The organism is Pseudomonas sp. GCM10022186, assembly GCF_042656385.1.
Classification (GTDB): Bacteria; Pseudomonadota; Gammaproteobacteria; order Pseudomonadales; family Pseudomonadaceae; genus Metapseudomonas.
On record NZ_JBHSOU010000070.1, the window covers coordinates 72,399 to 129,638 of the forward strand.

Consider the following 57,240-nt stretch of genomic DNA (forward strand, 5'->3'; position numbering starts at 1 on the left):
AGGTCGCGCTGGTCACCGGCGCGGCCCAGGGTATCGGCCGCCGGGTGGCCGAGCGGCTGGCGGAGGAGGGGGCACGGGTGGTTGCCGTGGACCGCTCCGAGCTGGTCTTCGAGCTGCAGGACGAACTGGGCGCCGGCGTTGAGCTGCTGGCCCTGACCGCCGACCTCGAAAGCTTCGCCGAGTGCCATCGCGTGGCCGCCGCCGCGGTGGAACGCTTCGGCCGGCTGGACATCCTCATCAACAACGTGGGCGGAACCATCTGGGCCAAGCCCTACGAGCATTACCAGGGGCACGAGATCGAGGCCGAGGTGCGCCGTTCGCTGTTCCCGACGCTCTGGTGCTGCCACGCCGCGCTGCCCTACATGCTGGAGCAGGGCGCGGGCGCCATCGTCAACGTGTCCTCCATCGCCACCCGTGGGGTGAACCGTGTGCCCTACGGCGCCGCCAAGGGCGGGGTGAATGCCCTGACCGCCTGCCTGGCCTTCGAGAACGCCGGCCGTGGCATCCGCGTCAACGCCACCGCTCCCGGCGGCACCGAGGCACCGCCGCGGCGCATCCCGCGCAACACGGCGCAGCAGAGCGAACAGGAAAAGGTCTGGTACCAGCAGATCGTCGACCAGACGGTCGACAGCAGCCTGATGAAACGCTACGGCACCATCGACGAGCAGGTGGGGGCGATCCTCTTCCTCGCCTCCGACGAAGCCTCCTACATCACCGGCGTGACCCTGCCGGTGGGTGGCGGTGACCTGGGTTGAAGATCAACGCTGCGACGATGGGTATCGCAGGCTCAACCCATCCTACGGGGCCCCGGTGCGTTTGTAGGATGGGTTGAGCGAAGCGATACCCATCACAGCCAGAGCAAGAGCATCACCGGCCGGGCACCGTCACGCGCCCGTCCATGCGGTTACTGCACAAAAACAACAAAAGAGACCAACGCCATGCGAAAACTCGACGTACACGAGATCATCGACAATGCGCGCTTCACGCCCTTCCACTGGATGGTGATGTGCTGGTGCGCGCTCCTGCTCATCTTCGACGGCTACGACCTGTTCATCTACGGCGTGGTCCTACCGGTACTGATGAAAGAATGGGGCCTGACCCCGCTACAGGCCGGCGCCCTGGGCAGCTATGCGCTGTTCGGCATGATGTTCGGCGCGCTGGTGTTCGGTTCCCTGGCCGACAAGATCGGCCGCAAGAAGGGGATCGCCATCTGCTTCGTGCTCTTCTCCGGTTTCACCGTCCTCAACGGCTTCGCCAGCACCCCGACCGAGTTCGGGATTTGCCGCTTCATGGCGGGCCTGGGCATCGGCGGGCTGATGCCCAACGTGGTGGCGCTGATGAACGAGTACGCGCCGAAGAAACTGCGCAGCACACTGGTCGCCATCATGTTCAGCGGCTATTCCCTGGGCGGCATGCTCTCGGCCGGTGTCGGCATCTACATGCTGCCGCGCTTCGGCTGGGAAGCCATGTTCTTCGCCGCGCTGCTGCCGCTCCTGCTGCTGCCGCTGATCCTCTGGTACCTGCCGGAGTCCGTCGGCTTCCTGCTGCGCCAGGGCCGTGTCGACCAGGCCCGTGCCATCCTCAAGCGCCTCGACCCGCAGGCCGGCATCGGTGACCGGGATGAACTGGTGCTGAGCGAGGTGAAGGTGCAGGGCACCCCGGTGCTGGAGCTGTTCCGCGAAGGTCGTGGCCTGCGCACCCTGATGATCTGGGTGGCCTTCTTCTGCTGCCTGCTGATGGTCTACGCGCTCAGCTCCTGGTTGCCGAAACTGATGGCCAACGCCGGCTACAGCCTGGGTTCCAGCCTGTCCTTCCTGCTCGCCCTGAACTTCGGCGGCATGTTCGGCGCCATCGCCGGTGGCTTCCTGGGGGATCGCTTCAACCTGCCAAAGGTAGTGGTGGCCTTCTTCGTAGTCGCAGCGCTGTCCATCAGCCTGCTGGGCTTCAAGAGCCCGACACCGGTGCTCTACCTGCTGATCGGCATCGCCGGCGCCACCACCATCGGCACGCAGATCCTGCTTTATGCCACCGCCGCGCAGTTCTACGGCCTGGCGTTCCGCTCCACGGGCCTGGGCTGGGCCTCCGGCATCGGCCGCAATGGCGCCATTGTCGGGCCGCTGCTGGGTGGCGCGCTGCTGGGCATCAACCTGCCGCTGCAGCTCAACTTCATGGCCTTCGCCATCCCGGGTGCCATCGCCGCCCTGGCCATGTGCTTCGTCCACCAGCGCCAACCCAAGGCGGCGCCCCTGGTGACCGCCGCACAGGGCTGATCCCGTTCGCGACACTGGCCTGGAGGCAGCATGCGCAGCTTGTTCAAGGACTGTTCATTGTCCGCCGTGGTGGCGGGGTTCATCGCCACCATGATTTCCTACGCCGGTCCCCTGGTGATCGTGTTCCAGGCGGCGGAGAGCGGCGGCATGCCGGCCGAGCTGCTGTCCTCCTGGGTCTGGGCGATCTCCATCGGCAGCGGGGTGCTGGGGATCGTCCTCAGCCTGCGCTACCGGGTGCCGGTGATCATCGCCTGGTCGGCGCCGGGCTCGGCGCTGCTGGTGTCCATGCTGCCGGGCATCGGTGCCGGCGAGGCGGTGGGGGCCTATGTGATGGCCAACGCCATCATCCTGCTGGTGGGCCTGTCCGGCGCCTTCGACCGTATCGTCGGCAAGCTGCCGGCGGCGATCTCGGCGGCCATGCTGGCAGGCATCCTGTTCAGCTTCGGCACCCGGCTGTTCACCTCCCTCAAGGATGAACCGCTGATGGTGATGGCCATGTTCCTCACCTACCTGCTGGTGCGGCGCCTGTCGCCGCGCTACGCGGTAATGGCGGTGCTGCTGGTGGGCTGCGCCATCGCCGCCGGTAGCGGGCAGCTCAATGCCGCGGCCCTGGTGATCGGCTTCGCCACCCCGGAATGGGTGACGCCGGAATTCACCTGGCATGGCCTGTTCAACATCGCCCTGCCGCTGGTGATGGTGGCCCTGACCGGCCAGTTCGTCCCCGGCGTGGCGGTGCTGCGCAATGCCGGCTACCCGACACCGGCCAGTCCGATCATCTCCGCCAGCGGCCTGGGCAGCCTGTTGCTGGCGCCCTTTGGCTGCCATGGCCTGACCCTGGCGGCCATCACCGCGGCCATCTGCACCGGCCGCGAGGCCCATGAAGACCCGGCCAAACGCTACGTCTCCGGCGTGGTGGGCGGGCTGTTCTACCTGCTGCTGGGCATCTTCGGCGCCACCCTGGTATCGATCTTCACCGCGCTGCCCAAGGAGCTGATCGCCGCGCTGGCGGGGCTGGCGCTGTTCGGCGCCATCGCCGGCGCCCTGGCCGGTTCCATGGCGGTCCCCGAGGACCGCGAGGCGGCCCTGATCACCTTCCTGGTCACCGCGTCGGGCATGTCCTTCCTCGGGCTGTCGGCGGCGTTCTGGGGGCTGATCTTCGGCATCGTCGCCCATCTGCTGCTGACTGCGCGCCGCGCACCCGAGGCAACTCCGGAACAGGAGGAGGTACTGGAACCCAACCCCTGAACGAGCCCGGCGCCGGGCCGACCGCGAGAGCTGTTCGCGGCCGGCGCCATCCTTTCCCCCGTTTGCGTGCCGAGCCCCGTCAGAGGGCCCGCGGGGGGAGTTTTTTCCCAATAAAAACAAGAGTGACGTCATGACCAACAACACGAGCAAGCTGTGTGTACTGCTTTCCGCCGGCGTGGGCGCCGGCCTGGTCCAGGCCGCCGAGTCGGGCTTCATCGCCGGCTCCACCGCCACCCTGCAGGCGCGCAACTACTACTTCAGCCGCGACTTCTCCGACATCGTCGGCCCGAACAAGCAGTCCAGGGCCGAGGAATGGGCCCAGGGCTTCATCCTCAACTTCAAGTCCGGCTACACGCCCGGCCCGGTGGGCTTCGGCATCGACGCCATCGGCACCCTCGGCATCAAGCTCGACAGCAGCCCCGACCGGGTGAACACCGGCCTGCTGCCGGTGCAGGAAGACGGCGAAGCCGCCGACGACTACAGCCGCCTGGGCGTGGCCGGCAAGATGCGCGTGTCGAAGACCGAGCTGAAAGTCGGCGAGCTGCAACCCAACCTGCCGGTGCTGGTGTTCAGCGATATCCGCCTGCTGCCGCCCAGCTACCAGGGCGCCAGCCTCACCTCCGGCGAAATCGCCGGCCTCACCCTGCAGGCCGGCCACCTGAACAGCACCAGCCTGCGCAACGAGGCCGGCGACGACAGGATCCAGGCCATGCTCGGCCACCTGCCGCAGCGCCAGGCCTCGGCGGACGCCTTCAACTACGCCGGCGGCGACTATGCCTTCAACGCCAACCGCACCACCCTGAGTGCCTGGTACGCGCAGCTGGAGGACATCTACGACCAGCGCTTCTTCGGCCTCAAGCACAGCGAGCCGATGGGCAACTGGGTGCTGGGCGCCAATATCGGCTACTTCGACTCCAGCGAGGACGGCAAGCAGCTGATCGGCGAGATCGACAACCAGGCTTTCTATTCCCTGCTCTCGGCCAAGCGCGGCGGCCATACCTTCTTCATCGGCTACCAGGCCATCTACGGCGACAGCTCCTTCCCGCGCGTCTTCGCCAACGTCAGCCCGCTGGGCAACGAGGTACCCACCTACGAGTTCGCCTTCGCCGACGAGCGTTCCTGGCAGGTCCGCTACGACTACGACTTCGCTGCCCTCGGCATCCCCGGCCTGGTAGCCAGCACCCGCTACATCACCGGCGACAACGTGGACACCGGCCAGGGCTTCGAGGGCAAGGACTGGGAGCGCGACCTGGATATCGGCTACGCCTTCCAGAGCGGCGCCCTCAAGGGCCTGGGCGTGCGCGTGCGCAATGTCACCGCGCGCTCCAACTACCGCACCGACATCGACGAGAACCGCCTGATCCTGTCCTACACCTGGACGCTGTTCTAGTTCCGAGCGCCGTTGCCCGCCATGGGCACGGCCTGCTTTACCTGTAGGGGCGATTTCAATCGCCAGGCGGGCCGGAGGCCTGCCCTGTTCAGGCCCAGAGGGGGCAACTGCGTTGCCCTTGGCGAATGAATTCGCCCCTACAGAATTTTTTTCCGATCGACGTCAAATGGAGTCTCCTTCCATGTCCCGCGAATGCGCGGCCGCGTTGCTGCTCGGCAGTGGCGGCCTGTTCTGCTTGATCGCCTTCTATCTGGACAACGCCTGGCTGCTGGTCCTGTCGTTGCTCGGCATCGCCGCCGGCGGCCTGCTGTACCACCTGCAGCCGCCCAGGCTGGTCGAGGTGCGCGTGGAGGTGCCGGTGCCGACGCCGGTGGTCCAGGCGGTCAGCGCAACCGTAGCGGAACCCGCGCGCACTGCCCCTGCCGTCCAGCTGCAAGGCCCCCTGGCCGAACTGCTCGATGCCATCCTGCAGTGCGAGGCGGACATGCAATACGCCAACCAGTTGGCCCGCTCTTCCAGCGAGAAGGTCCAGCTCGGCGCCGAGAGCATGCGGGCCACCGCGGGCGCCATCGCCGAACTGGACGCCTACATGGCGCACATCGGCCAGGTGTTCAACGAGCTGGGCAGCCAGTCCGTGCGTATCGGCGCCATAGTCGGCAGCATCCAGGACATCGCCAAGCAGACCAACCTGCTGGCGCTCAACGCCGCCATCGAGGCGGCACGTGCCGGCGCCCACGGGCGCGGCTTCGCCGTGGTGGCGGACGAGGTGCGCAACCTGTCGCTGCGGGCCAACGAGTCCAGCGGGCAGATCCGCCTGATCGCCGAAGGGCTGCAGAAGGCCGCCCTCGATGCGCGGGCGGGCATGGAGCATGTCGGCGGCTCCACCCGCGCAGGGCTGGAGAAGTCCAACGCGGCGCTGGACGCCATGGACGAGATGCGTGCCGGGGCGGCGGCACGGGTGGAGATCGTCGAGCGCATCAATCAGCGCCTGGCGGACCAGCGGGCCCTGGCGCAGCGGATGGCCGGCGTGATGGAGAAGGTGTGAATAGGGGGCGCTCTGCTCTTGCTTGTGGGGGCGAATTCATTCGCTAAGGGCAGCGCAGCTGCCCCAGGGAGGCTCCGTAGGGCAGGCCTTCGGCCTGCTCAGCGAATGAACTCGCCCCCACAGGAACAGCAGGACCTGAGCAGAGAGAGGGACAATCGGTAGCAAGGTATACATCTGTTCGATAACCGCACGAATAGTCGATTATCGGATTGTTTCGGGGGTGGGGCAGGGTTACTTTTTCCTCACCCGGCGCTCCCAACGCCCTGGATAACAACACGAGATCGACCATGGCTGAAATCATTTCCCTCCGCGAAGCCGTCGAGCGTTTCATCAACGACGGCGACAAAGTAGCCCTCGAAGGCTTCACCCACCTGATTCCCACTGCCGCGTCCCACGAGATCATTCGCCAGGGCAAGAAAGACCTGCACCTGGTACGCATGACCCCCGATCTGGTCTACGACCTGCTGATCGGTGCCGGCTGCGCGCGCAAGCTGACCTTCTCCTGGGGTGGCAACCCCGGCGTGGGCTCGCTGCACCGCCTGCGTGACGCGGTGGAGAAGCAGTGGCCGAACGCCCTGGAAATCGACGAGCACAGCCATGCCGACCTGGCCAACTCCTACGTCGCCGGCGCCTCGGGCCTGCCGTTCGCCGTGCTGCGTGCCTACGCCGGTTCCGACCTGCCGAAGGTCAACCCGAACATCAAGTTCATCCAGTGCCCCTTCACCGGCGAGCAACTGGCGGCGGTGCCCTCGGTGCGCCCGGACGTCACCGTGATCCATGCGCAGAAGGCCGACCGCAAGGGCAACGTGCTGCTCTGGGGCATCCTCGGCGTACAGAAGGAAGCGGCCCTGGCGGCCAAGCGCTGCATCGTCACCGTGGAAGAGATAGTCGACGACCTGAACGCGCCGATGAACGCCTGCGTCCTGCCCACCTGGGCCCTGACCGCCGTCTGCCATGTCCCCGGCGGCGCCCATCCGTCCTACGCCCACGGCTACTACGAGCGCGACAACCGCTTCTACCAGGCCTGGGACCCGATCGCCCGCGACCGCGAAACCTTCACTGCCTGGATCGACGAATACATCCTCGGCACTGCCGATTTCGCCCAGTTCCAGCAGAAAATTGCGGAGGCCAAGTGATGAGCGCTCAATCCACCCGTGACTACAGCACCAATGAAATGATGACCGTGGCGGCTGCCCGTCGCCTGAAGAACGGCGCCGTCTGCTTCGTCGGCATCGGCCTGCCGTCCAAGGCCGCCAACCTGGCGCGCCTGACCTCGTCCCCGGACGTGGTGCTGATCTACGAATCCGGCCCCATCGGCGCCAAGCCCAGCGTGCTGCCGCTGTCCATCGGCGATGGCGAACTGGCCGAAACCGCCGACACCGTGGTGCCCACCGGTGAGATCTTCCGCTACTGGCTGCAGGGCGGGCGCATCGACGTCGGCTTCCTCGGCGCCGCCCAGGTGGACCGCTTCGGCAACATCAACACCACTGTGATCGGCGACTACAACAGCCCGAAAGTGCGCCTGCCGGGCGCCGGCGGTGCACCGGAAATCGCCGGTTCCGCCAAGGAAGTGCTGATCATCCTCAAGCAGTCCCACCGCACCTTCGTCGACAAGCTGGCCTTCATCACCTCGGTCGGCCATGGCGAAGGCGGCGACCACCGCCAGCAGCTGGGCCTGCCCGGCAAGGGCCCGGTGGCGATCATCACCGACCTCTGCATCATGGAACCGGAAGCCGGCACCAACGAATTCATCGTCACCTCGCTGCACCCGGGCGTGACCCGCGAGCAGGTGGTCGAGAACACCGGCTGGGCCATCCGCTTCGCTGCGGACGTGACCGAGACCGCGGCCCCGAACGAAGTCGAGCTGACCGCGCTGCGCGCCCTGGAAGCCCGCACCGCCGCTGCCCACGGCCAACAAGGGGGTGAGGAATGAGCCGCGAGGTCTACATCTGCGACGCCATCCGCACGCCCATCGGTCGCTTCGGCGGCGGCCTGGCGCCGGTACGTGCCGACGACCTGGCCGCCATCCCGATCAAGGCCCTGGTGGAGCGCAACCCCCAGGTCAAATGGGACCAGCTGGACGAGGTCTTCCTTGGCTGCGCCAACCAGGCCGGCGAGGACAACCGCAACGTGGCGCGCATGGCGCTGCTGCTGGCCGGCCTGCCGGAAACCATCCCCGGCGTGACCCTGAACCGCCTCTGCGCCTCGGGCATGGACGCGGTGGGCAGCGCTTTCCGCGCCATCGCTTCGGGTGAAATGGAACTGGCCATCGCCGGCGGCGTGGAATCCATGTCCCGCGCGCCCTATGTGATGGGCAAGGCGGACAGCGCCTTCGGTCGCAGCCAGAAGATCGAGGACACCACCATCGGCTGGCGCTTCATCAACCCGCTGATGAAGGCCCGGTACGGCGTCGACGCCATGCCGCAGACCGCCGACAACGTCGCCGACGACTACCAGGTCTCCCGCGCGGACCAGGACCTGTTCGCCCTGCGCAGCCAGCAGCGCGCCGGTCGCGCCCAGGCCGAAGGTTTCTTCGCCGAGGAAATCGTCCCGGTGGTGATCAAGGGCAAGAAGGGCGAGACCGTGGTCGACCAGGACGAGCACCTGCGCCCCGACACCACCCTCGAAGCCCTGGCCAAGCTCAAGCCGGTCAACGGTGAAGGCAAGACCGTCACCGCCGGCAATGCCTCGGGTGTCAACGACGGCGCCGTGGCACTGATCCTGGCCTCCGCCGACGCGGTGAAGAAGCACGGCCTGACCCCGCGTGCGAAAGTGCTCGGCATGGCCAGCGCCGGCGTCGCTCCGCGCGTCATGGGCATCGGCCCGGTACCGGCGGTGCGCAAGCTGATGGAGCGCCTGAACCTGGCCATCGGCGACTTCGACGTGATCGAACTGAATGAAGCCTTCGCCGCCCAGGGCCTGGCCGTGATGCGCGAGCTCGGCATCGCCGACGACAGCGACAAGGTCAACCCCAACGGCGGCGCCATCGCCCTCGGCCACCCCCTGGGTGCCAGCGGCGCGCGCCTGGTCCAGACCGCCCTGCACCAGCTGGAGAAATCCGGCGGCAAGCTGGGCCTGGCGACCATGTGCGTCGGCGTGGGTCAAGGCCTGGCCCTGGCCATCGAACGCGTCTGATGCCTCCTGGTGCGCACGGCACCCCCTACCGTAGGGTGCGCCGCGCGCACCGGCCGTTCCATGCGGCAAACGCTGGCCCCGCGCGGCTGACTGCTATACAACGAAACACCATCCCGAATTCCGGAGCACTGGCTTGAACAGCCCGAGCAACCAACTCTTCGATGCCTACTTCACGGCGCCCGCCATGCGCGCGGTCTTTTCCGACCGCGGCCGGGTGCAAGGCATGCTGGATTTCGAGGCCGCCCTGGCGCGCGCCGAGGCGAGCGTGGGGCTGATTCCCGCTGAAGCCGTGGCGCCCATCGAGGCTGCCTGCAAGGCCGACCTCTACGACCATTCCGCGCTGGCCCTGGCCATCACCACGGCCGGCAATTCCGCCATCCCATTGGTGAAGGCCCTGGGCAAGCGCATCGCCGCCCAGAGCCCGGAAGCCGAACGCCATGTGCATCTGGGCGCCACCAGCCAGGACGCCATGGACAGCGGCCTGGTGCTGCAACTGCGCGCCGCCACCGAACTGCTGGAGCAGGACCTCGCCGGCCTGGCCCACGCCCTGGCGGTGCAGGCCGAACGCTTCGCCGATACGCCGCTGGCTGGCCGCACCTGGCTGCAGCAGGCCACCCCTGTAACCCTCGGCATGAAGCTGGCCGGGGTGCTGGGTGCCGTCACCCGCCATCGCCAGCGCCTGGCCGAGCTGAAGCCGCGCCTGTTCTGCCTGCAGTTCGGCGGCGCTTCCGGCAGCCTGGCCGCCCTCGGCGAGCAGGCCTGGTCGGTGGCCGAAGCTCTGGCCCGCGAGCTGGACCTGGACCTGCCCGACCAACCCTGGCACACCCAGCGCGACCGCCTGGTGGAATTCGCCAGCCTGCTGGGCCTGATCGCCGGCAGCCTGGGCAAGCTCGGCCGTGACCTGAGCCTGCTGATGCAGACCGAGGCCGGCGAAGTCTTCGAACCTTCGGCTCCCGGCAAGGGCGGTTCCTCCACCATGCCGCACAAGCGCAACCCGGTGAGCGCCGCCGTGCTGATCGGCGCCGCCACCCGCGCGCCGGGCCTGGTCTCCACGATGTTCGCCGCCATGCCCCAGGAGCACGAGCGCAGCCTCGGCCTCTGGCACGCGGAGTGGGAGACCCTGCCGGAACTCTGCTGCCTGGTTTCCGGCGCACTGCAGCAGGCGCTGCTGGTGGTGCCGGGCCTGGAAGTGGACGCCGCGCGCATGCGCCGCAACCTCGACCTGACCCGGGGCCTGGTGCTGGCCGAGGCGGTGAGCATCGCGCTCGCCCAGCGCATCGGCCGCGACGCCGCCCATCACCTGGTGGAGCAGTGTTGCCGCCAGGCGGTGAAGGAGAGCGCCCACCTGCGAGCGGTGCTGGGTGCCAACGCCGAAGTCAGCGCACAGCTTTCCGCCGCCGAGCTGGACCGCCTGCTCGACCCGGCCCATTACCTTGGCCAGGCGCGCCGTTGGGTAGAGCGCGCCATTGCCGACCACAAGAATTTCTCGCGCTAGGAGTTTTCCATGCCTGCCGTACGTCTCGCCGATGGCGACCTGAACTACCTCCTCGAAGGCCCGGCCGGTGCGCCGGTGCTGGTGCTGTCCAACTCCCTGGGCACCGACCTGCACATGTGGGACGTCCAGATCCCGGCCTTCACCCGGCACTTCCAGGTGCTGCGCTACGACACCCGTGGCCATGGCCAGTCCCTGGTCAGCGAAGGGCCCTACAGCATCGAGCAACTGGGCCGCGACGTACTGGCCCTGCTGGACGCCCTGGATATCCAGAAGGCCAGCTTCTGCGGCCTGTCCATGGGCGGCCTGATCGGCCAGTGGCTGGCGATCAACGCTCCCGAGCGCATCGAGCGCCTGGTGCTGTGCAACACCGCCGCCAAGATCGGCAGCCCGGAAGTCTGGAATCCGCGCATCGACACCGTGCTGTCCGGTGGCGCCCAGGCCATGCGCGACTTGCGCGATGCCTCCATCTCCCGCTGGTTCACCCCGGAATTCGCCGAGGCCGAGCCGGCCAAGGTGGAGTCCATTGTCGGCATGCTGGCGCAGACCTCGCCCGAGGGTTATGCGGCCAACTGCGCCGCGGTTCGTGACGCCGACTACCGCGAGCAACTGGGCGCCATCCGCGCGCCCACACTGATCGTCTGTGGCAGCGGTGACCCGGTGACCACCCCCTCGCATGGCCGCTTCATGCAGGAGCGCATTGCCGGCGCCGAGCTGGTGGAGTTCCACGCCGCACACCTGTCCAACGTGCAGGCCGGCGACGCCTTCAGCGAGCGCGTGCTGGATTTCCTCAGCGCCTGATCTCCATCTCTTCTGTAGGAGCGAGCTCTGCTCGCGAAGCTCTTGCTTGCGAGACGTTCGCGAGCAGAGCTCGCTCCTACGGCCCCCACCTAGAGGATTTCCGTATGGACGAAAAAGAACGCTACCAAGCCGGCATGCAGGTGCGCCGCGCGGTGCTGGGCGATGCCCATGTGGACCGCAGCCTGCAGAACCTGACGCCGTTCAACGAAGAGTTCCAGGAGATGATCACCCGCCATGCCTGGGGTGATATCTGGACCCGCCCGGGCCTGCCGCGCCATACCCGCAGCCTGATCACCATCGCCATGCTCATCGGCATGAACCGCGAGGGCGAGCTGAAGCTGCACCTGCGCGCCGCGAAGAACAATGGCGTGACCCGTGACGAGATCAAGGAAGTGATCATGCAGAGCGCCATCTACTGTGGCATCCCGGCGGCCAACGCCACTTTCCACCTGGCCGAGGCCGTGTGGGACGAGCTTGGGGTGGAATCGCTGCAAGGCTGATCCAGCGCAAGACAGAACGCCGCCCGGACCACGCATCCGGGCGGCGTTTTTCATTAGGGGCGCGTGGTCCTTGTAGGGGCGAATTCATTCGCCAAGGGCAACGTAGTTGCCCCCGGATGCAGCGGCGCCTGCTCGGCAACTGAAATCGCCCTCACACAGGAAGGGCTTCAAACCCCCGCCGCATGCTTGCCGGCGATATAGCCGAAGGTCATCGCCGGCCCGAGGTTGATGCCGCCGGAGGGGTAGTGCCCACCGAGCACGCTGGCCATATCGGTGCCCGCGGCGTAGAGCCCGGGAATCGGGCGGCCCTGGCCGTCCAGTACCCGGGCGTTGCCGTCGGTGCGCAGGCCGGCGAAGGTGCCGAAGCAGCCGGGCTGCACCTTCACCGCGTAGAAGGGGCCTTGTTCGATGGGCGCGACGCATGGGTTCGGGCCGCGGTGCAGCGCATCGCCGCTGCGGCGGTTGAAGGGCGTGCCGCCGCGGCCGAAGGCCGGGTCCTCGCCCCGCCGGGCATGCTGGTTGAATTCTTCCACCGTGGTGGTGAGGCCCGCCGGGTCGATGCCACAGGCTTCGGCCAGCTCCGCCAGGCTGTTGCCCCGCTTCAGGTAGCCGTTGCGCAGGTGCGGCCAGAGCGGGATCGGGGCCGGTCGGGCGAAGCCCAGGCCATAGCGGCGCTGGAAACGGTGATCGCAGACCAGCCAGGAGCAGGCTTCCTCGCCCTCGGGTACGGCCTTGAGCATGGCGTCGACATAGTCATAGTAGCCGCCGGCCTCGTTGACGAAGCGCCGGCCGTTCTTCAGCACGCCGATGATGCCGGGCTTGCCGCGCTCGATGATGTGCGGGAAGTGCCCGAAGCTACCGTCGGGGTAGGGCACCCTTGACACCGGCGCCCAGGCCACCGGCGAGCGCAGGTCGTCGGCCACCACGCCACCGGCGGACTCGCCCAGGCGCAGGCCGTCGCCGGAGCAGGAAGGCGGGGGCAGGGCGAGGTTGTCGTAGCCGCTGGCATCGCGGGGGAACATCGTCTTGCGCCGCACCGGGTCGTTGGGAAAGCCCCCGGCAGCCAGCACCACCGCCCTGGCGCGGATCTCCAGCTCTTCGCCATGGCGTATCACCACCGCACCGCGCACGGTGCCGTCTTCCTGGAGCAGGCGGCGGGCCGGCGTGGACTCCATCAATGTCACCCCGAGGTCGGCGGCGGACCTGGCGAGCCGCGCCACCAGCGCTACGCCGTTGACCAGGTGCATGGCGCGGCCATAGCGAGCCAGGTGGTAGAGGTGAGTGGTGAAGCGCCGGGCGACATGGACAAAGGCACACGGGGAACGGGTCATGGCGAGGAAGGCGCCGAGGTCCGCCCCGGCCATGATCGGCATGCCCATGAAGGAGGTCTCGCGCATGGTCTTGCGCAGGCGTGGCAGCAGGTCCAGCACCTCACGGCCGTCGTAGGGCGCGGCGATCACCTGGTGGCCGCCGGTAGCGGCGCCGGGGGTGTCGCCATGCATGTCGGGAATGCCGTTGCCATCGACGAACTTCAGCGCCGTGTGCCGTTCGAAGAAGCCCACCATGTCCGGGCAGGCTGCGAGGAAGGCGTCCACCAGTTCGGGGCGGAAATGCTCGCCGAGTTCGTTGCGCAGGTAGGTGCGCGGCTGCTCGATGTCTTCATGGATGCCGGCGCGGCGGGCCAGGGGATTGCGCGGCACCCACATCCAGCCACCGGACCAGGCGGTGGCGCCACCGAGCACCGGCTCCTTTTCCACCAGCACCACCCGCTGCCCGTGATGGGCGGCGGTTACCGCTGCGGCGAGTCCCGCCGCGCCGGAGCCGATGACCAGCAGGTCGCAGTCGAGGCGGTGTTGGGTGGTGCTTTCGGCAGGCATTGGGCAATTCCTTAATTAGTGGAACGTGGTTCCGTATTCTATGGCTGGCCTCGGCTGCGACCAAGGCCGTCAACGGGCAAGTGGCCGATCAGCGAACACAAAGGCTGGATACGCGTCGATATCGGAAGGGTGCGCCGGCCGGCAGGGCCCATGAAAAAGCCCGCCAGAAGGCGGGCTGAGGCAGTTGAAGCACGCTTGCCAAAGGATTCAGAGCAACGAAAGCGGGTAGTTGATGATCAGGCGGTTCTCGTCGAAGCTGGTGTTGCTGCCCCAGTCGCGGCGCATGGTGGAGTTGCGCCACTTGACGCTCAGGGCCTTGAAGGCGCCGGACTGCACCACATAGGCCAGTTCGGTCTCGCGGCCCCATTCCTCGCCGTCACGCACAGCGCCGACATGCACGTTGTCGCCACTGAGGTAGCGGTTCATCAGGGTCAGGCCGGGAATGCCGAGGGCGGCGAAGTTGAAGTCGTGGCGGACCTGCCAGGAACGCTCGCCGGCGTTGTCGTAGCTGGAGTTGTAGCTGTCGTTGGCCAGGGTGCCGCCGCTGGTGCCATTGACGCGCATCCAGGCATCGTCGCCGCTGACCTTCTGCAGGCCGACATAGAAGGTGTTGGCAGCGTACTTGGCGGAGAACAGGCCGGACCAGGTGCGGTTGTCCAGGTCGCCGGCCAGGGCGCTGCCGTCTTCCTTGCCGGTGAAGTAGCCGAGGGTGGCGCCCAGTGTCCAGTCGCCGATGGGCTGGCTGTGCACCAGCTGGGCGAACTGCTGCTGGTAGATGTCCTTCAGCTCGGCATTCCACAGGCCCACCAGGGTGCGGTTGTCGTTGAAGGCGTACTCGCCGCCGACGAAGTTGAAACGGTCGGAGGTGAAGGCGGGCCTGCCGTTCATGGACATGTCTTCCATGCTCGCGTCGTTGCGCGGGCTGTTGCCGCGGAACTGGCCGCCGTAGAGGGTCAGGCCGTCGATTTCCTTCGAGGTCACCTGACCGCCCTGGAAGGTCTGCGGCAGGGAACGGCCATCGTCGGAGCGCAGGATTGGCAGCACCGGCATCCACTCGCCCGCCTTCAGCTCGGTCTTCGACACACGCATCTTCCCGGCTACCGCGAGGCGGCCGAAATCGTCGGCCGGGCGGCCATCGTCATGCACCGGCAGCAACTGGGTGCCCTTGGTGCCGCGGCCGCCATCGAGCTTGACCGACAGCAGGCCGAGCATGTCGACCCCAAGGCCCACGGTGCCCTCGGTGAAGCCGGACCTGGCGTCGAGGATGAAGCTCTGGGTCCACTCCTCGGCCTTGCCCTGGGTGGCGGAGTCGCCGACGAAGTTGCGGTTCATGTAGAAGTTGCGCAGGTTCAGGGTCGCCGTGGCGTCCTCCACCAAGCCATGCTCCTCGGCGGCCTGGACGGGCAGGGCGGCCGCGGCGATGGCGGCGGCGAGGATGCAGGGAAGGTAGGGCTGGCGGCTGGAGAAATTCATGCTTGGTCTTGCCTCTGTAATTGTCGTTTTCGGGGGCGCAGACGCCCCTTCGCGTCTGGTGCGCGAACGCGGCTCGGAACTGGGGCTACGGGTGCGTCAGCGGGCTTTGTGGCGCTCGATCAGGCGTGAGATGCAGCGCTGCAGGAGTTCGCCCAGGGGCGCACCGACGGAGGCGAAGGAAGACGTGCAATCGAAGACGGACCCGGAAACGGGGGAGGCGTGGGAAGTGCTTGGCTGGAACATCGTCGTGGACCTTTCTTGTATTTATGGAAAGTCGAGGCGCTGCTGGGATCGCAGGCTGGTTGCGGCAGCGCCTCGACCATGGAGCCGATGGTGGGATGCACCAGCCCCTGATTCAATTCACGGGAAACGCTTCTGTTCGATTATCGAACTGAAACTAACCATTTCGTACATTTTCAGAGAGAGCGATTCAACCCAAGGTCCAAGTTCCAGGTTTCTCGCCAGCGGCGTTGTCTTCTAGAATCGGCGCACATTCACCAGGATCAGGTCCCATGGCTGGTAGTCAGATCGAACGCGCCTTCAATCTCTTGGAACGCCTCACCACCGACCCGCGTGGCTTGCCGATGCAGACCCTGGCGGATGAGCTGGAAATCCCCAAGAGCGCTACCCACCGCATGCTGGCGGAGCTGATCCGCCTCGGCTATGTGCGGCAGAACCCGGATAACAGCCGCTACCAGCTGTCCACCCGGCTGGTGGCCATGGCGTTCCGCTACCTCGCCAACAGCGGCGCCGATATCGTCCAGCCGATTCTCGACCGTCTGGCCCAGGAGACCGGGGAGCTGGTGCGCCTGGGGGTGATCGACGGCGGCCACCTGACCTGGATCGTCAAATCCCAGGGTGCCCGTTCCGGATTGCGCTACGACCCGGACATGGGCCGTGACGCGCCGCTGTTCTATACCGCCTCCGGCCATGCCTGGCTGGCCAGTCTGAGCGACGCCGAGGCGCTGCTGCTGGTGGAGCGCCAGGGCGTCGCCGACCGCAAGGACTTCGGTCCCAACGCCCCGCGCTCCAATATCGAGCTGCTGGAACGCCTGCGCCTGGCCCGCGAGCGTGGTTATGCCTGGGTTGTGGAAAGCTCGTCGGTGGGCATGTCGGCCCTGGCGGCGGTGGTGCGCGACCCGGGTACCGGCAAGGCCATCGGCGTACTCAGCGTCGCCGGCCCCACCGCGCGCCTGCCGGAGGATCGCATGCACGAACTGGCGCCGCTGCTGCTGGCGGCCACGGCCGAGCTGTCGGCGGCGAGCAAGGCTTCCGAGTTCTTCGTCTGAGCACTGCCCAGGCGGTGAGACCCGCTAGATTGTGGGGACGAATTCATTCGCCATGGGCAGCGTAGCTGCCCTCTTGGGGGCTGGATGGGCAGGCCTGCGGCCTGCTTGGCGATTGAAATCGCCCCCACAGAGAACCTCCTTCTCCTGCACCTCCTCAGCTCAGGACGCCTGATCGATCCGCAGGTCATTTTCCTCTTGCGATAATATGGAACAGAGTTCTAAATATCGCGAATCCAATTGTGGAACTGGATTCCGAGAAGAATATGACCGAACGCATTTTTTCCCTCGCAGCACTCACTGTCCTCGAACTCTCGCCACCGGACATGGTGGAAGTTGCCGCACGGACCGGATACAGCCACGTCGGCCTGCGCCTGGTTCCGGCTACGCCCGAGGAACATCACTTCCCGCTGGTGACCGATGCCGGGCTGCGCCGCCAGACCCGGGAGCGCCTGCGCGACACCGGGGTGAAGGTGCTGGATATCGAGATCCTGCGCCTGAAGGCGGAAACCCGCGTCGCCGACTTCCTGCCGGTGCTGGAAGTCGGCGCCGAGTTCGGCGCGACCGAGGTGCTGGTGGCCGGCAACGATGCTGACGAGGCGCGCCTGACCGAGAATTTCGCCGCTTTCTGCGACTTGGCCACGCCTTATGGCATTCATCCAAGCCTGGAGTTCATGCCCTGGACCGACGCCCGCGACCTGCCTCAGGCCGTGCGCATCGTCGAGAACGCCGCCCGCGCCAACGGCGGGGTGCTGGTGGACGCCTTCCACTTCAATCGCTCGGCTTCGCGCCTCGACGACCTGGCCGGGGTGGCTCCGGCGCGCCTGCGCTATGCGCAGCTCTGCGACGTGGCCGGCCCGCGCCCGGACGACATGGACGAGATACTCCGCCAGGCGCGCAACGAGCGGCGCTTTCCCGGCGACGGCGACAGCGATCTGGTCGGCCTGCTGCGCACCTTGCCGGCGAGCATCCCACTGAGCCTGGAAATTCCCACCCGCCAGCTGATGGTGCAGGGTGTCAGTGCCCTGGAGCGCGCCCGGATCGCGATGGAAAAGGCGCGCACGCTGATCGACCGGATCTGAGCGTTCACCCTTCACGCGGCCGGCTGGGCCGCGTTCTTTTTTCAAGGGGTCCATTAGCGCCGGTACCCCGCTTGCCGGAGCCAACCAACCGCTGCCACCAAGGGGCGCGCAGCGGCCCCATTGGGAGGCGCGGGGCAGACCTGCGGTCTGCTTGGCGAATGAATTGGCTATGTCGGCGTTAGCTGTTGTAGCACCGAATGGAAGCGTCTAATACGGGATTTTCGGGCCTCCGTGCCCGCCTGACATCTCCCTCTCCCCCGGCCCCCGCCCTGCGCCCCTGCCTGATCGCTTCGCGCTCAGGCGTTCATCGGCACCGGAAGCGGTGCTTCCGAAAGCGTGCCTCTTCACCCCGGAGGGAGAGGGGTGACTCGCGCCTGAGCGGGCGCGGCAATCCTGATGCCTGCTCATTGTCTGAACCTGTGCCGCAGCGGTGGGGCAGCGACTGCGCCCCGTCAGGAGGCCGAGCGGAATCGTTGCAGAGGGGGACGAGCGGCATGGATGCCGCGAGTGGCGTGCGGGGCCATGGATGGCCCCTCACGCCGGGCCCCCGGCGCAACGATGGAGCGAGGGAAACGCAGTAACAGCCGAAGGCTGGTCACCCGGCGAAGCCGGGCCGGATGTAGGGGCAAGCGCTTTGGTTCCTTTCTGTGGTGCGGCATCCCGACGTTTGAGAAAGGGACTCGCCCGGGAGGGCGAAACAGGGACTCGCCGTCCGCTCGATAATCAGCTTGGCTCAGGACGTTCTAGCAACATTTAACGCAGACATAGCCAATGAATTCGCCCCTACAAGCAACCGCGCACCTGACGATTCCGTGCACGGGGCGGAATGGAGATTCGGAGAGAGATGGCGCGGGGAGGGGGAATGCGGAGGCCCGGCCGGGCCTCCGCGAGGGGTGGATCAGCCTTCGACCTGTTCGATCTTGCGTGGGGCCATGAAGTACAGCCAGGTCAGGGCGATGAAGTACATGGCCGGGATCATGGTGAAGAGCACGGCGTAGTTGTTGTTGGTGGCGGTCAGCACACCGCCGACGATCTGGGTCATGAACATGCCGCCGATGGCTGCGCACATGCCGCCGAAGCCGAACACGGTGCTCATCAGGTGCTTGGGCGTGTAGTCCATCACCAGGCTCCAGATGTTGGCGGTCCAGGCCTGGTGTGCGCCCACGGCCAGGGCGATGGCCAGTACCGCGACCCACAGGCCGCTGGCGTTGGCGGCGAAGACCACGCCGACTATGGTGCAGGCGAAGATCAGCATGGAGGACAGGCGCGCGGTGATGGGTTTGACGCCGCGGCCGATCAGCCAGGAGCTGAGAATGCCGCCGCCCACGCTGCCGAAGTCGGCGGTCAGCCAGATCAGGATCAGCGGGATGCCCATCTGGGTGACGCTGATGCCCAGGCCGTACTGCTGGTTGAGGAAGGGCGGCAGCCAGTAGAGGTAGAACCAGAACACCGGGGCGGTGATCGAGTAGGCCAGGGCGAAGGCCCAGGTGCCGCGCATGCGCAGGATGCGGGAGAAGGGCACCTTGACCGGCTCGGGTTCGACCGCCTGGTTGATGTAGTCCAGTTCGCTCTGCTTCACCCGCGGATGTTCTTCCGGGTTGAAGTAGTTGATCGACCAGAACACCAGCCAGACCAGGCCCAGGCAGCCCATGCCGACGAAGGCGGCCTGCCAGCCCCAGACACTCAGGATCAGCGGCAGCAGGGCGGGAGTGACCATGGCGCCGACGTTGGTGCCGGCGTTGAAGATGCCGGTGGCCAACGCGCGTTCGCCGGCCGGGAACCAGAGGCGGGTGGTCTTCACGCAAGCGGGATAGTTGGCCGCCTCGGTCAGGCCGAGGATGAAGCGGCAGACCATGAAGCCGGCGGCGGACGTGGCCAGGCCGTGGGCGCCGGTGGCCAGGCTCCAGAACAGTACGGCGAGGAAGAAGGCGCGCTTCACGCCGACCTTGTCGATGAAGCGGCCCTGGAGGAGGAAGCCGATGGCATAGCCAACCTGGAACCAGAAGTTGATGTTGGCGTAGTCCATCGCCGTCCAGCTCATCTTCTCGGCGAGGATGGGCTGCATCACACCGAGGGCGGCGCGGTCGATGTAGTTCAGGGTGGTGGCGAAGAACACCAGGGCGAGCATGCCCCAGCGCATCTTGCCGACGGCCATGGCGTCGCGGATCTTGGCGAACATGCCGCCTTGCTGGAGGGCGGGATCAGGGGCGATGCGGGTGGTTTGAGACTGGATCATTGTTGTTTTGCCATCCGTTCTGTGACTGGTACGCCAGTCGGTCTTCGACTCGTTGCGGCCACCGCTTCCTGCTTCGGCGACGCCTTCTCGGCGGTGCACGAAGGGGCGATCCATGCCAGGGTCCGGCGAATCTTCCTTGAAGGAATACTGTGGCGGTTTGACCGGGTTGTGGCTTCAGGCCAGGCCTGGAGGGGCTGGGGCAACCGGGGTTATTCGGAGTGCGGCTGACTGCACCGCAAGGCCGGCGTGGCCGCAGAGGTAGCAGAAGGAGAGCGGGAAGGGGGCGTGCAGGCTGGTAGAACCTTGAGTGCGAGCATGAGCAGGTACCCGTTTCTTGAAATTGTTATGTGACGCTTGGTTTGCCATCGCAGGGCCTGTCGGATGACTGGGCTGGCAGTGATGCCACCCGGCGGGTTGCCTGCAACATGGGGTTCATGTTGCGCAGTGATCGAAAAAGCGTCAATTCGATAACCGGCCTTTTGTTCGTTAATCGAACACAAAACTAACTGGTTCGTACATTTGAATTGCTGCGCTGACTTTACGCGCGAATAATCGATCCAGCTACGAAAACAAACGGCTTCGCCTGCTTTTGTAGGGGCGAATTCATTCGCCAAGCAGGCCGAAGGTCTGCCCCTGGGACTTGTAGGGGCCGCTTCGCGGCCCTTGGCGAATGAACTCGCCCCTACACGTATCTCCCGCGCCCACCCACAAGGAGCTGAAGCATGCAGCGTTCCATTGCCACCGTCTCCCTGAGCGGTACCCTGCCGGAAAAGCTCGAGGCTATCGCCGCCGCCGGTTTCGATGGTGTCGAGATCTTCGAGAACGACCTTCTCTACTACGCCGGTAGTCCCCGCGAGATCCGCCAGATGTGCGCGGACTTGGGGCTAGCCATCACCCTGTTCCAGCCCTTCCGCGATTTCGAAGGCTGCCGCCGCGACCGCCTGCAGAAGAACCTCGACCGTGCCGAGCGCAAGTTCGACCTGATGCAGGAACTGGGCACCGACCTGGTGCTGGTGTGCAGCAACGTCCAGGCCGACGCCTTGCCGGATGAGGAAGTCCTTGTCGACGACCTGCGCCTGCTCGCCGAACGCGCCGGCGCGCGCAACCTGCGCATCGGCTACGAGGCCCTGGCCTGGGGCCGCCATGTGAACAGCTGGCAGCAGGTCTGGAACCTGGTGCGCCAGGCCGACCACCCGGCCCTGGGCGTGCTGCTGGACAGCTTCCATACCCTGTCCATCAAGGGCGATCCCAGCGGCATCGCCGAGATTCCCGGTGACAAGATCTTCTTCGTGCAGATGGCCGACGCGCCGCTGCTGGCCATGGACGTGCTGGAGTGGAGCCGGCATTTCCGCTGCTTCCCCGGCCAGGGCGAGTTCGACCTGGCGGGTTTCCTCGCGCCCATCATCCGCAGCGGCTACAAAGGCCCGCTGTCCCTGGAGATCTTCAACGACGGTTTCCGTGCCGCGCCGCCGCGGGCCAACGCCGCCGACGGCCTGCGTTCGCTGCTTTACCTGGAAGAGAAGACGCGCAAATTGCTGGAGAAGGACCCTGTGCCCCCGGCCAACCTGGACATCCTCTTCGCGCCGCCGCCGGCCAGCCGCTACGACGGCGTGGAGTTCCTCGAGTTCGCCGTGGACGAGGTGCAGGGCGCCAGGCTGGCCGGCTGGCTGGAGCGCCTGGGCTTCGTCCGCGCCGGCCAGCACCGCTCCAAGGATGTCAGCCTGCTGCGCCAGGGCGACATCAACATCGTGCTCAATGCCGAACCCTATTCCTTCGCCCACGGCTATTTCGAGGCCCACGGCCCGTCGCTGTGCGCCACCGCCCTGCGGGTCAAGGACAGTGCCAGCGCCCTGGAGCGCGCCCGCGAATTCAAGGGGCAGCCCTATCGCGGCCTGGTGGGCCCCAACGAGCGGGAAATCCCGGCCGTGCGCGCGCCGGACGGCAGCCTGATCTACCTGGTGGAACAGGCCCCCGCCGGCCAGACCATCTATGACAGCGACTTCGTCCTCGACCCCGCGGCCAGCCAGGGCGGCCAGCTGCAGCGCATCGACCACATGGCCCTGGCGCTGCCGGCCGACGGCCTGGACAGCTGGGTGCTGTTCTACAAGAGCGTGCTGGACTTCGAGGCCGACGACGAAGTGGTATTGCCGGACCCCTATGGCCTGGTGAAGAGCCGCGCCATCCGCAGCCGCTGCAGCAGCATCCGCCTGCCACTGAACATCTCGGAGAACCGCAACACGGCGATTTCCCATGCGCTGTCCAGCTACCGGGGTTCCGGCGCCCACCATATCGCCTTCTCCTGCGAGGACATCTTCGCCGAGGTCAGCCGCGCCAAGGATGCCGGTGTGCCGCTGCTGGACATTCCGCTGAACTACTACGACGACCTGGCGGCGCGCTTCGATTTCGACGACGAGTTCCTCAGCGAACTGGCCTACTACAACGTGCTCTATGACCGCGACGCCCAGGGCGGCGAGCTGTTCCACGTCTACACCGAGCCGTTCGAGGGGCGCTTCTTCTTCGAGATCCTGCAGCGCAAGAACGGCTATGCCGGCTACGGCGCGGCCAACGTCGCGGTGCGCCTGGCGGCCATGACCAAGGCCCGCAGCGGTGCGGTCGCCAAGGCCAAGCTGTAGCACGACGGGAAGCCTGGGGCGCTGCCCGCTCCAGGCTTCCTTACGGCCGCCGCCCAGCCCATAATCGTTCCAGTTTCCGCTGGCCGTGAGCCCAAGATGACAATAACTGCCGAACTCCCAGACCTGTCCGCAGAGGCTCCCCGCAAAGGGCGCAAGAACAATCCGGAGAAAACCCGCGAGAACATCCTCCAGGCGGCCATCGCCGAGTTCGTCCAGCAGGGCCTGTCCGGGGCCAGGGTGGACGCCATCGCCGAGCGCATGCACACCTCCAAGCGGATGATCTACTACTACTTCGGCAGCAAGGAGCAGCTCTATGTCGAAGTGCTGGAAAAGCTCTACGGCGATATCCGCAGCACCGAAGGCAAGCTGCACCTGGCCGAACTGGAACCCCGCGAGGCGATCCGCCGCCTGGTGGAGTTCACCTTCGACCACCATGACCGCAACGTGGATTTCGTGCGCATCGTCAGCATCGAGAACATCCACCATGGCGAGTACGTCAAGCAGTCCAAGGCCATTCGCTCCATGAGCACCACCGTCCTCGACGCCCTCGGCGAGATCCTCCGCCGCGGCGAGGCCGAGGGCGTGTTCCGCTCCGGCCTCAACGCCCTCGACCTGCACCTGCTGATCAGCTCCTTCTGCTTCTATCGCGTCTCCAACCGCAATACCTTCGGCGAGATCTTCCAGATCGACCTCACCGACGAGCAGGTCAAGACGCGGCACAAGGAAATGATCTGCGAGTCGGTGCTGCGTTACCTGCAGGCCTGACCGTTTCCGTCGCCAGGGCGAGGCCGGCCAGGTAGCCGAAGGTCATTCCCGGCCCCAGGGTGATCCCGCCGCTGGGGTAGTGCCCAGCCATCACGCTGGCCATGTCGTTGCCCACCACATAAAGACCGGGGATGGCGTCGCCCCGGTCGTCCAGCGCCCGCGCCGAGGCATCGGTGCGCAGTCCGGCAAAGGTGCCCAGGCTGCCGGGTACCAGCTTCACGGCATAGAAGGGGCCCTGGCGAAGCGCCCCCAGAGATGGATTGGGGCCATGCAGCGGTTCGCCCTGGGCCCGGTTGTAGGGCGAAGTGCCGCGCTGGAATTCCGGGTCGCTGCCGCGTTCGGCATAGGCGTTGAACGCTGCCACCGTCGCTTCCAGTTGCGCCCCGTCCATACCGCATTGGCGAGCCAGTTCGGCGAGGGTTGCCGCCTTGTGCAGGTAGCCGTTGCGCACATGGCCACCAGTCGGGAAAGGAAAGGGCCGCGCCCGGCCGATGCCGTAGCGGCGCTGGGCGCGGTGGTCGCAGATCAGCCAGGCGGCCGGTTCTTCCCCGGCCGGGGTGGCGCGGAATAGCGCATTCATGAAGTCATGGTAGGAGTCGGCCTCGTTGGTGAAGCGCCGGCCATTGCGCAGCACGGCGATGAAGCCTGGCTTGGCGCGTTCCATCAGGTGCGGGAAACCGCTGAAACCACCGTCGGCGCGCGGCACCCGCGAGACCGGTGCCCAGGCGGCGGGGCTGGACAGGTCCTCGGCGACCCGGGCGCCCACGGCTTCGCCCAGTCGCAGGCCGTCGCCGGTATTGCTCTTCGGCGCGGCAGAAAGGTGCTCGTGGCCGAACAGCCGGGCGCTGCGCTGGCGATCATGGGGAAAGCCGCCACAGGCCAGGACCACGCCGCGACGGGCCATCACCTTCACCACACGGCCATCCTGCTGCAGTTCCGCGCCGATGATGCGTTCACCGTCCCGCAGCAGGCACCTGGCGGCCGCGCCGGTCTCCAGGCTCACTCCCAGATCGAGCGCGCTGCGTAGCAGGCGCGCCACCAGGGCATTGCCATTGACCAGGTGCAGGCCACGGCCATGCAGCAGGCGATCACGCCAATGCCGCAGCAGGCGTCCGGCGACGTAGAGGGCCGAGCGCGGCGAGCGGCTGGCATTGAGAAAGTGCGCCAGGTCCGCACCGCCCGCGATACCCATGCCACCCGGGCTGATCAGGTCCAGGGGTGGGCGCAGGGCCCGCAGCCAGGGGCCGAGACGGCGGCCGTCATAGGGCAGGGCGCAGAGGGAGCGGCCGCCGCGCACAGCGCCGGGGGCGTCGTGCATGTCCGGCATGCGGCTGCCGGACTGGAACTGCACCTGGGTATGGCGCTGGAAGAAGTCCACCATCTCCGGGCCATGGCGAAGGAAGGCGCGCAGGCGTTCATCCAGTTGCTCCACGCCCAGTTCGGTGCGCAGGTAGCTTTCCACCGCCTCCTCGGAGTCCTCGATGCCTTCGGCCCGGGCCAGGGGATTGCGTGGAATCCACAGCCAGCCGCCGGACCAGGCGCTGCTGCCGCCGAGCTGGCCGGTCTTCTCCGCCACCAGTACCTGCAGGCCCTGGTGTGCGGCGGTGACCGCCGCGGCCAGGCCGGAGGCGCCGGAGCCGATCACCAGCACATCGCAGTGGTGTTCGACCATGGCGCTCACTGCAGCGGCGAGAAGGCGGTGGGGCGCATCAGGCGCGACTCGAGATGCACCACGGCATCCAGCTCCTTGTTCAGGCGGCCGAACTCGGCCCAGCGCGGGTCTGCCGCCATCTTGGCGCGACGTTCGGCACGATCGTCGAGGCTTTCGTAGGCCCAGATGTGCACCACCTGGTTGGCCTCGCCGAACTCGGTGGTGAAGAAACCCACCAGCTTGCCCAGGTGCTCGGTCTGCAACTCCAGGCAGTGGCTGCGGTAGAGGGCCAGCCAGTCGGCCAGTTTGGTGGGCTTGATGGTGTAGGTGCGCAGTTCGTAATACATGGTGCTGTCCTCAGCGATTGGATTGCAGGCGGTCGGCGATGTGGCAGGCGGCGAGGTAGCCGAACGTCAGGCCCGGGCCGATGGTGATGCCGGGGCCGGGGTAGGTGCCGTCCATGATCGAGTTCATGTCGTTGCCGGCGGCGTACAGGCCGGCGATGGGCCGGCCCTGGCGGTCCAGGACATTGGCATTGGCGTCCGTGACCAGTCCGCGGGCCGAGCCCAGGTCGCCGGTATGGATGCGGATGGCGTACCAGGGCGCCCGGGTCAGCGGTGCCAGGCAAGGGTTGGGCTGATGATGCGGGTCGCCCAGGGACTGGTTGTAGCTGGTGGCGCCCTTGCCGAAGTCGCGGTCGACGCCGGCACGGGCATCTTCGTTGTGCCGGGCGAGGGTGGTGGCGAGCCCTTGCGGGTCGACCCCGAGGACCTGCGCCAACTGCTCCGGCGTATCGGCGCGGAACAGGTAGCCGGCTTCGACCAGCGCGCTGTTGTCCACCGGGCTCGGTCGCGCCAGGCCCATGCCGTAACGGCCCATGGCCTCGGCATCGCAGATCAGCCAGCAGGGCGCGTTGCCCTCCCGCTGCATGGCCTGGACGAAGCTGTGGTAGGAGTCGGCCTCGTTGGTGAAGCGCCGGCCCGCATGGTTCACCGCGATGATCCCCGGCTTGGCGCGGTCGGTGACCAGGTGCGGGAAGCGCTCCAGTTCTCCGCCGGGCCGACGCACCTGCGAAACCGGCGCCCAGAAGAAGTTGGCCGCCATGCCCTGGCCGGTGGCCGCGTCCACTTTGGCGCCCAGGGCCAGGGCGGCGCCATCGTTGGTCGCCGGCGACATGGTCAGGTGGTCGCCGCCGGTGTCCGGTCGGAACTGCGCGGCCTGCTCGCCGGCGGCGAAACCGCCCATGGCACAGACCACGCCGCCACGGGCATGCAGGTCGAGCAGCTGGCCGTCCTTGCGTACCCGCACGCCGCAGACGCGGCCCCGGTCGAGGATCAGGGATTCGGCGCTGCAGTCCAGCCAGAGTTCGACACCCTTGGCGAAGGCGCTGGTGGCCAGGCGGGCGATCAGGGCATTACCCACGGTGAGGCGGGTGCCGCGCTCGTGGCCGAGGCGGTCGCGGCCGTAGCGCGCCAGCAGCTTCAGGCAATGCCAGAGCGACCTCGGCGAGCGGCGGAAGCTGAGGAAGTGCTGGATATCGACGCGGTTCACCATCATGCCGCCGAACAGCAGCATGCCCTCCGGCGGGCGGCGCAGGTCCTTGAAGCGCGGGCCCAGGCGGCGGCCGTCGTACTCCACCATCTCCAGGGCGCGGCCGCGGTCGGTGGCGCCTTCTTCCAGCGGGTAGTAGTCCGGCGAGAAGGGCCGCAGGGTATAGGCCAGCTCGCTGTTCCGCTCGAGGAAGCCCAGCGCTTCGCGTCCATGGCGGATGAAGGACTCCACCAATTCGGGGTTGTAGCCGGGACCGATGGTTTTCTTCAGGTAGGTGCGGATGGCCTCGGGACTGTCCTGGATGCCGGCGGCACGGGCCTGGTCGCTGTCGAAGATCCACACGGCGCCACCGGAAATGGCCGAGGTGCCGCCGAACTGGGTGGCCTTTTCCACCATCAGCACCTTCAGGCCCTTGCAGGCGGCGGTGGTGGCCGCGGCGAATCCGGCGGCGCCGCTGCCCAGGACGATCAGGTCCCAGGTGCCTGCGATGTTTTCCGCCCGGGGCGGCTGCACGGCTGTGTTCATGGCACGCTCCTCAGGCATCCGGCGGCATCACGCCCATATGGGCACCGAGATTGCCCATCTGCGCGCGGGCCATTTCCGGTCCGGTCTGGATGCGGCAGCCGAGGTTCCGGGCGAGGGCGAGGAAGGGGGTGATCACCGGGCTGGTCACCACGTCGGCCACCAGCGCCTTGGGGGAAAGGCTCTCCAGCAGAACGCCCGGCAGCGGCAATTCGCCGGTATCGCCCATGCCCACGGGAGTGGCGTTGACCACCAGGTCGAAGGCACCGAGGCCGTCGTAGGCATTGCCGACCGCAAGGCCCGGGAAGGCGCCGCGCAACACGCCGGCCAGGTGTTCGGCACGGGGCTGGTCGAGGTCGGCGATCACCAGTTCGCCCACGCCGGCTTCGCAGAGGCCGTAGGCGATGGCTGCGCCAACGCCGCCGGAGCCCACCACCAGGGCGCGCTTGCCGGATGGCTCGAAACCATGGGCGTGGGCGGCCTTGAGGAAGCCTTCGCCGTCGACGTTGTCGCCCAGCAGCCGGCCATCGGCCTCGCGGCGGATCACGTTCACCGAGCCGAGAGCCGCGGCGCGGGGGCTGAGCTGGTCCAGCTGGCCGGCCAGAACCTGCTTGTAGGGCACGGTCACCACGCAGCCGCGCAGGTTCTTCCAGCCGCGCAGGGCCTGGATGAAGGTGGCGAGATTCTGCTCGGCCATGTCCACGGCGATCATCGCCAGCTCCCGGCCGTTCTCGGCGAACCAGGTGTTGAAGTTTTCCGGCGATTTCACCTGGGCGATGGGGCTGCCGATGATGGCCACCAGTTCGGTCGAACCACGGATCATGCTGATCTCCTGGGCTTGTTGTTGTGCCGGCAGTATTGCCAGCGGCCAGGGGGCAGCCAATGAATCCGAGGGCTGTTTTGCTTGATGATCGCAACACCACTGCGATAATCGCACTATTCGGCGAAATCAGTCCGTAGGGTGCGCTGCGCGCACCGCAACTCCTGCACGGGGTCCGTGGTGCGCACGGCGCACCCTACGGGGCGAACACGCGGCACATAGAGGGCAGGGTAGAGCGGATGAAGACACCGGTGATCCACCAGCGCGACCTGATCGCGGGCCTGCAGAAGGGCCTGGCGCTGATGCAGCTGTTCAGCGACGAGCATCCGCGCCTGTCCGTGCCCCAGGCCGCCGCCATGTCGGGCCTGACCCAGAGCGCCGCGCGGCGTTTCCTGCTGACCCTGGTCCATGAAGGTTTCGCCGAGACCGACGGCCGCCATTACTGGCTGACCGCCAAGGCCCTGCGCATCGGCCAGGCCTACGTGGATTCGGCACAGCTGCCGCGCATGCTGCGGCCGATAGTAGAGCAGGTGGCGCGGACCACCCAGGAGCATGTCTCGGTGGGGCTGCGGGACGGTGACGACATCGTGCATATCGTCCGCAGCCGCTACAGCCATATCGCTTCGCTGTCGATCCGGCCGGGCTCGCGGATGCCGATGTACTGCACGGCCAGCGGGCGTATCTGGCTGGCGTCGTTCTCGCCGGAAGAGCTGGAGGCCTATTTCGCACGGGTACCGCTGCGCCAGCTGACGCCCTATACGCGAATCGGGATCGAGGAACTGAAAACGGAACTGCGGAAGGTGGCCACCCAGGGCTTCGCCGTGGTGGACCAGGAATACGAGGCGGGGATGTGCGTGCTGGGCGTGCCGCTGACCAACCGCAAGGGCGAGTTGAAAGCCAGCCTGACCATCACCACTCACGCGTCACGCGTGAGCGGCGAGGAGATGCGCCAGCGCTACCTGACGCCCCTGTACGAGGCGCAGGCGCTGCTCAAGCCGGTGCTGGATTGAACGGTGCTGCCGTAGGCTGAGGCCCACCTTGGAATCAGATTCGTAGGGTGGAAATCCCGGTGAGGGATTGCCACCGCAAGGGCCTGAGCCGGAGCGTTGGTGGATAGAAAAGCGCTATCCACCCTACGGGCGCAATCGTAGGGTGGAAATCCGCGTGGCGGATTTCCACCGTCCGGGTCAGCCATTCATGCTGGCGAAGTGGGCCATCATACGCTGAGCGTCCGCGGTCACACCGCTGAACAGTTCGAAGGCCTTCACCGCCTGGAACACCGCCATGGTGCCGCCGTCCAGGGTGCGGCAGCCGAGGGCGCGGGCGTCGCGCAGCAGCTCGGTTTCCAGCGGGAAGTAGATGATCTCCGCCACCCACAGCTCGGGTCGCAACAGCCCGGCCGGCACCGGGGTGCCCGGCAGCTTGGCCATGCCGATGGGCGTGGTGTTCACCAGGCCATCGGCTTCGGCCATGGCATTGGCCAGGTCGGTGCCCAAGGCCGCGCGGCCGGCGCCGAAGTGCTGGTTGAGGCTGTCCACCAGGGCCTGGCCACGCACGGCGTCCACTTCGAACAGGGTCAGGCGTTCGACGCCCTCGGCCAGCAGCGCATGGGCCACCGCCGAACCGGCGCCACCGGCGCCCATCTGCACCACCTGGCGGCGCTGCACATCCGGCAGGCCACGACGGAAGCCTTCGCCGAAGCCCAGGCAGTCGGTGTTGTGGCCGACGCGCTTGCCATCCTTCAGTACCACGGTGTTCACCGCGCCGATGCCGGCGGCCTCGGGGGAAAGTTCGTCCAGCAGCGGGATGATCGCCTGCTTGCAGGGGAAGGTGATGTTCAGACCGGTGTAGCCCATGCGCTCGGCGGCGGCGAGCAGGTCGGGAAGGGCGGAGCTGTCCAGCTTCAGCTGATCGAGGTCGATCAACCGGTAGAGGTAACGCAGGCCCTGGGCATCGCCCTCGTGCTCGTGCATGGCCGGGGTGCGGGATGCCTGGATGCCGGCGCCGATCAGGCCGGCGAGCACTGCGTTCTGGTGGTTGGACATGGCGCTCACCCCTTGTTGAACAGTTGGCCGAAGTGCTGCAACGCCAGGCTGTAGCCCTGGCTGCCGAGGCCGCAGATCACGCCGACGGCGATGGCGGAAACGAAGGAGTGGTGGCGGAATTCCTCGCGCTTGTGCACGTTGGACAGGTGCACTTCGATCACCGGCAGCTCGCTGGCCACCAGGGCGTCGCGGATGGCCACGGAAGTATGGGTCCAGGCGGCGGGGTTGATCAGGATGCCGGCGCAGCGACCGCGAGCCTGGTGGATCCAGTCGATCAACTCGCCTTCATGGTTGGTCTGGCGGAAGTCCACCTCGAAGCCCAGCCCGGCGGCGGTGCGGCCACACAGGGCAGCGATGTCGGCGAGGGTTTCATGGCCGTAGGTGGCGGGCTCACGGGTGCCGAGCATATTGAGGTTCGGGCCGTTGAGGACCAGGACAGTGCGAGTCATTACAGCGATATCTCCATTGTTGTTCTGGCCCGGCCGGGGAGCCGGGACGGTCTGGCAATGAAAATGTACTAACTAGTTAATTAGGTCAATTTGCCGCAGGGATTAGCGTGCGGTTATCGGACGGGAATAGGAGGATTGGCCGGGGGCCGGCCGAGATCCGGATCATGTCGTAGGGTGCGCTGTGCGCACCGGAACCTCTGCGCGAGCGCTTTGGTGCGTGCGGCGCACCCTACGGACGGTTCATGCTCGGTGCTTGAACGCCAGGCGGAAGCGGTGCAGCAGCGGCTCAGTGTAGCCGCTGGGCTGGGCGCAGCCTTCGAAGACCAGGGCACAGGCGGCCTGGAAGGCGATGGAGGCGTCGAAGTCCGGCGCCATCGGCCGGTAGTTCGGATCGCTGGCGTTCTGCTGGTCCACCACCTTCGCCATGCGCTGCAGCACCTCCAGTACCTGATCGCGGCTGACCACGCCGTGGCGCAGCCAGTTGGCCATGTGCTGGCTGGAGATGCGCAGGGTGGCGCGGTCTTCCATCAGGCCCACGTCGTGGATGTCCGGCACCTTGGAGCAGCCGACGCCCTGTTCCACCCAGCGCACCACATAGCCGAGCAGGCCCTGGGCGTTGTTCTCCAGTTCTTCGCGTATGGCGTCCGGGCTCCAGTCGGGCTTCTCGGCCACCGGCACCGTCAACAGGCCGTCCAGCAGCCCTTCGCGCTCGGCGGCGAGATCGATACGCTCCAGCTCCTGCTGCACCGCCTGCACATCCACCTGGTGGTAGTGCAGCGCATGCAGCACCGCGGCGGTGGGCGAGGGTACCCAGGCGGTGTTGGCGCCGGCCCTGGGGTGGGCGATCTTCTGCTCCAGCATGGCGGCCATCAGGTCCGGCATGGCCCACATGCCCTTGCCGATCTGCGCCCGGCCGCGCAGGCCGCAGGCCAGGCCCACCAGCACATTGTTGCGCTCGTAGGCCTGGATCCAGGCAGTAGACTTCATGTCGCCCTTGCGCAGCATGGGGCCGGCCTCCATGGCCGTGTGCATCTCGTCGCCGGTGCGGTCGAGGAAGCCGGTATTGATGAAGGCGACCCGTGCCGAAGCGGCGGCGAGGCAGGCCTGGAGGTTGACACTGGTGCGCCGCTCCTCGTCCATGATGCCCATCTTCAGGGTATGGCGCGGCAGGCCCAGCAGGTCTTCCACGCGGCCGAAGAGTTCGTCGGCGAAGGCGACTTCGGCCGGGCCATGCATCTTCGGCTTGACGATATAGATGGAGCCGCGCCGCGAGTTGCGCCGGCTGTGCAGGTCATGCAGCGCCGCCAGGGTGGTGATCACTCCGTCGAGGATTCCCTCGGGGATCTCCCGGCCTTCGCCGTCGAGGATCGCCGGGTTGGTCATCAGGTGGCCGACATTGCGCACGAACATCAGCGACCGGCCGGGCAGGCTCAGGGCCGAGCCGTCGGCGGCGGTGTAGTGGCGATCCGGGTTGAGGCTGCGGGTGAAGGTCCTGCCGCCCTTGCTGACGGCCTCGGTGAGGTCGCCCTTCATCAGGCCCAGCCAGTTGCGGTAGACCTGCACCTTGTCGGCGGCGTCCACCGCGGCCACCGAGTCCTCGCAATCCATGATGGTGCTCAGCGCCGCTTCCAGCAGCACGTCCTTCACGCCGGCGGCGTCGGTCTTGCCGATCGGGTGGTTGGCGTCGATCTGGATTTCGACGTGCAGGCCATGGTTCTTCAGCAGGATGGCGCTGGGCGCCTCGGCTGCGCCCTGGTAGCCGACGAAGCGCTGCGGATCGCGCAGGCCGCTCTGGCGGTTGCCGAGGCTGACCTGCAGCTGGCCGTCCTCCACCCGGTAGCCGGTGGCCTCGGCATGGGAGCCGTCGGCCAGTGGCGCGGCCTGGTCGAGGAAGGCGCGGGCGAAGGCGATCACCCGCGCGCCGCGCACCGGGTTGTAGCCGGCGCCTTTTTCGGCGCCCTGGTCTTCGGCGATGGCATCGGTGCCGTAGAGGGCATCGTAGAGCGAGCCCCAGCGTGCATTGGCGGCGTTCAGCGCATAGCGCGAATTGGATACCGGCACCACCAGCTGCGGCCCGGCCTGTTCGGCGAGTTCCGGGTCGACATTGGCGGTGTTGATCCGCACCTGGGCAGGCTCCTGCACCAGGTAGCCGATTTCGCCGAGAAAGGCACGGTAGGCCGGCATATCACGAATCGGACCGGGGTTGGCGCGATGCCAGGTGTCGAGCTCCGCTTGCAGACGGTCGCGCTCGGCAAGCAGGGCACGGTTCTTCGGCGCCAGGTCATGGACCAGGGCGTCGAAGCCCCGCCAGAAGGCGGCCTGCTCCAGGCCGGTGGACGGCAGCGCTTCGTTGTCGATGAAGGCGGCCAGCTCGGTTGCCACCTGCAGGCGGTGGCGGGATACGCGTTCGGTCATGCTGTTTCTCCGTTGAATCTCAGGCCAGGCACTGGGCGCCGGCACGGGCGATCTGGGCATCCTGCTCGGCCTTGACGCCGGACACGCCGACGGCGCCGACCACCTGGCCGTCCACCAGCACCGGCACGCCGCCTTCCAGGGAGGTCAGCAGTGGCGCCGAGAGGAAGGCGCTGCGTCCACCATTGACCATGTCTTCATAGCCCTTGGACTCGCGGCGGCCGAGGGCGGCGGTGCGGGCTTTCTCGGTGGCGATGTAGGCGCTTATCGGCGCGCAACCGTCGAGGCGCTCCAGGGCCAGCGGATGGCCGCCGTCATCGACCACGGCGATGGCCACGTTCCATTGGTTGGCGTCGGCCTCGGCACGGGCGGCGGCGAGGATGCGGGTGACTTCGCTCAGGTTGAGCACGGCTTTGGTATGCATGGTTTACCTCGCAGTTGAGTTCGGTTCGTTACGAACTGGCAGGGTCTTTCTTCAGCCCATGGCTTCGTCCACCAGTTCGATCCAATGCCTGACGGGCGTGCGGCCGGCGCCGTCCAGGTGGGTCTGGCAGCCGATGTTGGCGGTGGCGATGACCTGGGGCTGGCCGCTCTCCAGGGCGTTGAGCTTGTTGTCGCGCAGTTGCCGCGACAGCTCCGGCTGGGTGATGGAGTAAGTACCGGCGGAGCCGCAGCAGAGGTGCCCGTCCGCCACCGGCGTCAGGTGGAAGCCCAGTCGGCGCAGCACGCCCTCCACCGCGCCGCCGAGCTTCTGTGCATGTTGCAGGGTGCAGGGGCAGTGGAAGGCCAGGCGCAGGTCGCCGCGGATGCCGAGGCTTTCCAGCGGCGCATCGCGCAACACTTCCACCAGGTCCCTGGCCAGTTGGCTGACCCGCTCGGCCTTGGCGGCGTAGTGCGGGTCGTCCTTGAGCAGGTGGCCGTAGTCCTTGACGAAGGCACCGCAGCCGCTGGCCGTCTGCACTATGGCTTCGGCGCCGGCTTCGATGGCCGGCCACCAGGCGTCGATATTGCGCCGGGCGCGGTCGAGGCCGGCGGCCTGGGCGTTCAGGTGATAGTCCACGGCGCCGCAGCAACCCGCCTCACGGGCTGGCTCGACGCTGATGCCCAGGCGGTCCAGCACCCGGGCGGCGGCGGCATTGGTGTTGGGGGAAAGCCCCGGCTGCACGCAGCCTTCGAGCATCAGCACATGGCGGGCGTGGCGGACGGCAGGACGTGGACGCGCCGGGCGAACCTGGCGCGGCAGCTTGGCCTTGAGCGCTTCCGGCAGCAGCGGGCGGAGGGCGTTCCCGGTGTGCACCAGCGCCTTGAACAGCCCGGCATGGGGCACCACGGCACGCAGCCCGGCGCGCAGCATGCGCTCGCCAAGGGGGCGCGGCACTTGTTCCTCGACCACCGCGCGGCCGATATCCAGCAGGTTGTGGTACTGCACGCCGGAGGGGCAGGTGGTCTCGCAGTTGCGGCAGGTCAGGCAGCGATCCAGGTGCTGCAGGGTGCTGGCGCTGGGCTCATGGCCTTCGAGCACCTGTTTCATCAGGTAGATGCGCCCACGCGGGCCGTCCAGCTCGTCGCCGAGCAACTGGTAGGTGGGGCAGGTGGCATTGCAGAAGCCGCAGTGCACGCAGGCGCGCAGGATGGCTTCGGCCTCTTCGCCGCGCGGCAGGGCGCGGGCCTGTTCACTCAGATGGGTTTGCATGTGCGGCCTCAGACTTCTGCGTACATCCGCCCGGGGTTGAAGATCCCCTGCGGGTCCAGTTGCGCCTTGAGCTGGCGGTGGTAGCGCAGCAGCGCCGCCGGCAGCGGCTGGAAGGGGCTGTCGCAGGCTTGGAAGCAGGTGGCGTGGCCACCGGCGCGGCTGGCGACGGCGCGGATCTCCTCCGCCGCTGCCTCGGACTTGAGCCAGCGCTGGGCACCACCCCAATCCACCAGCTGGGCGCCGGGCAGGTCCAGGGCCGGGGTGTCGTTGGGCAGGGACAGGCGCCAGAGCGGGCGGGGATCGGCGAAGAAGGGCAGGCGCTGCTCCTTGAGGTCTTCCCAGAAGCCCGGCTCCACGGTTTCGCAGCCGAGACGGTCGCGGGCGGCGGCCACCGAGCCCTCGCCACCTTCCACGCGCAGGTGCAGGTAGTCGCCGTCATGGCAGGCGGCGCTGATGGGCAGCGGCTGCTGGCCCCATTCGGCGAGCTTGCGCAGGGCTTCCGCCACGTCCACCGCCAGGCGCAGGTTGGCCACGGCGCGGGGCTTGGGCAGCACCTTGAGGGAAACCTCGGTGAGCAGCCCGAGACAGCCGAAGCTGCCGGCCATCAGCCGCGACAGGTCGTAGCCGGCGACGTTCTTCATCACCTCGCCGCCGAAGCGCAGGTGCTTGCCGCCACCGGTGATCACCCGCGTGCCGAGGACGAAGTCGCGCACCGCACCGGCCCAGGGCCGGCGCGGGCCGGACAAGCCGGCGGCGACCATGCCGCCCACGGTGGCGCCGGCGCCCAGGTGCGGCGGCTCGCAGGCGAGCTGCTGGCCTGCGGCGTCCAGCGCCTGCTCCAGCTCCGCCAGCGGGGTGCCGGCGCGCACCGTCACCACCAGCTCGGTGGGGTCGTAGGTGACGATGCCGCGATGCTCGCGGGTATCCAGCAGTTCGCCGGAAACTGGCCGGCCGAGGCGCGCCTTGCTGCCGCCACCCTGGATGCGCAGCGCACGGCGTTCGGCGATGGCCTGGTTGACCTGCTCCAGCAAGCGGATGCTGGCATCGAAGGAAGTCTGGCTCATCAGAAGCGCTCCAGTTCGGGGAAGGGCAGCTGGCCCGCATGTACATGCATGGCGCCGAATTCGGCGCAGCGGTGCAGGGTGGGGATGTTCTTGCCCGGGTTGAGCAGGCCGCTGGGGTCGAAGGCCGCCTTCACGCCATGGAAGAGGGTCAGCTCGTCGGCGTTGAACTGAGCGCACATCTGGTTGATCTTTTCGCGCCCCACGCCGTGCTCGCCGGTGATGCTGCCGCCCACCGCCACGCAGAGTTCGAGGATTTTCCCGCCCAGGGCCTCGGCCCGCTCCAGCTCGCCGGGCTGGTTGGCATCGAAGAGGATCAAGGGGTGCATGTTGCCGTCGCCGGCATGGAACACGTTGGCCACCCGCAGGCCGTACTCGGCGGAGAGCTCGGCGATGCCGCGCAGCACGCCGGGCAGCTCGCGGCGCGGGATGGTGCCGTCCATGCAGTAGTAGTCCGGCGAGATGCGGCCCACCGCCGGGAAGGCGTTCTTGCGCCCGGCCCAGAAGCGCACGCGCTCGGCCTCGTCGCGGGCCTGGCGCACTTCGGTGGCGCCGGCCGCTTCGAGCACCTGGCGCACCCGCTCGCAGTCGTCGTGGACGTCCGCCTCCACGCCGTCCAGTTCGCAGAGCAGGATGGCCTCGGCGTCCACCGGGTAGCCGGCATGGATGAAGTCTTCGGCGGCGCGGATCGCCAGGTTGTCCATCATCTCCAGGCCGCCGGGGATGATGCCGGCGGCGATGATGTCGCCCACCGCGCGGCCGGCCTTCTCCACCGAATCGAAGGCCGCCAGCAGCACCTTGGCCACCTGCGGCTTGGGCAGCAGCTTGACCGTGACCTCGGTGACCACGCCGAGCAGGCCTTCCGAGCCGGTGAACAGCGCGAGCAGGTCGAAGCCGGGGCTGTCCAGTGCGTCGGAGCCCAGGGTCAGGCGTTCGCCTTCCACCGTGAGGATCTCCACCTTGAGCAGGTTGTGCACGGTCAGGCCGTATTTCAGGCAATGCACGCCGCCGGCGTTCTCCGCCACGTTGCCACCGATGGAGCAGGCGATCTGCGAGGACGGGTCCGGTGCGTAATAGAGGTCGAAGGGGGCGGCCGCCTGGGAAATCGCCAGGTTGCGCACGCCGGGCTGGACGCGGGCGAAGCGCCCGGCCGGGCTGACTTCGAGAATGCGGTTGAAGCGCGCCATCACCAGCAGGATGCCCTGTTCCAGCGGCAGGGCGCCGCCGGACAGGCCGGTGCCGGCGCCACGAGCCACCACCGGCACGCGGCGCTGGTGGCAGAGCCTGAGCAACTGCTCGACCTGCTCGACGCGCTCCGGCAGCACCACCAGCATGGGCGTGGTGCGGTAGGCGGAGAGGCCGTCGCATTCGTAGGGCTTGAGGTCTTCCTCGCGGTAGAGGATGTCCAGGTCCGGCAGGCGCTCGCGCAGCTCGGCCAGCAGGGCGGCCTTGTCGACTTTCGGCAGCGCGCCGTCGACGCGCTCTTCGTAGAGGATGTTCATGGCAGGCTCGGTCTTGTTGTTCTGGTGCCGGCGGTTGCCGGGCAGTCCTGAATCCATCATTGGCGCCGTTTTCGCCTGTCGTCCACCAGTTGCTCGACTGGTCCTACCAGTTTTTTCTCCGCGGGAGGCAAGGATGGTTCATTCCTTTTCCAGCTGTCGCTATGCTGTAGGGCGTTTCATACAGATCCTGGAAATTTGGCTGATAACTGGTCCTACCAGCTGGAGGAAAGGCCGATGCCCGGCGAAAAGCCCGCCGAACGCCGCCAGGTCGCCGATGTGGTGGCCGAGCGCATCGAGCAACTGATAGTCGATGGCGTACTCAAGACCGGACAGGCGCTGCCTTCGGAGCGGCGCCTGTGCGACAAGCTGGGCATCTCCCGCTCGGCGCTGCGCGAGGGGCTGAAGGTGCTGCGCGGGCGCGGCATCATCGAGACCCGCCAGGGCAGTGGTTCCTATGTCGCCGAGCTGACCGGGCCGCGCGACGCCAGCCCGCTGATGCACCTGTTCAGCTCCCAGCCGCGCACCCTCTACGACCTGCTGGAAGTGCGCGCTCTGCTGGAAGGCGAGTCGGCCCGGCTGGCGGCACTGCGTGGCACCGAGGCGGACTTCGTGCTGATCACCCGGCGCTACGAGGAAATGCTCGCCGCCCACGCCGACCCGGAAGGACTGGACTCCCAGGCGCACGCCCACCTGGACCACGCTTTCCACCTGGCCGTGTGCGAGGCCTCGCACAACCCGGTGCTGGTGCACACCCTGCAGTCGCTGACCGACCTGATGCTCAGCTCGGTGTTCGCCTCGGTGAACAACCTCTATCACCGGCCGCTCAGCCTGAAGCAACTCGACCGCCAGCACTCGCGGCTCTACCACGCGGTGATCGAGCGCCTGCCGGAACAGGCCCAGCGCGCCGCCCGCGACCACATCCACGGCATTCGCGACAGCCTCAGGGAGATCGAGCAGGAGGAGCAGCGGCTGGTCAGGGCGACCCTGCGTTTGGAGGGCTGGACCTGATTCGGATCTGCTGTGCGCCGCTTGCTGCCATGGGGGCGCGATTGGCCGTCGAGGCGTTCGCTTTGCGGTAGGGTGCGCTGCGCGCACCGTGTCGTCCGCGCGGATTGCCTGGTGCGCACGGCGCACCCTACGGGGCCTTGCGCCGTATCCGGGCTACTTTCGGAGGCGATGACTTGTGGGGGCGGTTTCAATCGCGAAGGAATGCGCAGCATCCCCCAGCAGGCTCGGTCAGCGAATGAATTCGCCCCCACAAGAAACGCTGTTCAGCCGGGATGGAATCCGGGCTACCTGGCGGGGCTGGTACGACCTTCACCTCAACGACGGGTGATCACCACCTCCAGGTACTCGCTCGGCACTATCAGCGACTCCGGCCCTGCGCGGTTGTAGCGTTCCAGCAGCTCGGTCAGGTCCCGTTCCAGGGCCGACGCGCCATCGGCGGGAAGGGCGGCGAAGGCCTTGTGCACCGGCCCGTACCAGGTACGGAACACCTCGATGAAGTGCGCGGCCGACTGGTAGCGGAAGTTGAACAGGCGACGGGCTACCGAGATTTCCCGGGCGCTGTCGTCGAACAGTTCACGCAGATGGCTTTCGACGCCCCAGAGGGACGGCGGCTGTACCCCGGGTGGCGGCGGCAGGTGGCGGCCAAGGGTCTTGAACACCTGGCCGATGAAGCCTTCCGGCGTCCAGTTGGCCAGGCCGATGCGTCCGCCGGGGCGGCAGACCCGCGCCAGTTCGGCGGCAGCCTTGGCCTGATCGGGCGTGAACATCACCCCGAAGGTGGACAGCACCACGTCGAAGCTGGCGTCCGGGAATGGCAGGGCTTCGGCGTCGGCGGGCTGGAAGGTCACCTCCAGGCGCTCGGCGCGGGCGCGTTCCTGGCCACGCTCCAGCAGGGCCGGCACGTAGTCGGTGGAGGTCACCCGGCCTCCACGGCGTGCGGCGGCCAGGGTGGCGTTGCCGTTGCCGGCGGCGACGTCCAGCACGGTTTCGCCATGGCGCAGGTCGCAGGCTTCGGCCAGCAGTTCGCCGACCAGTTGCAGGGTGGTGCCGATCACGGCGTAGTCGCCGCTGGCCCAGGAGGCCATCTGCCGGCTTTTCAGTGCGTTGAGATCAGTAGCGGTGGTCATTTCGGGGCTCATTCGGCTGTGGTCGGGTCGATGATCGAGCTGATGCGGGAGATGCGATTGGCCGGGAAACCGCCCTGACGGGCATGTTCCCTGACCACCTCCTCGCTGGCGGCGATGTACACGCAGTACAGCTTGTCGTCGGTGACGTAGCTCTGGACCCACTGCACCTCCGGTCCGATGTCTCTGAGCACCCGGCAGGACTTCTGCGATATGGCCTTGAGGTCTCGTTCCGTGAGTTTTCCAGCTTCCGGTATCTCTCTTTCGATGAGGAACTTGGGCATGGTGACCTCGTTTCTTGGCTTTTCTGGCATTGCGGGCACGCCCCGGATGGATTGGACGGCAGGGGGCGTGCAAGCGAACTATCCGCCTCCGTCGCCACGGCGTCCTGTCCGAGCGTCGGCAAGGCCTGTCCGATCGTCCGCGGGAGCAGCCATTTATCCGGCCGGACGCTGTGGCCGGGCCCTGGCGCCCAGAATTTCAGGAGTGCGCCGGAGGTGAGCCCTGATGGACGCTCTGTCGGAAACCCTGCGCGTCGTCCACCTGGTCGGCGCCATCTTCATCAACGCGCGGTTCAGCGCGCCCTGGTGCTACCAGTCGCCCCGGGCGGATTCCGTGGTATCGCTGCTGGAGCCCGGTGCCGAGCGGGTGGTGATCTTCCACCTGATCACCGAAGGGGAATGCTTCGTCGAGCTGGGGCGGGAGCGGCCTGTGCATCTGGTGCCGGGTGACGTGGTGCTCTTTCCCCAGGGCGACGCCCACCGCATGACTTCCCAACCCGGCCTGCCCCCGGCTACCGGCGCGCGCCTGGATGCGGTGCTGGCGCGGCGGCCCCGGCAGTTGGCCTATGGCGGCGGTGGGGCGATCACCCGGCTGGTCTGTGGCTACCTGGCCTGCGACGCCCGGCTGGCCGATCTGCTGCTGGCCGGCCTGCCTTCCCTGGTGCGGGTCAACGTGCGGGACTCCAGCGCCGGGCCCTGGCTGGAAGCCTCTGTCCGCTATGCGCTGGCCGAGGCCCGGTCGCCGCGGCCCGGGGGAGAGGGCGTGCTGGCCAAGCTGGCCGAAGTGCTGTTCATCGAGGTCCTGCGCCTGTACATGAACGAGCAGGCGGCGGGACGCACCGGCTGGCTGGCGGGGCTGGGGGACCGGATCGTCGGCGCGGCCCTCAACGCCCTGCACAAATGCCCGGCGCAGGCCTGGACCCTGGAAGAGCTGGCGCGCACCTCCGGCACCTCGCGCTCGGTACTGGCCGAGCGCTTCCAGCAACTGGTGGGCAGCTCGCCCATGCAGTACCTGACCCAGTGGCGCATGATGCTGGCGGCCAACCTGCTGTGCCGCAGCAACGCGCCACTGGCACGCATCGCCGAGGATGTCGGCTACCAGACCGACACCGCCTTCAGCCGCGCCTTCCGTCGCGAGTTCGGCGCGCCGCCGGCGGCCTGGCGGCGCAGTCAGTTGCGCCGCCAGCCGGCGGGCTAGTCCATCGCCGCGTGGGTATCGGGCGCGCGGGCCACCTTGGGTGGCTTGCGCAGGAGCAGCAGCAGGGGCAGGGCGGCGAGGGTGACGAACATCATCAGGCGGAAGTCCTGCAGGTAGGCCAGGGTCGCGGCCTGGCGGGTCACCTCGGCGTTCAGCGCCGCCAGCCCGGCGGGGCTGGCAAGGTCGATGGCGCCGCTTTCCGTGGCTCGGGTCAGCGCCTGGTTGAAGGGGGTCACGAAGTCGCTGAAGACGGCGTGGTTGATCTGGGTGCGCTGGGCCAGGTAGCTGATCACCACCGAAATGCCGATGCCGCTGCCGACGTTGCGCATCAGGCTGAACAGCGCGGTACCGTCGTTGCGGTAGCGCGGCGCCAGGGTGGAGAAGGTCAGGGTGGACAGCGGCACGAAGACCAGCCCCAGGCCGAAGCCCTGGACCACCCCGGTGCGGATGATGTCGTAGGCGCTCACCTGCGCGGTGAAGCAGGTCATCTCCCTCAGTGACTGGGCGGTGAGCAGCAGGCCCACGCCGATCATCCAGCGCGGGTCGATGCGGGTGATCAGCCGTCCCACCAGCATCATCCCCAGCATGGTGCCCAGGCCCCGCGGGGCGAGCAGGTTGCCTACGTCCAGCACCGGGTAGCCCATCAGGTTCTGCATGAAGGGCGGCAGCAGCGTCATGCTGGCGTACAGCATGATGCCGATCATGAAAATGAACAGCAGGCCGATGCTGAGGTTGCGGTCCCTGAACATGGCCGGTTCGATGAAGGGTTGGCGGTGGGTCAGCACATGGACGATGAACAAATAGAGAGCGAGGCCGGCGAGCATGGCTTCGATGAGGATTTCGCGGCTGTGGAACCAGTCCTGGGACTCGCCGCGATCGAGCATCAACTGGAAGGCGCCAATGGCCAGGGCGAGCAGGGCGAAGCCGGGCAGGTCGAAGCGACGTTCCCGCTCGAGCGGGGTTTCCTTGAGGAAGGCCGCCAGGCCGAACCAGGCCAGCAGGCCGAAGGGCAGATTGATGTAGAACACCCAGCGCCAGTTGTAGTACTCGGTGAGCCAGCCGCCGAGGCTGGGGCCGAGGATGGGCCCGACCATCACCCCCACGCCCCAGATGGCCATGGCCGAGCCGTGCTGTTCGGTGGGATAGGTGTCCAGCAGCACGGCCTGGGACAGGGGCACCAGGGCGGCGCCGAACACGCCCTGGAGCAGGCGGAAGAGCACGATCTGCTCCAGGCTCTGGGCCGCGCCGCAAAGCATGGAAGCGACGGTGAAGCCGACGATGGACCACATGAACAGCCGCTTGCGGCCGAACCGCGCGGCGATGAAACCGGTCAGCGGCATGCAGATCGCAGCCGCGACTATGTACGAGGTCAGCACCCAGCTGATCTGGTCCTGGGTGGTACCCATGCTGCCCTGCATGTGCGGCAGGGCGACGTTGGCGATGGTGGTGTCCAGCGCCTGCATGATGGTCGCCAGCATCACCGAGACGGTGATCAGCCAGCGGTGCGAGCCGGCATCACCGGCGTTGGTCGCGTTCATCCTGGTCAGGGCAGCAGTCTGGCGAGGCTGCGATGGTGGCCGGTGTCGATCTCCACCATCGCGCTGAGGCCGGCACGCAGGGGCGGCAGGTCGGCATCCGGCTGCAGGTGGATGCGTACCGGCACGCGTTGCGCCACCTTCACCCAGTTGCCGGTGGCGTTCTGCGCCGGCAGCAGCGAGAACTCCGAACCGGTGGCGGGACTCAGGCTTTCCACCTCACCTTGCCAGGTGCGGTCGGGATAGATATCGAAGCGCACGCCCACCAGCTGTCCGGGGCGCACATGGGTGAGGTCCTTTTCCGGGAAGTTGGCTTCTACCCAGAGGTTGCCGTCCGCCACCAGGGTCATCGCGGTGTTGCCGGCGCTGATGTACTGGCCGGGCTGCGGAACCTTGCTGACGCTGCCGGGCAGGGACGCGTGAACCGCGGTGCGCTGCAGGTCGAGCCTGGCCTGTTCCAGTTCCGCCTGGGCGCTGAGGTAGCTCGGGTGTCGTTCCACAGGCAGGGCGAGGCTGCCGCCGAGGCTTTCGGCGATGCGCTTCAAGTCGTGCTCGCGGGCGTCGATTTCCTGGGCGGCGACCTGGGCGGCCTGGCTGGACTCGTCGAGCCTGGCGGGGGAGAGGTAGCCCTTCTGCGCCAAGTTGGCCTGGCGCTGCAGGTCCTTTTCGGCGAAACCGTGGCGGGTCCGGGCCAGGGCCAGTTCGGCGGACTTCTCCTGATAGCTGGCCTTCAGCGCCGCGAGGTCGGTGCGCACCTGGGCCAGCCGTGCCTCGGCCTTGGCGACGGCGATACGGAAGCTGGCGGGATCGATGCGGAACAGCAACTGGCCGGCGGCGACCTGTTCGTTCTCCTTGACCAGCACCTCGATGATGGTACCGGACACATCCGCGCTCACCGGCACCTTGTCCGCCTTGGCGTAGGCATTGTCGGTTTCCACATAGCGGCCGCCATGGAGGTAGGCGGCCAGGCTCAGGCCCACCACCAGCAGGGGCACCACCCCCATGAGCAGCAGGCGCTTGGCGCGCGATGGGGCGGTGGCCGGCGCTTCCTGTTGCGGAACTATGACCGTGTGGGTGTTCATGGCATTGCCGTTCCTTGTGGAATCAACGGGAGGACAGGTTTGCGCGCAGCTTGCGCAGTGCACTGGCCAGCACTATCGCCTCGGTCTCGCTGATGCCCTGCAGCGCCGTGGCATGGATGGCGGCACCGGCGGCGCGGATATCTTCCAGGGCCTTGTCGGCCTGCTCGCGGAGGTACAGGCGGTAGGCGCGGCGGTCGTCCGGGTCGGCGCGGCGCTCCACCAGTCCGGCCTGCTCCAGCTGGTCCAGGAGGCGGGCGAGGGTGATGGGCTTGATCTCCAGTCGCTCGGCCAGCTCCACCTGGCGGCAGCCTTCATTGCGCGCGACATGGGCCAGGGCGCGGGCCTGGCCGAGGGTCAGGGTGCTGCCGGTGATCTGCTGCTCGAAGGCGCGACGCATCAGGCGCGAGGCATCGGCGAGGAGGAATCCCAGGCTCTCTTCAAGGGCGGCCATGCTAAGGGCTCCATATAATAAGCGTTGCTTACTATATGGCTGTGACCGGTGAGTCGTCAAAGCGGGATGGGTCGGTGTCCTGTTGAGGCAAATCGACTCTGTAGGGGTGAATTCATTTGCACTTGGGAAACCACGTCCTTGGGGCGTGGTCATGAGTCAGCGGCTCTGCCTGTGACGATTCGAATGTCCGGGCTGGCAGGATGAAGCCGATCCGGTAGGGTGCGCCGTGCGCACCGGCGGTTTGACGTGGTGCCGAAGCCGATCCCGGAATCGGTGCGCGCAGCGCACCCTACGGCCCAGGCCAGGCGAAAGGGGGCGGTCTTGTGCAGGGGGAGGATTCGCCCTCTTCCAGGGGGCTAGCGCAAGTCCAGGTTCTACGAACGTGGATGTTTACTTGTAGGGGCGAATTCATTCGCCAAGCAGGCCGCAGGTCTGCCCTGCAAAGGCCAGGAGGGGCAGCTGCGCTGCCCTTGGCGAATGAATTCGCCCCTACAACTGCCCTTGGCCGTGCCGCGCGCGGCTGGCCTGGACCACCCGATGGGCCGGCACCCGCAACTGCGCCAGCAGGTACTCGGCGAATTCCGGCGAGAAGGGCTGCAGGGCGATGGCGCGTTCCATGCAGCCCAGCCAGGCGCCGCTCAGGGCTTCATCGATGGGCCATTGGGCGTGGAAGGAGGGAATGGCGATGGAACCGTATTTCTCGCTGAACAGCCTGGGCCCGCCCAGCCAGCCGCTGAGGAAGCAGGCCAGCTTGTCGCGGGACAGCTCCAGGCTTTGCGGGTGCAGGCGGCGCAGGTCGGCGGCTTCCGGCAGTTCGTCCATCAGCCGGTAGAAGTCGTCCACCAGGCGGCGCAGGCCGTCGATGCCGCCGGCGGCCTGGTAGGAGGCGTCGCCGGTGCCGAAGGGGAGTTGAGTGCTCATGAGGGCAAATGGGTCGGGAATCGGGACGTGCATCATACCCGCCGGGCCAGGGGCCGTTCAGCCGGCCGTTCGTCGCGATCCTCGAGGAATTCGGTGGGTTCGCGGCCGTCGGCGTTGAGCTGGAAGATGCGTGACGGCCGCCCCTGGTCGTCGAAGAACACCTGGCCGAGCCCGGCGGAGTTCCACAGCCGTTCGCCGGCCTCGGCCTGTGCCGGGATGCGCGGCATCACCTTCATCGGGCGGCGTTTGGTGAACCAGTTCAGCGGCGAGCGCGGCGAATAGAGCCAGCGGTTGAGGCGGTCGAACACCTCCAGCAGGCCACGGGGGAATTCGTTCTTGATGCCGCTGCTGGTGATCTGCCAGATCTTCGGCCCCTGCTGGCGGTGGCGGATCAGCACCTCGTAGACGAAGGAGTAATGCACGTCGCCGGAGAGGATCACGTAGGAGCCGGGTGTGCGCGAGTGGCGGAAGATGTTGAGGATCACCTGGGCCGCGCCACGGTGGGCCATCCAGTTTTCCGCGTCCACCAGCAGCGGGTGGCCGAAGGCGCTGAACACCCGTTGCACTGTCTCGATCAGCTTGACCCCGAACACTGGTGCCGGGGAGACGATGATGGCCGAGGGGTGGTCCAGCAGTTCCTGCTGCAATTCGCTCAGTGCCTCCCAATCCAGCAGTCCGGACGGGCGCTTGAGGTTTATCTCGCTGCGCCAGCGGCGGGTGCGGGTGTCCAGCACCACCAGCGCCGGGGTGGTGGGCAGCACGTACTGCCAGCGGTTGAAGCCGATCAGGCGGTCGATCAGCCGGTCCAGGGCGGCGCTGTCCAGGTGGTTGTCCGCCTCGGCCGTGGCACTCAGGGCCTGGGTCTGCTGCAGCAGTTCGGCGAAGGCGGCCGGATCGTTGCCCCAGCCCTGGCAGAGCATGTAGGCCAGCAGCGCGTTGCCGATGATGCGCTTGGAGAAGGGATGGCCGTAGGCGGTCAGTTCCCACTGGGCGGAGAGGTTCCAGTCGTCGGTGATGTCGTGGTCGTCGAAGATCATCAGCGTCGGCAGGTGCGCCAGTACCCGCGCCACGCCGGGCAGGCCGTCGCGGAAACCGGCCAGGCGGGCTTCCTCCAGGCGGTAGCGCTCGGCCTTGTCCGCCTCCAGGGCGGGCATCTGCGGCGCCACCAGCGTCCAGGGCACCGGCGACCAGACCAGCAGGTACATGGCCAGCACCTCGGCGAACGTCACCAGGTGGTTCTCGGCATTGCTGCTGGTGAAGATGGGCTTGCGCGCGCCGCCGAAGAAGCGCTCGCGCAGGGTTTCGTTGCTTTCCAGCGCCGGCAGCAGGTTGGCCCTGTGGTAGTAGCTGGCCGGGTGAGCGTAGAGCGCGGCGCTGTCGCTGACCACCGCGCCTTCCAGACGCTCGTCGAACAGGCCGAGGCGTTCGATCAACTGGTGGATGGCGCGCAGCATCGGGCCGGCCACGTCATCGGCGTAGACCTGGTCGCCACTCAGCATCAGCAGGGCGGGGCGCTGTTCGGGGGCGGGGCCGGCGGCCAGCAGGCGATCGGCGCAGAGCAGGCCATCATCCGCCGGGTAATGGGGCTTGCGGCAGGAACCGTGGAGCAGATGGTCGATTCGCGAACGCAGCACGAAGCTGGGCTGGCGCGCCTCGCCATAGAGCAGGTGCGGCGCCCAGTCGGCGATGCCCTGGCCGTCGATGAGCAGGTCGTAGTCCACCTGCTGGTCCAGGGGCAGCGAAGTGTCCAGGCGCAGGTCGATCAGGTGCAGGAAGGCGTGCCGGCCGAAGGGAATCACCCGGCACGCCTGGCCCTCCAGTCGATACTCGGCGCTGCCGCCGTCCACCATCAGCCGCAGAACAGGCGTGAGCCGGCGCGTACCGACCAGCCAGAGCACCAGGCGCCGGGTTTCGAGCCGGCGCAGCATGGGGCCGGCGAGGACAGAGGGGAGGTTTTCCTGGGCGGGAACGGCGGACATCGGGACAACGGGCCTGTGAGAACGAGCGCAACAGGATACCGCGAGTGACGGCAGCGCTCCGAAATGGCTTGAAAAAAACTCAGCCCAGTAGTGCGTTTAAATCCATTGTCAGCCCCTGCCGGTGGTTTAGCATCCTTTGACTTGTCCCGCGCTGGCGCCTCGGAGCCGCCAGCCGCCCAGCCCTGATGGAACGGCCTGCCCGGGGAGGCGCCCATGCTTCAGGAACCCTTTGACGGCCCACTGGCCCAGCTCTTTCCAGGCACGCTTCCCGAAGCCCACTCAGGTGCGCCCTGATCCATCTTCTCGCCAGCCTTTTCCTCCAGGGCCGCCGTACCGCCCTGGCCAACCGTGGAACGCCCGCGTCGACGGGCGTCTGTCCTGATGAAACCTTCCGGGAGGCGATATGGCCCTCACCTTGAAAATCAATGGCGCCGAACATAGCGTCGACGTCGATCCCGACACGCCGCTGCTCTGGGTACTGCGCGACGTGTTGGGCATGACCGGCACCAAGTTCGGCTGCGGCATGGCCCTGTGCGGCGCCTGCACCGTACACATGAACGGAGCGGCGGTGCGCTCCTGCGTGATGCCGGTGAGCAGCATGGTCGGCGCCGAGATCACCACCATCGAAGCCATCGGCGACAGCGAGGTCGGCAAGCGCGTGCAGGACGCCTGGCTGGCCAAGGAAGTGGTGCAGTGCGGCTATTGCCAGTCGGGGCAGATCATGTCCGCCAGCGCGCTGCTGGCCACCAACCCGAATCCCAGCGATGCCGAGATAGACGGTGCCATGTCCGGCAACATCTGCCGCTGCGGCACCTACCTGCGTATCCGCGAGGCCATCAAGGTGGCGGCGGGCGCACAGCCGGCCAAAGGGGAGGATGCGGCATGAACGACCTGACTTCCTTTACCGACCTCGGCCTCAGCCGCCGGGGCTTCCTCAAGGCCAGCGCCGCTGTCGGCGGCGGCCTGCTGATCAGCTTCAGCCTGCCGGGCCTGATGGGCGAGGCGCAGGCGGCGGAGGGCGAGTTCAGCCCCAACGCCTACATCCGCATCGACCGCAGCGGCCAGGTGTTCTTCATCATCCAGCCGGTGGAGATGGGGCAGGGCACCTACACCTCCATGCCGGCGCTGATCGCCGAGGAACTCGAAGTGCGCCTCGACCAGATTGTCGTCGAGCACGCCCCGGCCGACGACAAGCGCTACGCCAACCCCATGCTGGGCTTCCAGGTCACCGGCGGCTCCACTTCGGTGCCGGCCAACTGGAAACCCCTGCGCCAGGCCGGCGCCACCGCACGGGTCCTGCTGGTGACGGCGGCGGCGCAACAATGGTCGGTGCCGGTGGACAGCTGCAAGGCCGAGAACGGTGCCGTGGTGCATGTCGAGAGCGGCCGCAAGCTGGGCTACGGCGAGCTGGTGGACGCCGCCGCGCAGTTGCCGTTGCCGGGCGAGGTGCCGCTGAAGGACCCGTCCCGGTTCAAGCTGATCGGCACGCCCGCCAAGCGCACCGACGCGCCGGACAAGGTTCGTGGCAAGGCGATGTTCGGCATCGACGTCCGCCCCGAAGGGGTCAAGGTCGCCGCGCTGACCATCTGCCCGGTGGTCGGCGGCACCCTGGCCGAGGTGGACGACGCGCCGGCCATGGCGGTCAATGGCGTGCGCAAGGTGGTGCGCACCCGGGATGCGGTGGCGGTGATCGCCGACCACACCGGCGCCGCGCGCAAGGGCCTGGCGGCCTTGCAGATCAAGTGGAACGAGGGCGAGAACGCCAAGGTTTCCAGCGCCGGGATGCTGAAGGACATCGCCGAGGCCTCCAAGGCCGAAGGCGTCCAGGCCCGCGCCGAGGGCAACGTCCAGGAGGCCATGGCCAAGGCGGCGAAGCGGGTGGAGGTGATCTACCAGGTGCCCTTCCTCGCCCATGCCTGCATGGAACCGGTCAACTGCACCGCCCATGTACGCAAGGACGGCTGCGACCTCTGGCTCGGCATCCAGGTGCCGGCGCGGGCCAAGACCCTGGCCGCGCAGCTCACCGGCTTGCCGGAAGAGAAGGTGCAGGTGCATAACCAGTTGCTCGGCGGCGGCTTCGGCCGGCGCCTGGAAACGGATTTCGTCGGCCACGCGGTGGAGGTGGCCAAGCAGGTGGATTACCCGGTGAAGGTGATCTATTCCCGCGAGGAGGACACCCGCCACAGCACCCTGCGGCCTTTCCACTACAACCACCTCGCGGCGGGCCTGGACGAGCAGGGTCGGCCCATCGCCTGGACCCACAAGGTCACCGGCGGCTCGATCATCGCCCGCTGGGCCCCGGACCGTTTCAAGAACGGCGTGGACGGCGACGCCGTGCGCGACGCCTGTGGCCCGTACGGCTTCCCCAACCTGGCGGTGCACTACGTGCGCCACGAGCCGCCCAAGGGCATCACCCCTGCCTTCTGGCGCGGCGTGGGCCACACCCAGAATGCGTTCATGGTGGAGGGCTTCATGGACGAGCTGGCGGCGATGAACAAGGTCGATCCCTTCAGCTACCGCTATCCCTTGTTGGAGAAGCATCCACGTGCGTTGAAGGTGCTGGAAACCCTGCGCGAGAAGTCCAACTGGGATTCGCCGCTGCCGGCGGGGCACGGCCGTGGCCTGGCGCTGACCTACTGCTTCGGCACCTATGCGGCGCAGGTGGCGGAAGTGAGCGTGGACGCCAGCGGCCAGGTGAAGGTGCTGAAGATCACGGGCGTGGTGGATTGCGGCATTCCCATCAACCCGGACTCGGTGGTGGCGCAGATGCAGGGCGGCACCGTCTTCGGCCTGACGGCGGCGCTGTTCGGCAACATCACCTTCAAGGACGGCCGGGTGGAACAGGGTAACTTCGACAGCTACCGGCTGCTGCGCATCAACGAGGTACCGCCCATCGAGACCCACATCATCGACAGCGGCGAATCCCCTGGCGGCCTGGGCGAAGTGTCCACGGTGATCATCGCCCCGGCGGTGGTCAACGCCATCTACGCCGCCACCGGCAAGCGCCTGCGCAGCCTGCCGATCGATCCGCAGCAATTGCGCCAGGTCTGACCGCGGCCGGGCGCACCGCTAGCTCGATACCGGTGCGCCCGGCATCCAGACCGGAAAGACTTTCCCCGTCCGTGAAACCGCGCGGCGCGGAATTCACTCTTTGGTATGACTTTCAGAATCACTACTTTGCCTGTTACCCCCGAATGGGGTGTTTGAATAGCGTTGGCCTCCTCGCAATGCCCTTCAGGTAGAGGCCAATGAAAACAACAACAAGAACCTGCAAATCCTTCTGTCCCAGCGCACTGGCGGTCGCGGTCGCAATGAGCATCGCGCTTCCGGCAGGGGCGGTGAGCTTCACCGTCGGTGAAATCGAAGGCCAGTTCGACTCCTCGCTGTCGGTGGGGGCCAGTTGGTCCACGCGTGGGGCCGATCCGGACCTGATCGGCGTGAACAACGGTGGCGACGGCCTATCGCAGACCTCCGACGACGGCCGACTGAACTTCAAGAAGGGCGAGACCTTCTCGAAGATCTTCAAGGGTATCCATGACCTCGAGCTGAAGTACGGCGACACTGGCGTCTTCGCTCGCGGCAAGTACTGGTACGACTTCGAGCTGAAGGACGAGCACCGCCTGTTCAAGGACATCGACGACCACAACCGCAAGGAGGCCGCCAAGGCCTCCGGCGCCCAGCTGCTCGATGCCTTCCTCTACCACAACTATCAACTGGGCGACTTGCCGGGTAGCGTGCGCCTGGGCAAGCAGGTGGTGAGCTGGGGCGAGAGCACCTTCATTCTCAACAGCATCAACTCGATCAACCCGATCGACGTGGCCGCCTTCCGCCGTCCTGGCGCCGAGATCAAAGAAGGCCTGATCCCGGTCAACATGTTCTACGTGTCCCAGAGCCTGACCGACAACCTCTCCGCCGAAGCCTTCTACCAACTGGAGTGGGACCAGACCGTCATCGACAACTGCGGGACCTTTTTCTCCCAGCCGGACGTGGCGGCCGACGGCTGCGACCGGAATCTTGCGGTCTTGCGCACCCAGTCCGGCCTGGCCAGCAGCCTGGGTCCGATCAGTCCCATCGTGCAGGGCACGCTGCAGGACAATGGTGTCGCCTGGGGCAATCCCGACGAAGGTGTGGTGGTGCGCCGCGCCGGGGATCGTGACCCGAACGATGACGGCCAGTACGGCCTTGCGCTGCGCTATTTCGCCGAACCGCTGGATACCGAGTTCGGTGTCTACGCCATGAACTATCACAGCCGCACGCCGTTCCTCGGCATCAACGCTGCCGATCCTGCCGTCTTCGGCCTGTTCAGTCCGCAGAATCCGGCCGGATTCGGCCCGCAGCTGGCCGGTGGCCTGGTCGGCGCCGGGATTCCTGCCGGCCAGTCCGCGGCACTGGCACGGCAGCTGACGCCGGCCCTGGCGCCGCTGGTGGTTGCGGGCAACTCCCAGTATTTCATGGAGTATCCGGAAGACATCAGGCTCTACGGCCTGAGCTTCTCCACCACCCTGCCCACCGGCACGGCGTGGAGCGGCGAGATCAGCTACCGGCCCAATGCCCCGGTGCAGCTGAACACCACCGACATCCTGTTCGCCGGCCTGACGCCCTTGAACCCCAATGTCTCGTTGCAGCGGGCCACTCCCGGTTCCGAGCTGCCCGGTTATCGGCGCAAGGAGGTCACCCAGTTCCAGACCACCTTCGTCCAGTTCGTCGATCAGGTGATGGGCGCTTCGCGACTGACCCTGGTGGGAGAAATCGGCGTTTCCCACGTCGGCGGTCTGGAAAGCTCCAGCAGGGTGCGTTACGGGCGTGATCCCGTCTTTGGGCCCGGTCCGCTGCCGAACGGCACCTGTCAGACCCTCAACGCCGGCACCCTGGGCAGCCCGACGGCGGAGAACGTCAGCAAGTACTGCGAGGACGATGGCTTCGTCACCAGTACGTCCTGGGGTTACCGCATGCGCGCGGTGTGGGACTACAACGACGTGTTCGCCGGGGTGAACCTCAAGCCCAGCCTGGCCTGGTCCCACGATGTCGACGGCTATGGAGCCAATGGCGTGTTCAACGAGGGCAACAAGGCCGTCAGCCTGGGCCTGGACGCCGATTACCAGAACACCTACAGCGCCAGTCTTTCCTACACCGACTTCTTCGGTGGCACCTACAACACCTCGATCGATCGCGACTTTCTCGCGCTCAGTGTCGGGATGAGCTTCTAAGCGCGGCACCAGACGCAGAGGACGAAGACTGATGAACAACAAGAAACTGATGCAATCCGGCGCCCTGGCGCTGAGCCTGCTGGCAACCAGCGTCATGGCCAAGGTCTCGCCGGATGAGGCCGCGAAGCTGGGTACCAGCCTGACCCCGATCGGCGCTGAAAAGGCTGGCAATGCCGACGGCAGCATTCCGGAATGGACCGGCGGCCTGCCGCAGAACGCCGGCACCGCTGACGCCAAGGGCTTCCTGTCGGACCCCTTCGCCGGCGAACAGCCGCTGTTCACCATCACCGCGAGCAATGCCGAGCAGTACAAGGACAAGCTGTCCGCCGGCCAGAGGGCGATGTTCAAGCGCTATCCGGATACCTACAAGATCCCGGTATACAAGACCCACCGCAGTGCAGCGCTGCCGGGCGACATCTACGCCGCGGCCAGGGCCAGCGCGCTGAACACCGAAGGTGTCGACGGTGGCAACGGCCTGAAGGGCTTCGGCGACAGCCGCTACTACGCCTTCCCGATCCCCAAGAGCGGCGTCGAGGTTGTGTGGAACCACAGCACCCGTTACCGCGGCGGTAACATCAAGCGCTACATGACCCGCGTGCAGCCGCAGTCCAACGGCGCATTCAGCATGGTCCAGTTCACCGACGAGGTGTCATACCCCACCGAGCTGCCGGACGTGGACAAGGGCAAGGCCGAAAACATCCTGTTCTACTTCATCCAGAACGTGACCGCCCCTGCGCGCCTGGCCGGCAACGTGCTGCTGGTCCACGAAACCATCGACCAGGTCAAGGAGCCACGCCTGGCGTGGCTCTACAACGCCGGCCAGCGCCGCGTGCGTCGTGCTCCGCAGGTGGCCTATGACGGGCCGGCGACCGCCGCCGACGGCCTGGCGACCTCGGACAACTACGACATGTACAACGGCGCGCCGGACCGTTACACCTGGGAACTGGTCGGCAAGAAGGAGATGTATATCCCCTACAACGCCTACAAGCTCGATTCGCCGAGCCTCAAGTACAAGGACATCATCCGGCCGGGCCATATCAACCAGGACCTGACCCGCTACGAGCTGCACCGCGTCTGGGAGGTGGTGGCCAAGCTCAAGCAGGGCGAGCGTCACATCTACGCCACCCGCCACATGTACTTCGACGAAGACAGCTGGCAGCTGGCCCTGGTCGACCACTACGACGGTCGCGGCCAGCTGTGGCGCGTCGGCGAGGGCCATGCCCAGCAGTACTACCACAAGCAGGTGCCGGGCTATACCGCCGAGGCCCTGTACGACCTGATCTCCGGCCGCTACTCGGTACTGGGGCTGAAGAACGAGGAGAAGCAGAGCTTCGAGTTCGGCGCCAAGGCCTCTGCGTCTGCCTACACCCCGGCGGCCCTGCGCCAGGCCGGCATACGCTGATTCGCAATCGATCGCTCCATGTGTGTATTGCGGCCCTCCGGGGCCGTTTTTTTTGTGCGCCCAGCATGGGCGCAATCTTGTGGGTGAAAGTCCCGCCGTGAGTTGACCACAGCGAACGAAGTGAAGCGCAACTGCGGAAGGGTGACCGACCGTGGGAAGGAAGCGTGGAGCGAAGCCGCGAGCCGATGAACAAGAACCGGATACAAGGCGATGCCGACCAGGGCGAGCGGGCTAAAAGCCGCGAAGCTCTCGTGGTCAAGGGGCGGTGGCGTAGATCCGGCGGTTGTGCGGTGCAGGAGTGCGTTCTTACCTGGGGAGATCTCGCCTTGTGCCTGAAAGGGCGACGGCACCAGCCGGAGCGAGAAGTCAGCCGAGGCCGTAGTAGTCGTTTTTTTCGACGAAGGGCCGAACGAGAGAGAGCGTCGTAGGCCATCTTGATGCGACATGACCGGAAGTCAGATGCCCGCCAAACGCGGGGCGGCCCGCTGTCGCCGTTGCTGGCGAACGTGCTGCTGGACGAAGTGGATCGGGAGCTGGAGCGCCGAGGTCATTGCTTCGTGCGCTACGCCGCCGACGCGAACGTCTACGTGCGTAGTCAAAAGGCGGGTGAACGGGTGATGGCTTTATTGAAGCGTCTGTATGGACGGCTGCACTTGAGCGTCAACGAGAGCAAGAGTGCGGTGGCCAGTGCGTTTGGCCGCAAGTTCCTCGGTTACGCCCTCTGGCTGGCCTCGAACGATGAGGTCCAACGCGGGGTGTCGATGAAGGCGCGGGCAACGCTCAAGCACCGGGTTAGGCAACTGACCCGCCGATCCGGCGGCTGCAGCCTTGCCGAGGTGGTCGGGACACTGCGCCGCTACCTCTTGGGATGGAAAGGGTATTTCGGGCTGGCCCAAACACCGCGAATCTGGCGCGAGCTGGACGAGTGGATACGCCGCCGTCTGCGTGCCCTTCACCTCAAGCACTGGCGTCGCGGCAAGACGACCTATCGGGAGCTGCTGCGCCTGGGAGCTAACCCCCGGGTGGCGCAATCGGTGGCAGCGCTGAGCCGCCGCTGGTGGCATAACAGCCTCTCTGCGGTGCACCGGGTGCTGACGATTGCGTACTTTGACCGTCTCGGCGTGCCACGCCTCTCCTAACCTCAATCTCTCGAACCGCCCGGTGCGGACCCGCATGCCGGGTGGTGTGGCAGGGGAACGGCCTGGGAGGGCCGTCCCCTATGCCGATTTCGCGCAAGCGCCATTGCGCAATCTCCTCAGGCTCTGCAAGGATGGCTCCACCATCGATCTGGAAGCCAATGTGGCCATGGCACAACCGCCGTTCAATCCCGACCTGCCCCGGCTGCCGCCGCTCCACTTTCCCCGCCCACGCCTGCGCGATGCCCTGTTGGAGGCCGATTGCCGGTTGCGCTTGCTATGCGCCGCCGCCGGCAGCGGCAAGAGCGTGCTCCTGGGCGAATGCATGCGGCAGCGTCCGGCCGATACCCGGCTGGTCTATCTTGACCTGCGTGGCCAGCGCCCGGGTGCCGAGGCCTTTGTGCGGCGCCTGGCAAGCGCGCTGGGGCTGGCGTCCGCCGACCTCGATGCGATCACCCAGCACCTGAACGCAGAGGAGCGCCCGTGCTGGCTGGTGCTGGATGACTATCCGCGCCTGGCCGACGGAGAGCTGGATCGGGCATTGAACGAGCTCATCCTTCGTTCGCCGTATCGCACCCGTTGGTGGGTTGCCGGTCGGCGTCGCCCCCAACTGCAGCTGGCTCGTCTGCTGCTGGATGGCGAACTGTTCGAGCTGGGCAGTCATGAACTGGCCTTTTCCGAAGGCGAACTGGGTGAGCTGCTGCAACGGGCCGGCCATCACTGGCCACGCCAGGCGATCCTGGAACTGATGGAACAATCCCAGGGCTGGTGCGCCGGGGTATGCCTGCGTCTGCTCGGGCTCAAGCCTGGCCAGCAGGCGCCGGTCGATGGCGGCAACGCCCTGGTGCTGGAATACCTCAAACGCGAAGTGCTCGATGAGCTGCCCGGCGACTGGCTACAGGCGCTCTGCAGCCTGGCACACTTCCCGCAGTTCGACCGGAGCTTGTGCGAGCATTTGCTGGGCGTGGGGGAGGGCGCGCAGTTGCTCGACCACCTGCTCGAATCCGGCCTGTTCATCGAGACCGTTGACCAGGAGGGCAGGCTGTTGCGGGTGCAACGGGCATTCGCCTCTCTGCTGGCCGGCCAACTTCCCGGCAGCATGGCCAGGTCGCTGTTCCGCAAGGCCTGCCAGTGGTACATGAGCCAGGAGCAGATAGGCCCGGCGATGGAGTACGCCTTCAAGGCCGAGCAACCGGACGTAGCTGCCAGCCTGATGGAGCGCTACACCCAGGACCGCATGCTGCAGGGGCGTGGGTTCGCCCTGCTGCTGGAGTTGCGGAACCAGTTGCCGCTGTCGATGCTGGCCAGCACACCGCGGCTGACCCTGATCAACGCCTGGCTCCTGCTGCTCGGTGGACGGCTCGAGGAGGCGCAGTACTTCATCGACGCGCTCGGACGCTTCCTGCCGCAGCCGGATGCACGCCGGCAGTTCGAGCTGGTCGCGCAATGGAAGGCGCTGATGGGCAAGCTGGCGTATCACCGGGGCGATGCCGAGCAGGCGCGGCCGCTGGTGGCCGAGGCCATCGCCGAGCTGCCGGATCGAGCCTGGGGCCAGCGCCTGCTGTGTGAAGTGCTTCAGGTCGAGCAGGCGCTGATCGTAGGTGATTTCGCAAGGGCCCAGGAGCTCAACCGGTTCGCCATCAAGCAGGCCCGCGAGCACGGCAGCCTGGCCGTGGAAAGCGTGCTGGCCCTCGAACACGTGAAGCTGCTGGAAATCCGCGGGGAATTGCTGCGCGCGGAAACCCTGCTGACCCGCCTTCACCAGGAATTGACCAGCGCCTGGGGCGCGCAGGAGAGCCCGATCAAGGGGCGGGTCCAGTTGCTTCGCGCCGGCCTGCTCTTGCAGCGTGGCTGTTATGCGGAAGCCGAGGCCGCCTTCGAGTCGGGCATACGGGAATGCCGGGCCTGCGCCGATCCGGCCGCTACCTGGGGCTACCTGGGGATGGCCGAACTGGACGCCCTGCACGGCGATTCCGCCGGTGCCTTCGTGCGCATTGCCGAGGCAGAGCGGTTGATGCAGTACGGCCACATCAGCGTGCAGCTGTACCAGGGCTTGATCCTGCTGACCAAGGCGCGGCTCTGGTTGAACCAGGGCAGTCATGCCCAGGCCGAAAAGGCGCTGCGTGGCCAGTTGGCCGAAACCACCCAGCTTCCGCCATTCGGCGCCCCCGAACTGAACGTGCGCCTGCGTCTGTTGCTGGCTCGGGCACAGCTGGCCGGTGAGGCGGTGGAGGAGGCGGTGGACAACCTCGCGGCCATCCATGGCGCTGCGCTGGACGAGGGACGGCGACCATTGGCCTGCGAAGCCGGGTTCAGCCTGGCTGAAGGCCTGTACGGTTGCAACCGGCAGGCCCAGGCCAGGCAGGTCCTGCTGGATGCCCTGGCCATGGCTCGGCAGTTGGGGCTGGCCAGCCTCGAACAGACGTTCAGCCAGCGTAATCCGGCGATGATGCGCTGGGTGAGCAAGGGCTCCGGCAGCCCGGGTGAATGCGAAGCGGTTTCCCTGTTGAGCCGGCGCGAGCTGGCTGTGCTCAAGCTGATCGCCCAGGGCTTTTCCAATCAGCAGATTGCCGAGGCCCTGTTCATTTCCCTGCATACGGTCAAGAGCCATGCTCAGCGCATCAACACCAAGCTAGGGGTGGAGCGGCGCACGCAGGCGGTGATCCGGGCCAAGGAACTGGGGCTGACGCCGTGATCCGCGGCCGGTGCAAAGAGCGCGCGCCTAGTCGTGCATTCTCGCGCGCAGCGCCAGCAATTCCCGTCGCCTGGCACCGGGCGTCATGGCGAACCAGCGGCGGCAGGCACGGTTGAACACGGCCTGCTCGCTGTAGCCGAGCATGCCGGCGATCTGCGACATCGGAATATCCCGTTCGGCCAGGTAGGTGTCGGCGCGATCCCGGCGTATGGCTTCGACCAGTTGCTCGAAGCTGCAGTCCTGTTCGGCCAGCCGTCGTTGCAGCACGCGTTCGTGCAGGCCGAG

44 protein-coding genes and 3 pseudogenes (1 of these 47 cut by a window edge) are annotated in these 57,240 nt (G+C 67.1%); 25 read left to right on the forward strand and 22 right to left on the reverse strand.

What is annotated here, in order from left to right:
- The 11 genes from ACFPU0_RS25800 to pcaC all read left to right on the forward strand — a co-directional run.
- On the forward strand, positions 1–755 hold a 755-nt coding region (locus ACFPU0_RS25800), incomplete at its 5' end, for a 1,6-dihydroxycyclohexa-2,4-diene-1-carboxylate dehydrogenase (protein ID WP_377696141.1).
- Between the two features lie 183 nt (positions 756–938).
- Positions 939–2,270, forward strand: a complete 1,332-nt coding sequence (locus ACFPU0_RS25805) for an MFS transporter (protein ID WP_377696142.1) — start codon at positions 939–941, stop codon at positions 2,268–2,270.
- Positions 2,271–2,300: 30 nt separating this feature from the next.
- On the forward strand, positions 2,301–3,515 hold the full coding sequence (locus ACFPU0_RS25810) for a benzoate/H(+) symporter BenE family transporter (protein WP_377696143.1): 1,215 nt from the start codon (positions 2,301–2,303) through the stop codon (positions 3,513–3,515).
- 130 nt (positions 3,516–3,645) lie between these two features.
- Positions 3,646–4,905 carry an OprD family porin gene (locus tag ACFPU0_RS25815; protein ID WP_377696144.1) on the forward strand — a complete coding sequence of 420 codons (1,260 nt, stop codon included), beginning with the start codon at positions 3,646–3,648 and terminating at the stop codon, positions 4,903–4,905.
- Positions 4,906–5,494: 589 nt separating this feature from the next.
- Positions 5,495–5,950 carry a methyl-accepting chemotaxis protein gene (locus tag ACFPU0_RS25820; protein WP_417715042.1) on the forward strand — a complete coding sequence of 152 codons (456 nt, stop codon included), beginning with the start codon at positions 5,495–5,497 and terminating at the stop codon, positions 5,948–5,950.
- Between the two features lie 287 nt (positions 5,951–6,237).
- Positions 6,238–7,086 carry a CoA transferase subunit A gene (locus ACFPU0_RS25825; protein WP_377696145.1) on the forward strand — a complete coding sequence of 283 codons (849 nt, stop codon included), beginning with the start codon at positions 6,238–6,240 and terminating at the stop codon, positions 7,084–7,086.
- A complete protein-coding gene (locus tag ACFPU0_RS25830; RefSeq protein WP_377696146.1) occupies positions 7,086–7,883 on the forward strand; it encodes a CoA-transferase subunit beta in 798 nt (265 codons plus the stop codon). The genes ACFPU0_RS25825 and ACFPU0_RS25830 overlap by 1 nt, the downstream gene beginning before the upstream one ends.
- Positions 7,880–9,085 carry a 3-oxoadipyl-CoA thiolase gene (gene pcaF / locus ACFPU0_RS25835; RefSeq protein WP_377696147.1) on the forward strand — a complete coding sequence of 402 codons (1,206 nt, stop codon included), beginning with the start codon at positions 7,880–7,882 and terminating at the stop codon, positions 9,083–9,085. Before ACFPU0_RS25830 ends, pcaF begins: the two co-directional genes overlap by 4 nt.
- Before the next feature lie 133 nt (positions 9,086–9,218).
- Positions 9,219–10,580, forward strand: a complete 1,362-nt coding sequence (locus ACFPU0_RS25840; protein ID WP_377696148.1) for a 3-carboxy-cis,cis-muconate cycloisomerase — start codon at positions 9,219–9,221, stop codon at positions 10,578–10,580.
- Positions 10,581–10,589: 9 nt separating this feature from the next.
- Entirely contained in the window at positions 10,590–11,378 is a 789-nt protein-coding gene (gene pcaD / locus ACFPU0_RS25845; RefSeq protein ID WP_377696149.1) for a 3-oxoadipate enol-lactonase, read from the forward strand.
- A 104-nt stretch (positions 11,379–11,482) separates the two neighbouring features.
- Entirely contained in the window at positions 11,483–11,878 is a 396-nt protein-coding gene (pcaC, locus tag ACFPU0_RS25850; protein ID WP_377696150.1) for a 4-carboxymuconolactone decarboxylase, read from the forward strand.
- Between the two features lie 167 nt (positions 11,879–12,045).
- On the opposite strand, the gene ACFPU0_RS25855 is transcribed toward pcaC, so the two are convergent.
- Together ACFPU0_RS25855 and ACFPU0_RS25860 are read right to left on the reverse strand one after the other, a co-directional pair.
- Positions 12,046–13,755: an FAD-dependent oxidoreductase gene (locus tag ACFPU0_RS25855; RefSeq protein WP_377696151.1), complete on the reverse strand. Its 1,710-nt coding sequence runs from the start codon at positions 13,753–13,755 to the stop codon at positions 12,046–12,048.
- Positions 13,756–13,962: 207 nt separating this feature from the next.
- Positions 13,963–15,228, reverse strand: a complete 1,266-nt coding sequence (locus tag ACFPU0_RS25860; protein WP_377696152.1) for an OprD family porin — start codon at positions 15,226–15,228, stop codon at positions 13,963–13,965.
- A gap of 512 nt (positions 15,229–15,740) precedes the next feature.
- On the opposite strand from ACFPU0_RS25860, the gene ACFPU0_RS25865 reads away from it, so the two are divergent.
- Both ACFPU0_RS25865 and ACFPU0_RS25870 read left to right on the forward strand, forming a co-directional pair.
- Entirely contained in the window at positions 15,741–16,517 is a 777-nt protein-coding gene (locus ACFPU0_RS25865; RefSeq protein ID WP_377696153.1) for an IclR family transcriptional regulator, read from the forward strand.
- A gap of 263 nt (positions 16,518–16,780) precedes the next feature.
- A complete protein-coding gene (locus ACFPU0_RS25870) occupies positions 16,781–17,596 on the forward strand; it encodes a sugar phosphate isomerase/epimerase family protein (RefSeq protein WP_377696154.1) in 816 nt (271 codons plus the stop codon).
- A gap of 898 nt (positions 17,597–18,494) precedes the next feature.
- On the opposite strand, the gene ACFPU0_RS25875 is transcribed toward ACFPU0_RS25870, so the two are convergent.
- On the reverse strand, positions 18,495–19,832 hold the full coding sequence (locus ACFPU0_RS25875; RefSeq protein WP_377696155.1) for an MFS transporter: 1,338 nt from the start codon (positions 19,830–19,832) through the stop codon (positions 18,495–18,497).
- A 722-nt stretch (positions 19,833–20,554) separates the two neighbouring features.
- Between ACFPU0_RS25875 and quiC the strand changes: the two genes are divergently transcribed.
- Both quiC and ACFPU0_RS25885 read left to right on the forward strand, forming a co-directional pair.
- Entirely contained in the window at positions 20,555–22,465 is a 1,911-nt protein-coding gene (gene quiC / locus ACFPU0_RS25880) for a 3-dehydroshikimate dehydratase QuiC (protein WP_377696156.1), read from the forward strand.
- 96 nt (positions 22,466–22,561) lie between these two features.
- On the forward strand, positions 22,562–23,230 hold the full coding sequence (locus ACFPU0_RS25885) for a TetR family transcriptional regulator (RefSeq protein WP_377696157.1): 669 nt from the start codon (positions 22,562–22,564) through the stop codon (positions 23,228–23,230).
- Here the strand turns inward: ACFPU0_RS25885 and ACFPU0_RS25890 are convergent.
- From ACFPU0_RS25890 to ACFPU0_RS25905, 4 genes are read right to left on the reverse strand one after another with little or no spacing between them, the layout of a single operon-like run.
- Positions 23,172–24,902 (reverse strand): FAD-dependent oxidoreductase, encoded by a 1,731-nt coding sequence (locus ACFPU0_RS25890; protein WP_377696158.1) that lies wholly within the window; start codon positions 24,900–24,902, stop codon positions 23,172–23,174. The genes ACFPU0_RS25885 and ACFPU0_RS25890 overlap by 59 nt on opposite strands.
- Positions 24,903–24,907: 5 nt before the next feature.
- Positions 24,908–25,228, reverse strand: a complete 321-nt coding sequence (locus tag ACFPU0_RS25895) for an NIPSNAP family protein (protein ID WP_377696159.1) — start codon at positions 25,226–25,228, stop codon at positions 24,908–24,910.
- 10 nt (positions 25,229–25,238) lie between these two features.
- Complete coding sequence (locus ACFPU0_RS25900) at positions 25,239–26,957, reverse strand: FAD-dependent oxidoreductase (protein ID WP_377696160.1); 1,719 nt, start codon at positions 26,955–26,957, stop codon at positions 25,239–25,241.
- 10 nt (positions 26,958–26,967) lie between these two features.
- On the reverse strand, positions 26,968–27,777 hold the full coding sequence (locus ACFPU0_RS25905; protein WP_377696161.1) for a shikimate dehydrogenase family protein: 810 nt from the start codon (positions 27,775–27,777) through the stop codon (positions 26,968–26,970).
- A gap of 236 nt (positions 27,778–28,013) precedes the next feature.
- On the opposite strand from ACFPU0_RS25905, the gene ACFPU0_RS25910 reads away from it, so the two are divergent.
- On the forward strand, positions 28,014–28,784 hold the full coding sequence (locus tag ACFPU0_RS25910; RefSeq protein ID WP_377696162.1) for an IclR family transcriptional regulator domain-containing protein: 771 nt from the start codon (positions 28,014–28,016) through the stop codon (positions 28,782–28,784).
- A 177-nt stretch (positions 28,785–28,961) separates the two neighbouring features.
- On the opposite strand, the gene ACFPU0_RS25915 is transcribed toward ACFPU0_RS25910, so the two are convergent.
- From ACFPU0_RS25915 to glcD, 7 genes are all read right to left on the reverse strand, one after another.
- Positions 28,962–29,819 (reverse strand): shikimate dehydrogenase, encoded by an 858-nt coding sequence (locus ACFPU0_RS25915; protein WP_377696163.1) that lies wholly within the window; start codon positions 29,817–29,819, stop codon positions 28,962–28,964.
- A gap of 5 nt (positions 29,820–29,824) precedes the next feature.
- On the reverse strand, positions 29,825–30,268 hold the full coding sequence (aroQ, locus tag ACFPU0_RS25920) for a type II 3-dehydroquinate dehydratase (RefSeq protein WP_377696164.1): 444 nt from the start codon (positions 30,266–30,268) through the stop codon (positions 29,825–29,827).
- A gap of 240 nt (positions 30,269–30,508) precedes the next feature.
- Complete coding sequence (locus ACFPU0_RS25925) at positions 30,509–32,683, reverse strand: malate synthase G (RefSeq protein ID WP_377696165.1); 2,175 nt, start codon at positions 32,681–32,683, stop codon at positions 30,509–30,511.
- A gap of 19 nt (positions 32,684–32,702) precedes the next feature.
- Positions 32,703–33,104: a heme-binding protein gene (locus ACFPU0_RS25930; RefSeq protein WP_377696166.1), complete on the reverse strand. Its 402-nt coding sequence runs from the start codon at positions 33,102–33,104 to the stop codon at positions 32,703–32,705.
- A gap of 51 nt (positions 33,105–33,155) precedes the next feature.
- A complete protein-coding gene (gene glcF, locus ACFPU0_RS25935) occupies positions 33,156–34,373 on the reverse strand; it encodes a glycolate oxidase subunit GlcF (protein ID WP_377696167.1) in 1,218 nt (405 codons plus the stop codon).
- Positions 34,374–34,381: 8 nt separating this feature from the next.
- Positions 34,382–35,437 carry a glycolate oxidase subunit GlcE gene (glcE, locus tag ACFPU0_RS25940; RefSeq protein WP_377696168.1) on the reverse strand — a complete coding sequence of 352 codons (1,056 nt, stop codon included), beginning with the start codon at positions 35,435–35,437 and terminating at the stop codon, positions 34,382–34,384.
- Positions 35,437–36,936 carry a glycolate oxidase subunit GlcD gene (glcD, locus tag ACFPU0_RS25945; RefSeq protein WP_377696249.1) on the reverse strand — a complete coding sequence of 500 codons (1,500 nt, stop codon included), beginning with the start codon at positions 36,934–36,936 and terminating at the stop codon, positions 35,437–35,439. The genes glcE and glcD overlap by 1 nt, the downstream gene beginning before the upstream one ends.
- A gap of 234 nt (positions 36,937–37,170) precedes the next feature.
- Between glcD and glcC the strand changes: the two genes are divergently transcribed.
- Positions 37,171–37,944, forward strand: a complete 774-nt coding sequence (glcC, locus tag ACFPU0_RS25950) for a transcriptional regulator GlcC (protein WP_377696169.1) — start codon at positions 37,171–37,173, stop codon at positions 37,942–37,944.
- Between the two features lie 314 nt (positions 37,945–38,258).
- Here glcC and ACFPU0_RS25955 read toward each other — a convergent pair whose 3' ends face one another.
- Together ACFPU0_RS25955 and ACFPU0_RS25960 are read right to left on the reverse strand one after the other, a co-directional pair.
- A complete protein-coding gene (locus ACFPU0_RS25955; RefSeq protein WP_377696170.1) occupies positions 38,259–39,071 on the reverse strand; it encodes a class I SAM-dependent methyltransferase in 813 nt (270 codons plus the stop codon).
- Positions 39,072–39,079: 8 nt separating this feature from the next.
- A complete protein-coding gene (locus ACFPU0_RS25960) occupies positions 39,080–39,352 on the reverse strand; it encodes a DUF4242 domain-containing protein (RefSeq protein WP_377696171.1) in 273 nt (90 codons plus the stop codon).
- Positions 39,353–39,575: 223 nt separating this feature from the next.
- On the opposite strand from ACFPU0_RS25960, the gene ACFPU0_RS25965 reads away from it, so the two are divergent.
- Positions 39,576–40,547 carry an AraC family transcriptional regulator gene (locus tag ACFPU0_RS25965; RefSeq protein ID WP_377696172.1) on the forward strand — a complete coding sequence of 324 codons (972 nt, stop codon included), beginning with the start codon at positions 39,576–39,578 and terminating at the stop codon, positions 40,545–40,547.
- On the opposite strand, the gene ACFPU0_RS25970 is transcribed toward ACFPU0_RS25965, so the two are convergent.
- The 5 genes from ACFPU0_RS25970 to ACFPU0_RS25990 all read right to left on the reverse strand — a co-directional run bounded on the left by ACFPU0_RS25970 (position 40,544) and on the right by ACFPU0_RS25990 (position 46,515).
- The gene (locus tag ACFPU0_RS25970; protein ID WP_377696173.1) at positions 40,544–42,085 is read right to left on the reverse strand and encodes a DHA2 family efflux MFS transporter permease subunit; all 1,542 of its coding nucleotides are present in this window, start codon (positions 42,083–42,085) and stop codon (positions 40,544–40,546) included. The genes ACFPU0_RS25965 and ACFPU0_RS25970 overlap by 4 nt on opposite strands.
- 5 nt (positions 42,086–42,090) lie before the next feature.
- Complete coding sequence (locus ACFPU0_RS25975; RefSeq protein ID WP_377696174.1) at positions 42,091–43,164, reverse strand: HlyD family efflux transporter periplasmic adaptor subunit; 1,074 nt, start codon at positions 43,162–43,164, stop codon at positions 42,091–42,093.
- Between the two features lie 22 nt (positions 43,165–43,186).
- Positions 43,187–43,615: a MarR family winged helix-turn-helix transcriptional regulator gene (locus tag ACFPU0_RS25980; RefSeq protein WP_377696175.1), complete on the reverse strand. Its 429-nt coding sequence runs from the start codon at positions 43,613–43,615 to the stop codon at positions 43,187–43,189.
- A 489-nt stretch (positions 43,616–44,104) separates the two neighbouring features.
- Positions 44,105–44,536, reverse strand: a complete 432-nt coding sequence (locus ACFPU0_RS25985) for a group II truncated hemoglobin (protein WP_377696176.1) — start codon at positions 44,534–44,536, stop codon at positions 44,105–44,107.
- A 32-nt stretch (positions 44,537–44,568) separates the two neighbouring features.
- A complete protein-coding gene (locus ACFPU0_RS25990; protein WP_377696177.1) occupies positions 44,569–46,515 on the reverse strand; it encodes an alkaline phosphatase D family protein in 1,947 nt (648 codons plus the stop codon).
- 403 nt (positions 46,516–46,918) lie between these two features.
- On the opposite strand from ACFPU0_RS25990, the gene ACFPU0_RS25995 reads away from it, so the two are divergent.
- From ACFPU0_RS25995 to ACFPU0_RS26025, 7 genes and pseudogenes are all read left to right on the forward strand, one after another.
- On the forward strand, positions 46,919–47,401 hold the full coding sequence (locus ACFPU0_RS25995) for a (2Fe-2S)-binding protein (RefSeq protein ID WP_377696178.1): 483 nt from the start codon (positions 46,919–46,921) through the stop codon (positions 47,399–47,401).
- Positions 47,398–49,566, forward strand: coding sequence for a xanthine dehydrogenase family protein molybdopterin-binding subunit (locus tag ACFPU0_RS26000; protein WP_377696179.1), 2,169 nt, complete (start codon positions 47,398–47,400; stop codon positions 49,564–49,566). Before ACFPU0_RS25995 ends, ACFPU0_RS26000 begins: the two co-directional genes overlap by 4 nt.
- Positions 49,567–49,763: 197 nt before the next feature.
- Positions 49,764–51,722 carry a DUF1302 domain-containing protein gene (locus tag ACFPU0_RS26005; protein WP_377696180.1) on the forward strand — a complete coding sequence of 653 codons (1,959 nt, stop codon included), beginning with the start codon at positions 49,764–49,766 and terminating at the stop codon, positions 51,720–51,722.
- A gap of 31 nt (positions 51,723–51,753) precedes the next feature.
- Positions 51,754–53,124: a DUF1329 domain-containing protein gene (locus ACFPU0_RS26010; protein ID WP_377696181.1), complete on the forward strand. Its 1,371-nt coding sequence runs from the start codon at positions 51,754–51,756 to the stop codon at positions 53,122–53,124.
- Between the two features lie 473 nt (positions 53,125–53,597).
- Positions 53,598–54,263, forward strand: a pseudogene (locus ACFPU0_RS26015) (group II intron maturase-specific domain-containing protein); the annotation flags it as partial.
- Positions 54,264–54,429: 166 nt separating this feature from the next.
- Positions 54,430–56,652 (forward strand): annotated as a pseudogene (locus ACFPU0_RS26020) (AAA family ATPase); the annotation flags it as partial.
- Positions 56,653–56,730: 78 nt separating this feature from the next.
- Positions 56,731–56,955: pseudogene (locus ACFPU0_RS26025) on the forward strand (response regulator transcription factor); the annotation flags it as partial.
- A 27-nt stretch (positions 56,956–56,982) separates the two neighbouring features.
- On the opposite strand, the gene ACFPU0_RS26030 reads toward ACFPU0_RS26025, so the two are convergent.
- Positions 56,983–57,240, reverse strand: partial view of an AraC family transcriptional regulator gene (locus ACFPU0_RS26030; protein ID WP_377696182.1) — the end only. Its footprint extends 768 nt past the window's final position; the window shows 258 of its 1,026 coding nt (coding positions 769–1,026); the start codon falls outside the window, past its right edge — the gene reads right to left on this strand; it ends in the stop codon at positions 56,983–56,985.

What these genes read in the sequence shown, in the direction of transcription:
- ACFPU0_RS25805 (WP_377696142.1), top strand. Translation starts at nt 939, where the DNA reads ATGCGAAAACTCGACGTACACGAGATCATCGACAATGCGCGCTTCACG.
- ACFPU0_RS25810 (WP_377696143.1), top strand. Translation starts at nt 2,301, where the DNA reads ATGCGCAGCTTGTTCAAGGACTGTTCATTGTCCGCCGTGGTGGCGGGG.
- ACFPU0_RS25815 (WP_377696144.1), top strand. Translation starts at nt 3,646, where the DNA reads ATGACCAACAACACGAGCAAGCTGTGTGTACTGCTTTCCGCCGGCGTG.
- ACFPU0_RS25820 (WP_417715042.1), top strand. Translation starts at nt 5,495, where the DNA reads ATGGCGCACATCGGCCAGGTGTTCAACGAGCTGGGCAGCCAGTCCGTG.
- ACFPU0_RS25825 (WP_377696145.1), top strand. Translation starts at nt 6,238, where the DNA reads ATGGCTGAAATCATTTCCCTCCGCGAAGCCGTCGAGCGTTTCATCAAC.
- ACFPU0_RS25830 (WP_377696146.1), top strand. Translation starts at nt 7,086, where the DNA reads ATGAGCGCTCAATCCACCCGTGACTACAGCACCAATGAAATGATGACC.
- pcaF (WP_377696147.1), top strand. Translation starts at nt 7,880, where the DNA reads ATGAGCCGCGAGGTCTACATCTGCGACGCCATCCGCACGCCCATCGGT.
- pcaD (WP_377696149.1), top strand. Translation starts at nt 10,590, where the DNA reads ATGCCTGCCGTACGTCTCGCCGATGGCGACCTGAACTACCTCCTCGAA.
- pcaC (WP_377696150.1), top strand. Translation starts at nt 11,483, where the DNA reads ATGGACGAAAAAGAACGCTACCAAGCCGGCATGCAGGTGCGCCGCGCG.
- ACFPU0_RS25855 (WP_377696151.1), bottom strand. Translation starts at nt 13,755, where the DNA reads ATGCCTGCCGAAAGCACCACCCAACACCGCCTCGACTGCGACCTGCTG.
- ACFPU0_RS25860 (WP_377696152.1), bottom strand. Translation starts at nt 15,228, where the DNA reads ATGAATTTCTCCAGCCGCCAGCCCTACCTTCCCTGCATCCTCGCCGCC.
- ACFPU0_RS25865 (WP_377696153.1), top strand. Translation starts at nt 15,741, where the DNA reads ATGGCTGGTAGTCAGATCGAACGCGCCTTCAATCTCTTGGAACGCCTC.
- ACFPU0_RS25870 (WP_377696154.1), top strand. Translation starts at nt 16,781, where the DNA reads ATGACCGAACGCATTTTTTCCCTCGCAGCACTCACTGTCCTCGAACTC.
- ACFPU0_RS25875 (WP_377696155.1), bottom strand. Translation starts at nt 19,832, where the DNA reads ATGATCCAGTCTCAAACCACCCGCATCGCCCCTGATCCCGCCCTCCAG.
- quiC (WP_377696156.1), top strand. Translation starts at nt 20,555, where the DNA reads ATGCAGCGTTCCATTGCCACCGTCTCCCTGAGCGGTACCCTGCCGGAA.
- ACFPU0_RS25885 (WP_377696157.1), top strand. Translation starts at nt 22,562, where the DNA reads ATGACAATAACTGCCGAACTCCCAGACCTGTCCGCAGAGGCTCCCCGC.
- ACFPU0_RS25890 (WP_377696158.1), bottom strand. Translation starts at nt 24,902, where the DNA reads ATGGTCGAACACCACTGCGATGTGCTGGTGATCGGCTCCGGCGCCTCC.
- ACFPU0_RS25895 (WP_377696159.1), bottom strand. Translation starts at nt 25,228, where the DNA reads ATGTATTACGAACTGCGCACCTACACCATCAAGCCCACCAAACTGGCC.
- ACFPU0_RS25900 (WP_377696160.1), bottom strand. Translation starts at nt 26,957, where the DNA reads ATGAACACAGCCGTGCAGCCGCCCCGGGCGGAAAACATCGCAGGCACC.
- ACFPU0_RS25905 (WP_377696161.1), bottom strand. Translation starts at nt 27,777, where the DNA reads ATGATCCGTGGTTCGACCGAACTGGTGGCCATCATCGGCAGCCCCATC.
- ACFPU0_RS25910 (WP_377696162.1), top strand. Translation starts at nt 28,014, where the DNA reads ATGAAGACACCGGTGATCCACCAGCGCGACCTGATCGCGGGCCTGCAG.
- ACFPU0_RS25915 (WP_377696163.1), bottom strand. Translation starts at nt 29,819, where the DNA reads ATGTCCAACCACCAGAACGCAGTGCTCGCCGGCCTGATCGGCGCCGGC.
- aroQ (WP_377696164.1), bottom strand. Translation starts at nt 30,268, where the DNA reads ATGACTCGCACTGTCCTGGTCCTCAACGGCCCGAACCTCAATATGCTC.
- ACFPU0_RS25925 (WP_377696165.1), bottom strand. Translation starts at nt 32,683, where the DNA reads ATGACCGAACGCGTATCCCGCCACCGCCTGCAGGTGGCAACCGAGCTG.
- ACFPU0_RS25930 (WP_377696166.1), bottom strand. Translation starts at nt 33,104, where the DNA reads ATGCATACCAAAGCCGTGCTCAACCTGAGCGAAGTCACCCGCATCCTC.
- glcF (WP_377696167.1), bottom strand. Translation starts at nt 34,373, where the DNA reads ATGCAAACCCATCTGAGTGAACAGGCCCGCGCCCTGCCGCGCGGCGAA.
- glcE (WP_377696168.1), bottom strand. Translation starts at nt 35,437, where the DNA reads ATGAGCCAGACTTCCTTCGATGCCAGCATCCGCTTGCTGGAGCAGGTC.
- glcD (WP_377696249.1), bottom strand. Translation starts at nt 36,936, where the DNA reads ATGAACATCCTCTACGAAGAGCGCGTCGACGGCGCGCTGCCGAAAGTC.
- glcC (WP_377696169.1), top strand. Translation starts at nt 37,171, where the DNA reads ATGCCCGGCGAAAAGCCCGCCGAACGCCGCCAGGTCGCCGATGTGGTG.
- ACFPU0_RS25955 (WP_377696170.1), bottom strand. Translation starts at nt 39,071, where the DNA reads ATGACCACCGCTACTGATCTCAACGCACTGAAAAGCCGGCAGATGGCC.
- ACFPU0_RS25960 (WP_377696171.1), bottom strand. Translation starts at nt 39,352, where the DNA reads ATGCCCAAGTTCCTCATCGAAAGAGAGATACCGGAAGCTGGAAAACTC.
- ACFPU0_RS25965 (WP_377696172.1), top strand. Translation starts at nt 39,576, where the DNA reads ATGGACGCTCTGTCGGAAACCCTGCGCGTCGTCCACCTGGTCGGCGCC.
- ACFPU0_RS25970 (WP_377696173.1), bottom strand. Translation starts at nt 42,085, where the DNA reads ATGAACGCGACCAACGCCGGTGATGCCGGCTCGCACCGCTGGCTGATC.
- ACFPU0_RS25975 (WP_377696174.1), bottom strand. Translation starts at nt 43,164, where the DNA reads ATGAACACCCACACGGTCATAGTTCCGCAACAGGAAGCGCCGGCCACC.
- ACFPU0_RS25980 (WP_377696175.1), bottom strand. Translation starts at nt 43,615, where the DNA reads ATGGCCGCCCTTGAAGAGAGCCTGGGATTCCTCCTCGCCGATGCCTCG.
- ACFPU0_RS25985 (WP_377696176.1), bottom strand. Translation starts at nt 44,536, where the DNA reads ATGAGCACTCAACTCCCCTTCGGCACCGGCGACGCCTCCTACCAGGCC.
- ACFPU0_RS25990 (WP_377696177.1), bottom strand. Translation starts at nt 46,515, where the DNA reads ATGTCCGCCGTTCCCGCCCAGGAAAACCTCCCCTCTGTCCTCGCCGGC.
- ACFPU0_RS25995 (WP_377696178.1), top strand. Translation starts at nt 46,919, where the DNA reads ATGGCCCTCACCTTGAAAATCAATGGCGCCGAACATAGCGTCGACGTC.
- ACFPU0_RS26000 (WP_377696179.1), top strand. Translation starts at nt 47,398, where the DNA reads ATGAACGACCTGACTTCCTTTACCGACCTCGGCCTCAGCCGCCGGGGC.
- ACFPU0_RS26005 (WP_377696180.1), top strand. Translation starts at nt 49,764, where the DNA reads ATGAAAACAACAACAAGAACCTGCAAATCCTTCTGTCCCAGCGCACTG.
- ACFPU0_RS26010 (WP_377696181.1), top strand. Translation starts at nt 51,754, where the DNA reads ATGAACAACAAGAAACTGATGCAATCCGGCGCCCTGGCGCTGAGCCTG.